The organism is Psychroserpens luteus (genome assembly GCF_015319355.1).
Classification (GTDB): domain Bacteria; phylum Bacteroidota; class Bacteroidia; order Flavobacteriales; family Flavobacteriaceae; genus Psychroserpens; species Psychroserpens luteus.
Genome location: NZ_JADILU010000010.1, coordinates 1 through 57,671 on the forward strand (window position 1 = coordinate 1; position 57,671 = coordinate 57,671).

Genomic DNA, 57,671 nt, shown 5'->3' on the forward strand with positions numbered 1-57,671 from the left:
AATTGTCTGTACTAAAGTTGTCGTATTATCACAATCATCAGTTAATGACCAAGTTCTTGTAATTATAGATGTGTTTGCACAATCACCATCTGTAATGGCATCAGTAAATGTTGCTTCTAAGTTTGTAGAACAGTTATCAGCTTCATCAGTAACGTCTCCAGTTAAAGATACATCAGTTAAATCTGCATCACATTCTAGAGTTATATCTGCAGGTACAGTAAATGTTGGAGCAGTGATATCTTGAATAGTAATTGTTTGAACAAGTGTTGTCGTATTATCACAATCATCAGTTAATGACCAAGTTCTTGTAATTATGGATTCATTATCACAATCACCATCTGCAACAGAGTCCGTATATGTTGCTTTTAAATCTGTAGAACAGTTATCAGCTTCATCTGTGACGTTGCCTGTTATTGAAAAGTCACTTAAATCTGCATCACATTCTAAAGTTACATTTGCAGGCACAGTAAATGTTGGAGCAGTGGTATCTTGAATTGTAATTATTTGTACTTGAGTTGTTACATTTCCGCAGTCATCAGATAAAGACCAAGTTCTTGTAATTATAGATGAGTTTGCACAATCACCATTAGCAGTTGTATCAACATAATTTGCTTCGATATCTCCTGAGCAAAGGTCAGTTTCATCAGTTACATCACCTGTTAAAGTAATATCAGTTGAGTCTTGATCACATTCTAGAGTAACATCTGCAGGAACAGTAAATGTTGGAGCAGTAGTATCTTCAATGATAAGCATAGATGTTAAAGTTGTTGCATTTCCGCAGTCATCAGTAATTGTATATATGACAGTCAATGTACCGCTTTGTCCACAAGTCACAACAAAATTTGTAAAGTCATAATCTGAAGTTACTATTACAGTATTGTCATCTGCACAGGCTTGTAATGTTACAATATTATTACCATTCCAATCATTTGCAAGAGTTGAATTCTCATCACCCACACATTCCATAGTATAATCTTCAAGAGTACAGTTTGAAAGATCAGGAATAGTACCATCATTAAAAGTAATTGTAATAGCCAATTTTGTAAAATTGCCACAATCATCAGTGACTGTATAATTGACAACAATAGTTCCGCAAGGACCACATGTTGTGTTTAAATTATTAAAGTCATAATCTGAAGTCACTTGACCAGAAAAATCAGTATCACAAGAATCTACTGCACAAGCCTCAAGAGTAGCAATGTTTTCAGCATTCCATGCATCTGCTAGTGTTTCGTTATCTGTGTCAGAACATTCTAATGTTGTATTTTCTACTGTGCATCCTGTTAAGTTTGGCGCAATAGTGTCTTCTATAGTTAAGGTTGCGTTTAATGTTGTTGCGTTACCACAATCATCAGTAATTGTATAGATGACATCAATAGTTCCTCCTTGACCACATGTTGAGACTAAGTTCGTATATGCAAAGTCTGATGTTACTTGACCTTCAATATCTGTATCACAACTATCAGCACTACAATTTTCTAATGCTGAAATATTAGCTGCATTCCAATCGTTTGCTATTTGTTCATTAGCATCACCAGAACATTCAATAGACTGATTAGTAACAGAACAATTATCCAAGTTTGGAGGTGTAGTATCTTCTAAAGTTAATATTGCGTTTAAAGTTGTAGCGTTACCACAATTATCTGTAATTGTATAAACTACAGTAATTGTACCACTAATACCACATGTTGATACTAAATTGGAGTATGCAAAGTCTGAAGTCACTTGACCGTTAACGTCTGTATCACAAGAATCAGCACCACAGGTTTCAAGAGCAGCAATGTTTGCAGCATTCCAATCGATTGCCAATTGTTCATTATTATCACCAGAACATTCTATGGACGCATCTGTAACAGAACAGTCATCTAAGTTTGGAGGTGTAGTATCTTCTAAAGTTAATGTTGCGTTTAGAGTTGTAGCGTTGCCACAATCATCTGTAATTGTATAAACTACAGTAATTTCACCACCAATACCACACGTTGATACTAAATTAGAGTATGCAAAGTCTGAAGTGACTTGACCGTTAGAGTCTGTATCACAAGAATCAGTACCACAAGATTCTAATGCAGTAATGTTTGCAGTATTCCAATTGATAGCTAATTGTTCGTTATCAGTACCAGAACATTCGATAGCTTCATCAGTAACAGAACAGTTATCTAAGTTTGGAGGTGTTGTGTCTTCTAATGTTAGTGTTGCAGATAAAGTAGTTGCGTTACCACAATCATCAGTAATTGTATAAACCACTGTAATTGTTCCACCTAAACCGCAAGTTGAAGTTAAATTAGTAAAATCGTAACTAGACGTAACAATTACACCAAGATCATCAGCACAGTTTTCTAATGCTGAAATATTAGTAGTATTCCAATCGTTTGCTAATTGTTCATTATCGTCGCCAGAACACTCAATAGAAACATCTGTAACAGAACAGTTAGATAAATCTGGAATAGTACCATCATCAAATGTCAATGTTGCAATTAATGTAGATGCGTTACCACAATCATCAGTAATTGTATAGGTTACATTTATTGTTCCACAAGGACCACATGTTGTATTTAAGTTATTAAAGTTGTAATCTGAAGTAACTTGTCCAGTGAAGTCTGCATCACAAGAATCTACAGCACAAGCTTCAAGAGCAGCAATGTTTTCAGCATTCCAAGCATCTGCTAGTGTTTCGTTATCTGTATCAGAGCATTCTAAAGTTGTGTTCTCTACTGTACATACCATTAAATCTGGAGCAACGGTATCTTCTAAAGTAAGTGTTGCATTTAAAGTAGATGCATTCCCACAATCATCTGTTATCGTGTAAATCACAGCGATAGTTCCGCCTTGTCCACAAGTTGTAACTAAATTAGAATAAGCAAAATCTGAAGTGACTTGACCATTAAAGTTTGTATCACAAGTATCAGCAACACAATTTTCTAATGCTGAAATATTAGCGGTATTCCAATCGATAGCTAATTGTTCGTTATTATCTCCCGAACACTCGATAGCCTCATCTGTAACAGAACAGTTGTCTAAGTTTGGAGGTGTTGTATCTTCTAGAGTAAGTGTAGCATTAAGAGTTGAAGTGTTACCACAATCATCAGTAATCGTATATATTACTGCAATTGTTCCACTTATACCACATGTAGATACTAAATTAGAGTACTCAAAGTCTGAAGAGACTTGACCGTTAGAGTCTGTATCACAAGAGTCAGCACCACAAGATTCTAATGCAGTAATATTTGCAGTATTCCAATCGATAGCTAATTGTTCGTTATCATCACCAGAACACTCAATAGCTTCATCTGTAACAGAACAATTATCTAAGTTTGGAGGTGTTGTGTCTTCTAATGTTAGTGTTGCAGATAAAGTAGTTGCGTTACCACAATCATCAGTAATTGTATAAACCACTGTGATTGTTCCACCTAAACCACAAGTAGATGTCAAGTTTGTATAATCATAATTCGAAGTAATAGTTACACCAAGATCATCAGCACAGTTTTCTAATGCTGAAATATTAGCAGTATTCCAATCGTTTGCTAATTGTTCGTTATTGTCACCAGAACATTCGATTGATTCATTTGTAACAGAACAGCTAGATAAATCTGGAATTGTACCATCATCAAAAGTTAAGGTCGCAGCTAATGTTGTAGCGTTACCACAATCATCAGTAATCGTATAGATTACATTTAATGTTCCACAGGGACCACATGTTGTATTTAAGTTATCAAAATCATAATTTGAAGTAACTTGTCCAGTGAAGTTTGTATCACAAGAATCTACAACACAAGCCTCAAGAGCTGTAATGTTTGTAGCATTCCAAGCATCTGCTAATGTTTCGTTATCTGTATCAGAACATTCTAAAGTTGTGTTCTCTACTGTACATCCCATTAAATCTGGAGCAACTGTATCTTCTAAAGTTAGTATTGCATTTAAAGTGGATGCGTTACCACAATCATCTGTAATAGTATAAATCACAGCGATAGTTCCACCTTGCCCACAAGTTGTAACTAAATTAGAATAAGCAAAATCGGATGTGACTTGACCATTAAAGTTTGTATCACAAGTATCAGCAACACAATTTTCTAATGCTAAAATATTAGCTGCATTCCAATCGATAGCTAATTGTTCATTATTATCTCCAGAACACTCAATAGCCTCATCTGTAACAGAGCAGTTATCTAAGTTTGGAGGTGTTGTATCTACAACTGCAAATGTTGCAGTAGTTTGTGAGACATTATTACATGCATCGTAAGCATAAAACGTAACAGTAATAGAACCTGTTTGACCACAACCATCTGATAATTCGCAAGAGATATTTTGTGGATTTAAATCAGCAATAGCAATTATTTCATTAGAGCCACAACTTGCGAACCAATATATTTCACCACAGGAATCTGAAGCGTTTGCTCCACCATTATTGTCTAGCCATGTATATAAATCATCTATGTATCCATTTCCATCGCACTCAACAGTTATATCACTAGCTTCTATTCCTATAATTGGAGCGATGGTATCTGTGATAGAAATAGTTTGTGTTTCTGAAATTGTGTTACCACAATCATCAGTAGCAGTCCAAGTTCTTGTTATTGTTTCTGTATTGCCACAATCAGCAACCGACGTATCATTATAAGAGATTGTTACGTTACCACAAGTGTCAATTCCTGTAGCAATACCAGTTACAGAAGGCTCAGTAGGAGTTGTACATTCTACGGTAATATCAGCAGGTATATTTAAAGTAGGAGTTGTATTATCTTCTATAGTAATGATTTGATCTAATGATGTAGTGTTACCGCAATCATCAGTTAGAGTCCAAGTTCTTGAAATAATAGACTCATTAGCACAAACACCAGAAGTAACATTATCAGAGAATGTGGCTTCTAAACCAGTAGAACAGTTATCATTTTCATCAGTGACATCACCAATAATTGTTAAGTCATTAAGATTTTGATTACATTCTATAGTTAAGTCATCAGGTGCAGTAAATATAGGAGCAGTAGTATCAGCTATTATAATGTTTTGTGACACTGATGATGAATTTCCACAATCATCAATAAACGTCCATGTTCTTGTAATAATAATATTACATAGATTAGAATTATCAATATTATCAACTCCCGTAACAGTTATATTATCCATGCAATTATCACTAGCAGTCAATTGACCAGGATTAGGTACATCATCAATACATTGGAAAGTTAAATCATCCGGAGCACTAGGAGCAACAGGATTAGTGGAATCAATACTATTAAAAGTAGCAGATGTAGATGTTGAGTTTCCACAACCATCTGTGGCTGTAAAAATCACTGTAGCAGATCCTGTTTCACCACAATCATCAGAAAGTGATATAAAATTATTAGACCAAATAATTTCAGAACAATCGTCAGTAGCAATTGCACCACCATATGTAGCCAGCCAGGTTAGAATATCTTCAGTTACGCCACCATCAATATCACATTCAGTTGTTTGGTCAGAGGCAGGAATTGTTATTACTGGAGGTATAGTATCTTGAATAGCATATGTTGCAGTTGTTGAAGAACTATTTCCGCAGCCATCAGTAGCAGTAAATATTACAATAGCTGAACCAGTTTCACCACAATCATTAGAAAGTGAAGTAAAGTTATTAGACCAGGTTACAGATGAACAATCATCAGTAGCAGTTGCACCTCCATTAGAATTTAACCAATTTTGTAAATCAATGTCATTATCTGAAAGATTACATTGAATAGTAAAATTAGTTGCATTAGAAACTACAGGAGGTGTTGTATCTTCAATTGCGTAAGTAGCTGTTGTAGAAGTAGAATTTCCACAGGCATCAGTTGCTGTAAAAATTACACTAACAGGAGTTGAGCAATCAAAAGCAGCACCATTATAATTATTAGTCCAATTAATTATATTACTACAACTATCAGAAGCTAAGGCTCCTCCATTTGTGTCTAACCAATCTTGAATTTCAGTATTGTTACCTGAACTATCACATTCTACAACAATATTTGTTGCTGATAGATCTATTACAGGCGCTGTTTTATCTTCTACAGTAATAATTTGATCTAATGATGTAGTGTTACCACAATCATCAGTTAGAGTCCAAGTACGTGTAATGATAGATCCATTAGCACAAGCACCAGGAGTAATATTATCAGAGAATGTGGCTTCTAAACTAGTAGAACAGTTATCATTTTCATCAGTGACATCACCAATAATTGTTAAGTTATTAGGATCTTGATTGCATTCTATAGTTAAGTCATCAGGCGCAGTAAATAAAGGAGCTGTCGTATCAGCCACTATAATGTTTTGAGACACTGATGATGAATTTCCACAATCATCAATAAACGTCCATGTTCTTGTAATAATTATATTACATAGATTAGAATTATCAATATTATCAACTCCTGTAACAGTTATATTACTCATGCAATTGTCACTAGCAGTTAATTGACCAGGATTAGGAACTTCATCAATACATTGGAAAGTTAAATCATCAGGAGCACTAGGAGCGACAGGATTAGTGGAATCTATACGACTAAAAATAGCAGTTGTAGATGTTGAGTTTCCACAACCATCAGTGGCTGTAAAAATCACCGTAGCAGATCCTGTTTCACCACAATCATCAGAAAGTGATATAAAATTATTAGACCAAATAATTGCAGAACAATCATCAGTAGCAGTAGCACCACCATTTATATCTAACCAGGTTTGAATATTTTGAGTTACATTATTATCAATATTACATTCAATTGTTTGGTCAGAAGCAGCAATTGTTATTAATGGAGGTGTCGTATCTTGAATAGCATATGTTGCACTTGTTGAAGAACTATTTCCACAATCATCAGTAGCAGTAAATACAACTGTTATTGATGTAGAACAATCTGAAATACCAGCGTTATAATTATTTGACCATGTTACATTTCCACAGGTATCTGAGGCAACAGCATCACCATTATTATTTAACCAAGCTTGTAATGTTCCATCAGGTGTTACACCACATTCAATCATTATTTGAGAAGCAGGCGTATCTATTGTAGGAGGTGTTGTATCTTCTACAGTTATGATTTGATCTAATGATATCGTGTTACCACAATCATCAGTAGCAGTCCAAGTTCTTGTTATTGTTTTTGTATTACCACAATCAGCAACCGACGTATCATTATAAGAGATTGTTACGTTACCACAAGAATCACTTCCAGTAGCAGTACCAGTAGCAGAAGGGTCTGTAGAATTTGTACATTCTATAGTAACATCACTAGGTATAATTAAAGTAGGTGCTGTTGTATCGACAACGTTAATGGTTTGTACAAATGTTGTTGTATTATTACAATCATCAGTCAGAGACCAAGTACGTGTAATTGTTTCAGAGTTGACACAGCTACCATTAGCAACACTATCAGAGTAGGTCGCTTCAAGCCCAGAAGAGCAGTTGTCATTTTCGTCTGTAACATCACCAGTGATTGTAAGACTATTAGCATCGACATCACATTCGATATTTAAATCCGCAGGCACAGTAAATGTCGGAGCAATAGTATCAACTACTATAATGTTTTGTAACACTGATGATGAATTTCCACAATCATCAATAAATGTCCATGTTCTTGTAATAATAATATTACATAGATTAGAATTATCAATATTATCAACTCCCATAACAGTTATATTATCCATGCAATTATCACTAGCAGTCAATTGACCAGGATTAGGAACTTCATCAATACATTGGAAAGTTAAATCATTAGGAGCGCTAGGAGCGACAGGGTTAGTGGAATCACTATTATTAAATGTAGCTGTTGTAGATGTTGAGTTTCCACAACCATCTGTGGCTGTGAAAATCACTGTAGCAGATCCTGTTTCACCACAACCACCAGAAAGTGAGGTGAAATTATTAGTCCAAATAATTGAAGAACAATCATCAGTAGCAGTAGCTCCACCATTTGTATTTAGCCAGGTTTGAATACTTTGAGTTGCATTATTATCAGTATTACATTCAATTGTTTGATCAGAGGCAGCATTTGTTATTACTGGAGGTGTCGTATCTTGTATAGCATATGTTGCACTTGTTGTAGAAGTATTACCACAATCATCAGTAGCTGTAAATATTACACTTATTGATATAGAACAATCTGAAATACCAGCGTTATAATTATTTGACCATGTTATATTTCCACAGGTGTCTGAGGCAACAGCACCACCATTATTATCTAACCAAGCTTGTAATGTTCCATCAGGTGTTACACCACATTCAATCATTATTTGAGAAGCAGGCGTATCTATTGTAGGAGGTGTTGTATCTTCTACAGTTATGATTTGATCTAATGATGTCGTGTTACCACAATCATCAGTAGCAGTCCAAGTTCTTGTAATTGTTTCTGTATTGCCACAATCAGCAACCGACGTATCATTATAAGAAATTGTTACATTACTACAATTGTCACTTCCAGTAGCAGTTCCAGTAGCAGAAGGGTCTGTAGGATTTGTACATTCTACAGTAATATCAGCAGGTATATTTAAAGCAGGCGCTGTTTTATCTTCTATAATTATGATTTGGTCTAATGATGTAGTGTTTCCACAATCATCAGTTAGAGTCCAAGTACGTGTAATAATAGATCCATTAGCACAAGCACCAGGAGTAACATTATCAGAGAATGTGGCTTCTAAACCAGTAGAGCAGTTATCATTTTCATCAGTGACATCACCAATAATTGTTAAGTTATTAGGATCTTGATTACATTCTATAGTTAAGTCCTCAGGCGCAGTAAATGTAGGAGCTGTCGTATCAGCCACTATAATGTTTTGAGACACTGATGATGAATTTCCACAATCATCAATAAACGTCCATGTTCTTACAATAGTTATATTACATGGATTAGAATTATCAATATTATCAACTCCTGTTGCAGTTATATTACTCATGCAATTATCACTAGCAGTTAATTGACTAGGATTAGGAACTTCATCAATACATTGTAAATTTAAATCATCCGGAGCACTAGGAGCGACAGGATTAGTAGAATCTATACTACTAAAAGTAGCAGTTGTAGATGTTGAGTTTCCACAACCATCTGTGGCTGTGAAAATCACTGTAGCAGATCCTGTTTCACCACAATCATCAGAAAGAGATATAAAATTATTAGACCAAATAATTGTAGAACAATCATCAGTAGCAGTCGCACCACCATGTGTAGCCAACCAGATTTGAATATCTCGAGTTGTATCACCATCAATATCACACTCAATTGTTTGATCAGAGGCAGGAATTGTTATCACTGGAGGTGTCGTATCTTGAATAGCATATGTTGCAGTTGTTGAAGAACTATTTCCACAATCATCAGTAGCAGTAAATACAACTGTTATTAATGAAGAACAATCTGAAATACCAGCGTTATAATTATTTGACCATGTTACATTTCCACAGGTATCTGAGGCAACAGCACCACCATTATTATCTAACCAAGCTTGTAATGTTCCATCAGGTGTTACACCACATTCAATCATTATTTGAGAAGCAGGCGTATCTATTGTAGGAGGTGTTGTATCTTCTACAGTTATGATTTGATCTAATGATGTCGTGTTACCACAATCATCAATAGCAGTCCAAGTTCTTGTTATTGTTTCTGTATTACCACAATCAGCAACCGACGTATCATTATAAGATATTATTATATTACCACAAGTGTCACTTCCTGTAGCGGTACCAGTTGCAGAAGGATCAGTAGGATTTGTACATTCTATAATTATATCACCAGGTATATTTAAAATAGGAGTTGTATTATCTTCTACAGTTATGATTTGATCTAGTGATGTAGTGTTATCACAATCATCAGTTGCAATCCAAGTACGTGTAATTGTTTCTGTGTTTCCACATCCAGCAACTGAAGTGTCACTATAAGAGATAGTTATACTACCACAACTATCGCTTCCAGTTGCATTACCAGTTACAGTAGGATCAATAGAATTTGTACAATCTATAATAGCATCTACTGGTATATTTAAAGTAGGAGGAGTAGTGTCCTCTAAAATTATAATTTGATTATCTGATATTGCATTACCACAATCATCAGTAGCAGTCCAAGTACGTTTAATTGTTTCAGTATTACCACAATCAGTAACTAAATAATCGATAAAAGAGATTGTTACATTGCCACAAGTATCATTTCCAGTAGCAGTACCAGTCGCAGAAGGGTCGATAGGATTTGCACATTCTACAGTAACATCAGTAGGTATAATTAAAGTTGGAGCTGTTGTGTCTTCAATAATTATAGTTTGGTCAGCTGATGTTGAGTTACCACATTCATCAGTAGCAGTCCAGGTACGTTTAATCGTTTCAGTGTTTCCACATTCAAAAATTGAAGTATCATTATAAGAGATTATTACATTACTACAAGTATCACTTCCAGTTGCAGTACCAGTCGTAGAAGGATCAATAGGATTCGTGCATTCTATAGTAATTTCAGTAGGTATGTTTAAAGATGGAGGTATAGTATCATTAATAGTAATTATTTGAGTAACGTTAATTGAATTACCACAATCATCAGTAACACTATATGTTCTTGTGATTGTTTCAGGACAAGATAAGTTATTTGACACATCCGAAACAAAAGCAACAACTGGATTTGAAGTTGTGTTATCTGCTTCATCATCAACATCTTCTATATTGTATCCAGGTACATCATCTATACATTGAACACTTATAGGATCTAGATTGGAAGCTGTAGGCGTGTCAGTATCACTCGCAATAATATCGAAATTAACGCTTACTGAACAATTATTTGAATCTGTTACCTCAACCAAATGAGCGCCAGTGTTTAAACTATTAAAAGTATTTGAAGTTTGAGATGAACCACCATCTATAACATAATTATAAGGTGGATTTCCATTTGTAGCAGAAATTATTACTGAACCATTTGAATCTTCAACACAGTCAACATTTGATTTTGAATTAACAGAAGCTGCTAAATCAGAAATCATTAAATCTATAAAACCTGCTGGTGATGCACACAAGTCTACAGGATTGTAATAAAACACGTAATAGGTACCAGGTGTATTTACAACTGTGTTACTTATATGTCCTGCTGTATTTAAAGGATCTGGATCTGTACTCCAAGTTAATGTAGAACCAGCTGGTCCTGTTGATGTTATATAATCATTTAAATCAACTGAGAATGCATCACAAAAAACATCTATAGCATTATTATCTGTATCTATGTTTTCTTCTGCCATGGTAGGTGGCACAGCATATCCTTCAAGACTTAGCCTTAATCCATCAACTAATACTACAGACTTTCCAGGGGTTTGAGTTTGATAAAAGACATTTACTGTACCTGAATTATCAGACTGAAAAGTTATACAAATTGTTTCCCAATAAGGATCAATATCTGTCCAGCCACCTGGGTTTTGAAAAGGTCCAGTTGTTGCGGTTGATAAACTGTTTGGAAAATCTATTAAAGGATGGACAGTCAAATAGTCTTCATTATAAGTTAATGGGTCAACAATTTGGGTTCCTCCAGAACCTATACCGAAATTTAGGTCTGGACTAAACTCAACGAAACTACCATCACTATTACTATAACGAGGAATAACAGCAATTTCAAAACACACACGATAAGTTGCATTTGGAAGCACTGTTAAATCTTGCTCAATACCTTCAAATTTATATGAAAAAATAGAAAATCCTCCTCCATCTGGAGAAGGCGATATAATTGCAGGTGTATCAATGTTTGCGTTTATATTTGAATATGAAATATATTGTCCTTCTGAATAATCTACGGTACCTTCATCATTCCAGCAGTCGTATATGACATCAGCGGAATAAGTACTTCCATCAACAGCTGTCTGAAATTCTGATGGTAACCCATTGTTATTAGGTGTTATATCAAGCGCATTAAAAGAACCACAAGTAATCACATTACATGTCCCTACAGGATTAGTTTCAGAAGATCTTTGATTATAACTTGAAAATGATTTTTTCTCATTATATATGTTGGCACGTTTTTTTAGTACCTCCATGTAATCTTTCAATTCTTTCCCAGATAATTTACCTGTCTTAGGCCAATAATCAGATTCTTTATCATATTGTTCTTGTGCAAATCCATTATTTATAAATAATAATGAAACAATACAAATTGTTAATAATTTGAAAAAAAATGAAGTAAGGTTATTTTTCATAATTTTAGTTGTAATGTGTTTGTAATAAAAATGATTAACAAACTATATTTTTCGCAAAGCGATATTAAATAAACTGTTTATATATTTATAAAGTTGCTTTTAAGCTTATTGTGCTTAATAGAAATTATAATATATTTTGAGGGAAGAACAGTGGCCTATAACACCACTAGAATGGATTTATTAATATATTTTTGATTTGGTTTTACAAAATAAATTAATTTGACAAAAGAACTGATTATTAATACTTTTGACAAATTTAAATGTTAAAGAGACGAAAATACTCGTTAAAACGGAATTATGCAACATTTTATCGATAAAAAATGCATTTAATCGAATAAACATGAAAACACTTATACTAGTTAGGCATGCAAAATCATCTTGGGAATTTAATGTTGATGATAAAGATAGACCTCTAAAAAAGAGAGGGAATACTGACGCAGATTTGGTCTCTATGGCTTTTGTAAACAGAGGTTTAGTGATAGATAAAGCCTTTTCTAGTCCTGCGAATAGAGCTTTATCTACGTGTAAAATATTCATTAATAATTTAAATATATCTAATGATAAATTGGTAATACAAGATGATTTGTACGATTTTGGAGGTGAGCAAGTTATTAATTTTTTAAAAACATTAGATACACATTATCAAAATGTAATGATTTTTGGACATAATCATGCATTCACATCTATTTGCAATATATTTGGCAATACGTTTATAGATAATCTACCAACCAGTGGTTTAGTAGTCATAGATTTTGATGTAAATTCATGGATAGATATCAATAAAGGAAGTACTAGATTTACAATTTTCCCAAGAGATTTAAAATAATGACAAAAGATAAAAACAGCTATATTAACAGAGAGTTAAGCTGGCTTCAATTTAATGATAGAGTATTACAAGAAGCAGCAGATGAGAGTGTGCCTTTAATTGAACGTTTTCGATTTTTAGGTATTTTTTCTAATAATTTGGATGAATTTTTTAAAGTACGTTACGCAACTGTTAAGCGAATTGATGAAGCAGGAAAAGGTGGTAAAAGCGAGTTAGGAATTAAAGCTTCAGAACTTCTAGAAATCATTACTCAAATAGTTATTAAACAGCAAAGTACTAGTTTAGACATATTAGCTAATATTGGTAAAAAATTAGAGAATGAAGGTGTATATATTGTTAATGAAACAAAAATCAATAAAGAGCACCATGACTTCATTAAAAACTATTTTATTCAACATGTTAGTCCAGCGTTAGTTACTATTATATTAAATGATTCGTTAGAGCTTCCTGTGTTGAAAGATATTTCTGCTTATTTGGCGGTAAAGATGGAACTTACCAATAAGCAGAAACAATATGCTCTTATTGAAATCCCTAAATCTATGGATCGTTTTATTGTACTCCCTTCTATTGAAGGTAAGAGTTACATCATGATTTTAGATGATTTGCTGAGGTATTGTCTGGATGATATATTCAATATTTTTAATTATAATAGTATTACTGCTAATATGATTAAAATTACAAGAGATGGTGAGTTAGATTTTGATAGTGATTTGAGTAAGAGTTTTATTGAAAAATTATCTGATAGTGTAAAAGACCGACAAATAGGTGATCCTGTTCGGTTTGTATATGATAAAACAATTGATCCAGAAACATTATCTTATCTCATGGCTAAAATGGGCATTGAAACTAAAGATAGTGTTATTCCTGGTGGTCGATATCACAATAGGAGAGATTATATGGATTTTCCTAGTCTGGGAAGAACAGATCTGCTCTACAAGAAAATAATACCGCTTCAAATAAAAGGGCTAAGTATTCAAAACAGTATTTTTAGTTCTATTGCAAAAAAGGATTATTTACTTAATACACCTTATCAAACATTCTCTTATGTTGTAAAGTTTCTACGTGAAGCAGCTCTTGATCCACAAGTGAAATCTATTAAAATAACTATTTATAGACTTGCTCAGATTTCCCATATTGCGAGTTCATTAATTAATGCAGCAAAAAACGGAAAAAAAGTAACTGTCGTTATAGAATTAAGAGCTCGTTTTGATGAACAAGCTAATATTGATTACGCTGAGCAGATGCAAGATGAGGGTGTAAATTTATTATTTGGTGTTCCAGGATTAAAGGTTCATAGTAAAATATGTGTTATTGAACGTGAAGAAAGTAATTCTATAAAACGTTACGGATTTATAAGTACTGGAAATTTTAACGAATCTACAGCAAAAGTATATACCGATTTTACCTTGTTTACAGCAGATCAAAAAGTGCTAAAAGACATTAATAAAGTATTTAACTTTTTTGAAACCAACTATCGTATTTATAGATATAAGCACATCATTACATCACCTCATTATACTAAATCAAAGATATTTGCGCTAATTGATAAAGAAATTGAGAATGTTAAGAGTGGTAAACCAGCTTTTATTAAACTTAAATTAAATAGCATCTCCAGTTATAAAATGATAGACAAACTATATGAAGCAAGTAGAGCTGGTGTTAAAATTCAAATGATTGTAAGAGGTATTTGTTGTTTAGTTCCTGGTGTTGTAGGAATGAGTGAAAATATTGAAGTTATTAGTATTATAGATAAATTTTTAGAACATACGAGACTATATGTATTCTGTAATGATAATGATACAAAGGTTTATATTTCTTCTGCAGACTGGATGACTCGTAATATTGAAAATAGAGTAGAAGTAAGTTGTCCAATTTATCAAGAAGACATAAAACAAGAACTATTAGATGTTTTTGATATTTGCTGGAGTGATAACGTAAAAGCGAGAATTATTGACAGTACTCAAAAAAATAAGTATCGTAAAAATAGTAAGGATAAAGTTAGAGCTCAATTTGCGCTCTATGATTATTTTAAAGAAAAATTGAACTCATAGTATGTTAACTATCAAAAAATACGCAGCTATAGATATTGGATCTAATGCTGTTAGGCTTTTAATCTCAAGTATTATTGAGCAAAAAGGGCAACCAGTAAAGTTTAAGAAAACCTCTTTAGTGCGTGTTCCAATTAGACTTGGAGCAGATGTGTTTTTGACAGGAGAAATTTCCGAAGAAAATATGAAACGTATGTTAGATACAATGACTGCGTTTAAATTATTAATGAAATCACATAAGGTTATTACCTATAAAGCTTGTGCAACTTCAGCCATGCGAGAAGCAAATAATGGTGTAGAATTATCAAAACTCATTTCAAAAAAAGCTAAAATAGATATCGATATTATTGGAGGTGAGGAAGAGGCTGCTATTATTGCAGCTACAGATTTGCACTCTTACATAAAAGAAGATAAAACTTATTTATATGTAGATGTAGGAGGTGGTAGTACCGAGTTTTCTGTTATTCATTTGGGTAATACTGTGGCATCAAAATCATTTAAAATAGGTACAGTAAGATTACTTAATGACATTGTCAAAAAAGATACTTGGTTAGAACTAGAAACTTGGATAAAAGCAAACACGAAAGGATATGACGTTCTTGATTTAATAGGATCTGGTGGTAACATAAATAAAATATTTAAGATTTCAGGAAAAGCAATAGGTAAACCTTTAACCTACTTTTATCTGACGTCTTATTATAATAAACTCCAAACTTATTCTTACGAAGAGCGTATTACTGAGCTTGAGCTTAACCAAGATCGTGCAGATGTAATTATTCCTGCAACGAGAATCTATCTATCTGCTATGAAATGGAGTGGTGCAAAAGATATTTATGTTCCTAAAATTGGTTTGTCAGATGGGATTATAAAAAGTATTTACTTTAAAACTGTATCAAGCATCGATTTATAGATAATTTGCTGTTCATCATCTTTTAAACCCAGAAAAGCGATAATTATTTTTTATTTTTAAATTTCATCATATATTAGCACTCTCAAATCTTTGCTAAAAGCTAGCATAATTTTGAATTTATTCTCATCAAAAAGAGAAACCTAATTAAAATATTTATGCAAATGAAATCATTATTACTTACCCTATTATTTATTACGGTTACAACGTTATCTTTTTCACAAGAAGTAAGTTATGGTGTTAGAGGCGGATTAAATGTCTCAAATCTAGATTTTGATCCAGATCCTACATTTAATAACCAACACAGAAACGGATTTGCCTTTGGAGGATTCGTAGATTATGGTGTTTCAGATAACTTTTCTATTCAAGCAGAAATTCAATATTCTGCTGAAGGTGGAAAAGCAGATGAATTAAGAGCAGACTATATCCAATTGCCAATCATGGCTCGTTTTGGATTAGGCGATAAGTTTACTGTTGGAATAGGGCCAATGGCAAGTTTAAAAACATGGGAAGAACGTGACGGTTTTGCAACATTCACTTTTTCTGGAGTTGGAGGATTAGAGTACATGATTACAGATGAGTTATTCGTTGATGCTCGCGTTCACTATGGTCTAAGCAATATTTTGGATAAAGACTTAACAGATGTTGAAGCACAAAACACGACGTTTCAATTTGGATTCGGTATAAGAATCTAATTACTAAACAATATAAAATTAGAAAAGCTTCAGTGTTATACTGAAGCTTTTTTTATGTTCTTTTTTCTCTTCAGAAATATTAATCCTTGATAAATTTAACCGTTTCAAACACATTCTCGTCTGTAGACACTTTTAAAAAGTACAATCCAGAATGTAATTGATTTACATTAATTGAATTAGAGTTCAGTTTACTAACTATCACACGTTTTCCTGTAATAGAAAATATTTCATAGTTAGAACCAATTAAATTTTGACTAGTTGATACCTCAAGACTGTTTGATACAGGGTTTCTATCTAATGATATTTTTGAAGAATTAAATTGGTTTTCATCTATTGATAAGGCTTGTCTTCCGTAGAATCCCTTATTTCCATTTGTAAGGTTAGTAATAACTAAAGAAGCGTCATCACCTGTCCCAGTAATTTCATAATCAAATTCTGTTGAATCACTAGCATTTAGTAAATCGTAGAAGTAAGTGTTTTCAAATGACACTTCTTCTTGTGTATCACATTCGGCTAATGTAATGGAAGCAAAATGTAAATTGAATGTTAATTGCGGATTAAAAAAATATTCTCCACTAATTTCATTGCAAGCTGCATTGCCAGTATAATTCAATCCTAAAAAACCAAGTGTTTCTTCAAACTGTATTGTAGGCAAAGTGTTTTCTATATTATTGATAATATTTGAATCTATTTCCATAGAACTTAAAAACCAATTACCAATTATTTCTGGAGGTTGTGGAATCCAACCATAAATTGCATAGTTTGAATTTTCAATGTTTGTAAGTTGTAATACTTGATTATTTACAGAGCCTGTAATATTGTAGCTTAAATTAGTTGGATTACCTGAGCCATCCCAAAGTATTTCATGAAAATAATCGTATTCAAAATCTTCTGTATTATTATAATAGCATCCTTCTAATGTGGCTGCCATTTCGATTATAGAAATTGTATTATCAACTTCATTAATAGCATAACTTCCTACATGTGTGTTGCATACCATTCCAGAAAAATCTAATCCATTTGATCCTTGTGTGTTAGAGAAAGTTATAATAGGATTATTTTCTCCAAAGTCAGTATTATAGTAAGTAGTACCATTATAATTGTAATTAAAGAGATACCAATCACCAGATATTTCATTCTGGGCAGATATTAAATTAAAAGAAAACAATAAAATAAGGAGTAAGTAGAACTGTTTCATGAGCAATTAGATTTTTATACTAAAATACTAAAATTAACCATGTATCGTCTCACTTTTGCTTAAATTTTTCATGATTTCTGCTTCGTAATCAAGTAGTTGTTGCCATTTCTTATCAACAATTTCTCGATCTCCATATTGCCTGGCAAACCCTAAAAACATGGTATAATGATTGGCTTCACTCATCATCAATTTTCTATAAAACTCTGCGAGTTCTTTATCTTTTAGTTCTTCAGAGAGTAATCTAAAGCGCTCACAGCTTCTCGCTTCAATAAGAGCAGCATATAGTAATCTATGTACGAGTTGAGTGGTTCTACTTCCTCCTTTTGGGAAAAATTTAATGAGTTGAATCACATAATCATCTTTACGATCACGACCTAAAACCCAGCCATTGGCAATGATTCTATCATGTACCATTTTAAAATGACTTATTTCTTCTTTTACAAGAGCAGTCATCTCTGTCACCAACTCTGTATATTCAGGGAAACTTACAATCAACGAAATTGCAGTACTGGTTGCTTTTTGCTCACAGTATGCGTGATCTGTAAGAATCTCTTCAATATTTTTTTCAACGATATTAACCCAACGTGGATCTGTTGGTAGTTTTAATCCTAACATAATTAACTATGGTCTTCAATTAAAGTTAAACGTTCGTTTCCTGACTTATCAATAAGGATTTCGTATAACTTATAAGCTTTATTTTTTGGGTTAATGATAGAAATACCCAATGATAATTTTTCAGTATTTGATGCTTCTTGGTTTACCCAAACGTGTTCTAATGTGGCATTATTCCAAAAATCTGAAGCTTCAAAATCTCTAAATTTTTCTGCGGAAATGTGCCTACTATAAATAATCTTGTCTTCTACAGCGACAACGATATCAGATTCAAAAACGCGATGGAATTGTGATGTTTTATTTAAGTTTTTGACAGTTTGTTTTATCAATATTTCCTGATCCATTACAGCATAATTCTTAACACTTACTTTGAACGTTTTAGAAATAATAGAATCAGTTTTTGTTTCTGTATAACTATCAGGATAATAATCTTTTAAATCGATTAACTTCTCTCTATTGTTAAACTCTAAAACAGCATCGTTTATACGGTCAATTTTGCTTTTTCTGCTATCGCAAGATGTTAAAACGAATAGTATCATTACAGGGATAAAAAGAACTATTTTTTTCATGTTGAATGTTTTATATACCTAAGCCAAAAATTTGTCTTAGCAATTCAATATTTGGATTTTTTTCTTTGAGCTTTTCGTATTTATCTTCATCTGTAAAAGCATACTTTTTAGCAATCTCTTCGTTGACAGTAATTACTAATTTTAAATTAAAATTCTTGAGCGTTTTTTTTATAAATTCCATCAAAGGATATTGAGCTCTCTCTAATTCAATTTTTAAAGTTTCGTTTGGGTAAGCGAGATGTATATCTGTTCCATTTAGTTTTGGTGTATCCATTTCTAAAATGGAAGCCATAATTCTTTCACCCTTTTTATGAAGTTGTTTGATATAAATATTCCATGTATTAATGAATTGTTCTTCAGTAAAATCTTCGGTAGGTAAATCATCAACATCAATGACAACTTCCATTTGTCGTATTAGATGCTCTTTTTTTGCTCTAATACTTTTTAATGATAGTCCAGAAGTACGATGATCTTTCTTTAAATCTAGAACAGGTCTCGATTCTTCGGCTAAAACAGGCTTATTTACAACTTTTCTATCTTCTTTAGAAGTTGTCTGTTCTTCTGTAGTTTTTGAAACATCTACAGATGTTTTCTTATTAATTGCAACAGGAATAGGGGTAATTCCCTTTGATTTGAAGTAAGATGCTGGAATTATGTAATGTTTGCTATTTTTTTTTTCTCCATCAAAAGTGATAGAGGCAAGCTGCATGAGACAAAGTTCAACCAGAAGTCGCTGGTTTTTACTGCCTTTATATTTTAAATCGCAATCATTTGCCAGTTCAATACCTTTTAATAAAAAATTATGAGGCGATTTTTTGGACTGTTTAAGATATTTGGCTTTGGTGTCTTCTCCAACTTCAAGAAGCTCAATAGTTTTTTCATTTTGGCAAACCATCAAATCTCTAAAATGTGATGCAAGTCCTGCAATATAATGATGACCATCAAATCCTTTTGATAGCGTAGCATTAAATTGAACAAGCAATTCAGGGATTTTATTCTCTAAAATATAATCTGTACTTGTAAAATAAGTTTCGTAATCGAGAACATTTAAATTTTCGGTAACAGCTTGTCTAGTAAGCTCTTTTCCGGAGAAACTAACCACACGATCAAAGATAGAAAGCGCGTCACGCATGGCTCCATCTGCTTTTTGAGCAATAATATGAAGTGCGTCATCTTCTGCATTGATGCCTTGTTCTTTTGCGATATATTTTAAATAATCTTTAGCATCTTTTACTGTAATACGTTTGAAATCAAAAATCTGGCAACGCGATAAAATGGTTGGGATGATTTTATGTTTCTCTGTAGTTGCTAAAATGAAAATACAATGCTTTGGTGGTTCTTCTAATGTTTTAAGAAATGCATTAAAAGCTGCTTGTGAGAGCATGTGCACCTCATCAATGATATACACTTTGTATTTACCAACTTGTGGCGGAATACGAACTTGGTCTGTTAAACTTCTAATATCATCAACAGAGTTGTTTGATGCTGCATCGAGTTCAAAAATGTTAAAAGCGAAGTCTTCATCCTCTTTTTCGTTACCATCACTGTTAATCATTTTTGCTAAAATACGAGCACATGTTGTTTTACCAACACCACGAGGACCAGTAAACAAAAGGGCTTGCGCTAAATGATTGTTTTCAATAGCATTTAATAAAGTATTAGTAATAGCTTGTTGCCCAACAACATCCTTGAATGTTTCGGGTCTATATTTACGAGCTGATACTACGAAGTGTTCCAAATTTACTTTACTTTTTTTAACATCTTCTTGATGTTTTTTGAACGAATAACAAAGTTAAACATTCAGTATAAAAATAGTAATTATGAAGCTAAGATTTAAAACGAGTTATTAACAATTAATTGTATTTTTGCCAGCAAGTAAATCGCCTTATCGCAGAGATATCATGTCTCTGAGGAAAGTCCGGACACCGTAGTGCAATCATAGTGGCTAACAGCCATCCATCGTAAGGTGAGGAAAAGTGCAACAGAAAGTATGTACAGGTCATGCTGTAGTGAAACCAGGTAAACTCTATGTGGTGCAATGTCATGTAAACTAGTGCTTGAGCGTACACGCGCGATGCTAGAGGGTAGACAGCTAAAGTTTGCTGGTAACAGTAAACGTAGATAAATGATAAGGGTCAAGACTTTATGTTTTGATACAGGATCCGGCTTATAGATTTACTTACTCAAAAAAACCCTTTACATTTTGTAAAGGGTTTTTGTTTAAATGTAAAATGTGTTTATTTTTTAGGAGATGTTAGTATGAAACCTTGAGATGTAGCAACATTTAGTATATCGTAATAATAACGTATAAATACAATTTTTCCACCTTCAACTAAAGAGGCAGTGTGATAAGGAACTATTATTTGTTTTTTAGTTTTTTTATCTGTTATAGTATTAGTTCCCCAAGATAAAATCCATTCGCCTTCATTCCAATTGTTTTCAACTTTTACAGGTAAATACAGGTCTGAACTAATAGAGTGGGTGAATTGATCTGTGCTTTGTTTAAAATAGTCTTTATGTTGTGTAACATTTAAAGAGTCTAAAGCTCCATTAAGTCCATGAATCATAGCCTTTTCGTGAAGTTGTGCATTCATTGTAGCGACATCACCTTTTTGTAATGCAGCAGTATAATTTTGTAAAAGTGCGATAGCAGTTTTTGCATTATCAAATTCTAAGGTAACTAAAACATCACTGTCACTACTTTGTGCGTTTAGAGTCAACCCTAATAAAAGTGTAAATACTAATACTAATGATTTTTTTAATGTTCTCATAATTGTTTGATTTTGGTTAATATAATTGTTGTTTAATAGCCTTTATTAACACATATCAAAAGTAGGAACTAGAAGGAAGCTTGTTTATAGGTGTAATTTTGAGTAAAACTCAGAGTTGAAGTTATATAAATTTAGGTATAAATTTTAATTAAGATTTATACTACAAATAAACGTGCTCTTATTTATTTTAAATAGAGGAGATGTACTGAAAATTAAAATCAGGTAGATTTACTCGAAAAAACTAAACATGTTACCACCATAACTTCTAGAGTGTGTATAGTGGTCTAAGTGAGATAAATCTGTGTGTTTAGAGTGTTCTACGATCAATATTCCGTCGGTTTCTAATAATTTATTCTCAAATATTAATTGTGGAATTTTAGCAAATTCTTCCGTAGGAAAATCGTAAGGAGGATCTGCAAAGATAATAGTATGTTGTTGTTGCGATCTTTCTAAAAATTTAAATACATCACTTTTAATGGTTGTAATCGCCATTTCAAAACTCTCTGCAGTTTCATTGATGAATTTGATACAACCATGATGACTGTCTACAGCAGTAATTTGTTCTGTACCACGAGATGCAAATTCATAACTTATATTACCTGTACCAGAAAATAAATCTAATACTGATATGTCATCAAAGTAATACTGATTGTTAAGAATATTAAACAGAGACTCTTTAGCCATGTCTGTAGTTGGTCTTACTGGTAATTTTTTTGGTGCAGATATTCTACGACCTTTATATTTGCCTGATACGATACGCATTAACTAAAGCTGTTTAATAAAGTGAAATCACTATGGTTATAATCTAAATTGTTTTCAATGGTGTAATTATAATTTGGTTTTAAAAACTCAACAAATCTTATGTATTTGTAGATAATTTCAAAAAGCTCATCATTTTTATTTATACCACCAAGTAATACTATTTTAATAGTTTCTGGATCAAGTTTTAATTGTTCTAAAGTGAACAAAATATAATAAATAAAATCTTCTTTAGAAGAGTATTCAAATGTATTATAAAAATGGAGTACTTTATTTTTAATAGCTATAATTTCAAAAGTAGCGCCATTAACATTAATATATAATGTTGTACCTGTATTACTAGGTGTTATTTGTAATAATGTCTCAATCAAAACAGTAGAGGAGTGCTTGTAATCAAAGCTTCCAAAAGTTTCAAAGATATAATTATTGATATTGATTAAAGGTACATATACATTTGCACTATCATTGGTTGATAAGGTATCGTAACTTATATAATCTGTTTTTAAAATCTTTGCATTGAATTTTAAATAATCTGCCATATTATTTTCATCAAATAAATCATTAGGTACAAGGCAAGACAATTCATTTTGATACAAACACATAACAGAATTAAAAGTTTGTTGAAGTTCTAAGTTAGACTCAATAGCACTTTTTAACTCATTTAGTAATTCAAAAGGTGTTGCTTTTTTGTCTAAATGTAAATGTTTAATGAATTCAATAGTATTGCTAGTGCGATTTAAAACGCAAAAAGAAAGTCCACTCAAACGAATTTGAATGGACAAAGCTTTGATACTATTTTGTTTCAATATTTTAGTTATTTGTACTTAAGTTTTTAGGCCAGTTACCTTTGGTATCTGCTTCTTCCATAGAACCTACTTGTAATTTTGGTCCTCTTACGCCATCTACAGACATCACTTCCTTTTCTTTAGCGACTAAGTTTTTTTCTTGATCATATAAAATAACGTCTTTGTCTACCCAAGCAGCAAAAACAGGAATACCAGTATCTGCCATTACTCCAGCATCTAATTCAATTTTAGTACCTGGTTTACCAATCCCTTCAGGAAGGTTCATCATCGTTTTGTAACGCGTATCTGCACCAAATAAAGAATCTTTTACTGATGCATATCCTAAGGTATCAATTAATATTATTGATTTAGTCATTGTTACACCTCCAAATCTTTTAGTTAATTCTTCATCAACAATAGTAGTATCTCTACGTTGTGTAATTGTGAATTTTCCTGTTTCTATGAAATTAACAAGTTTATCATAATCACTAGTAAATTGACCTTTTACAGTTTTATGAGCTAATTCAGCATCTCTAATGTCTTTCAATTTTACAATAACCTTTTTGTAACGGTCATCTTTAAGTTTATTAAATTGAATCTCGCCATATACAGACATAACGGTTATATATCCCAAAAAGATAATTAAAGCCCAAAGCACGATGTTTAGTACAGGTTTTAATTTTTTAGGTACAAATTTATCGATTAACCAAACGATACCAATGGTAAGTGCGATTAGACCAACAACTACAAGAATTACATTTAACATAGTTAGTGTTTTTTTTATTTTGTTAAGGAGTTACACAAATCTACAATTTTTTTTCAATCGTTAAAACATTGTAGAAATAATTCATTCAAAGTTGAAAGATATAAAATTACTTTCATATTCTATAACAAAATTTGTTTTGTGAAGTGATTAAATCGTTTCGGCTTTATACCTTACCTTGCATTTCAATTTGTATATCAAATATTTAAATGACCACATCAGATTTCTATAAATTACTTATTCAAAAGTTTCCTTTTAAACCTACATTAAAGCAAACCATTGCTTTAGAGCAATTGTCCAACTTTGTTTTTAATGATTCTCCTAATGCATTATACCTATTAAAAGGGTTTGCAGGAACAGGGAAAACAAGCATTACAGGTACACTAGTTTCTAATTTATGGCAAACAAAAAAAAGTGCAGTTTTGTTAGCTCCAACAGGTAGAGCAGCAAAAGTAATCTCTAATTACTCTAAAAAAGAAGCTTTCACTATTCATAAAAAAATCTATTTTCCGAAGAAAGATAAAGGAGGAGGCGTAAAATTTGTATTACAACCAAATAAGCATCGCAACACGATATTTATTGTGGATGAAGCATCGATGATTCCAGATGTGCCTTCAGATTCTAAAAATATTGAAAGCACGTCCTTATTAGATGATTTGATGAGTTATGTGTATTCTGGTCACAACTGTAAATTATTGCTTATTGGTGATAAAGCGCAGTTGCCTCCTGTAAAATCAGATTTATCTCCAGCTTTAGATCAAAGATTATTAGAATTAAATTATGATAAAAACGTCACTAGTATTGAACTTGATGAAGTAGTAAGACAAAATCAAGACTCAGGTATTTTAAGTAATGCAACCAGAATAAGAGAAGTTATAGAGAATGATTTTTATGAGTCCTTTACATTTAACCTCAATGGGTTTGATGATATTGTAAGACTAATAGATGGCCATGAGGTCATGGATGCAATCAACGATTCTTATAGCGCAAATGGTCATGAAGACACTGCAATTATTGTAAGAAGTAATAAAAGAGCTAATCTTTATAATCAACAAATACGTAACCGAATTCTATTTAACGAAAACGAGCTCACAGTTGGTGATTTTTTGATGGTCGTTAAAAATAATTACTTCTGGATCAAGCCAACAACCGAAGCTGGTTTTATAGCAAATGGTGATATCATTCAGGTTTTAGAGATTTTCTCAATTACGACATTATATGATTTTCGCTTTGCCGAAGTCAAAGTTCAAATGGTTGATTACCCAAAAATGCAACCTTTTGAAACCGTTTTATTGTTAGATACTATAGAAGCAGAAACGCCTTCACTCACTTACGAAGATAGTAACCGTTTGTATCAAGAGGTTCAAAAAGATTTTGAAGACGAAACTTCCAACTATAAAAAGTTCTTAAAGATTAAAGGCAATAAACACTTTAATGCATTGCAGGTAAAGTTTTCTTATGCGATTACGTGTCATAAATCACAAGGTGGACAATGGAATACCATTTTTGTAGAACAACCCTATTTACCAAACGGAATAGATAAAGACTACATGAGATGGTTGTACACAGCAGCTACCAGAGCTAAAGAGAAATTGTATTTAATTGGTTTTAAAGATGAGTTTTTTGAAGAAGATTGAGTTTAGTTTTCAGTCGCAGTTTCAATTTTCAGATGAAAATTAAGAAAATAGTTGTATTTTTTTCTTCGGAAATAGGATAACTCCAAAATCGCTCAATAAAATCAATTCTTATAAAGGTTTAAAATTTCCGAAGAAAGAATTATATATAATATGACAACAGAAACCATAATAAGCATCTTTTTAGGTATAGGTTTATCAGCATCAGTTGGTTTTCGAGTATTTGTGCCATTGTTTGCGCTAAGTCTTGCTGCTTATTTTAATCTTTGGGAACTCAATGAGTCTTGGTTGTGGATAGGAAGTTTAACAGCAGTCGTTACTTTAGGCGTTGCAACTCTGGTTGAAATATTTGGTTACTATATACCTTATATAGACAACTTATTAGATTCTATTGCAATCCCGCTGGCAACTATTGCAGGAACCGCAGTTATGGTTTCTACCGTTGCAGATTTAAGTCCAGCCATAACTTGGGCTTTGGCAATCATTGCTGGAGGAGGAACAGCTGCAGCAGTTGCCGGAAGTTCTGGTTTAACACGATTGGCTTCTACGTCATTAACAGGAGGACTTGGCAATCCTATAGTTACAACTTTAGAGACAGGAAGTTCTATTGTGATGACTATCGTATCTTTATTTATACCTGTTCTTGCTTTTATTTTCGTCATTATCCTTTTATATATCATTTTTAGAGTTTATAAAAAGATTAAGAGAAGTAAGACATAAATGATATTAAAGTTTTATTTTTGATACTCCACAAATTCTAATCAGATGAAGATAATTTCAATGATTCCTGCACGCTACAGTGCATCTCGTTTTCCAGCTAAACTTATGCAAGATTTAGAAGGTAAAACAGTTATTTTAAGAACCTATGAGGCTACAGTAGCAACACAATTATTTGATGATGTCTATGTAGTGACAGACAGCAAGATTATTTTTGATGAGATTACATCAAACGGTGGAAAAGCTATCATGAGCATAAAAGAACATGAATCTGGTAGTGATCGTATAGCAGAAGCTGTTGTAGATTTAGATGTTGATATTGTCGTAAACGTGCAAGGAGACGAGCCTTTTACAGAAAGAGAAAGTTTAGAGAAAGTTATAAAAGCCTTTAAAGAAGATCACAATAAAGAGATTGATTTAGCCTCCTTAATGGTGGAAATTCATGATTGGGATGAAATTAATAATCCAAATACAGTAAAAGTTATTGTTGATCAAAACAATTTTGCTTTATATTTTTCTCGTAGTCCAATTCCATATCCAAGAGACAAAGAAGCTGGCGCGCGTTATTTTAAACACAAAGGTGTTTATGCGTTTAGAAAACAGGCTTTGTTAGATTTTAGTAAACTGCCTATGCAATTTATTGAAGCTACTGAGAAAATTGAGTGCATTAGATATTTAGAATATGGCAAACGAATTAAAATGGTAGAAACGACAATTGAAGGTGTAGAAATTGACACACCTGAAGATTTAGAACGCGCTAAAAAACTTTGGAAATAATTGAATAAAGACTATCAACATATTAAAGTCATCGGTTTTGATGCAGACGATACACTTTGGGTAAATGAGACTTATTTTCGTGAGGCAGAATTGGAGTTCGCTAAATTATTAGCGCCTTATGAAACTGCAAATAAAATAGACCAAGAGCTGTTTAGAAAAGAAATTGAAAATTTGCCTTTATATGGCTACGGAATTAAAGGATTTGTACTATCTATGGTGGAAATGGCTGTTGAGATTTCAAATAATCAAGTATCAAATAAAACAATTACCAAAATATTAAATATAGGTAAAGACATGTTAGATGCTCCAGTTGAATTATTAGATGGAGTAGAAGATGTTTTAAAAACCTTATCAAAAGATTATAAATTAATTGTTCTCACAAAAGGTGATTTATTAGACCAAGAGCGAAAACTAGAAAAGTCTAATTTGAATTCTTATTTTCATCATATTGAGGTCATGAGTGATAAGCAAGAGGTAAATTATTCTAAGGTGCTAAATCATTTAGATATAGAACCGTCAGAATTTTTGATGATTGGGAATTCTCTAAAATCAGATATTTTACCATTAGTCAATATTGGAGCAGAGGCAATCCATATTCCTTTTCATACCACTTGGTTACATGAGCAAGTTAATGAACAAGAAACTAGAAATAAAGCTTATAAAACGATAACGCGTTTATCAGAATTAAAAATGATATTAAATTAGTGGAAGTTATCAATCAAAATACCTGGAAACGTAAGCAACATTACGATCATTTTTCAACATTAAAAGATCCTTATTTTGCGGTCACTTTTCCAGTTGATGTAAGTAAAGCCTATGATTTTGCAAAGGCTCACAATGTTTCTTTCTTCGGAAAGTACTTGCATGACTGCATGAAAGCGATTAATGAAGTAGACGAATTAAAATTAAGAGTAAAAGACAATCAGGTTGTTAAATATGAAACTATTAATGCATCAGCAACATTAATGCGGTCAGATCAAACATTCGGGTTTTCATATATAGAATTTGATGAGGATTTAAACCAATTTTTGGAACATCTCATTTCAGAAAAAAACAGAATAGAAGACACAGGAGCATTGTTTCCATTACGAAATGATTTAATGTGTATTCATTGTTCTGCTATGCCTTGGGTTAATTTCTCAGGTCATAAAGAACCTGTTTCTGGGACTTTAGATTCTATACCTAAATTAGCTTTTAGTAAAACTGTTAAAGAAAATGATGGAAAATTGATGATGAATGTGTCCATAAATGTAAATCACGCATTAGTTGATGGTTATCATGTTGGATTATTTGCCGAAAAATTTCAACATTATTTAAATAAATAAAGATAAATCCAACTATGTTTTTATTTTTGTTAAAGAAGACAAATAAATGAGTTATAAAAATTATCCAATGGTGTCCAGAATAGTTTTTGGACGAGGTAGTTTTAATCAGTTAGGAGATATAATCGCTCCTAAGCGATTAAATGTAAAAGCGCCATTTATATTTTTGGTTGATGACGTGTTTAAAGGAAATCCTTTAATAACATCAAGACTCTCATTAGCTTATGAGGATCAACTACTTTTCGTATCTGCTAAAGAAGAACCTAAAACATCACAAGTTGATGAGTTGGTAGAACAAATTATATTAAACCATAAAGATAGACCTTCTGGGATTATTGGTATTGGAGGCGGTACTGTCATGGACTTAGCTAAAGCTGTGGCAATCATGTTGACTAATGAAGGTGAAGCTAAAAATTATCAAGGTTGGGATTTAGTTAAAAATCCAGCAATTTACCATGTTGGTGTACCAACCATATCTGGTACAGGAGCCGAAGTTTCTAGAACAACCATACTAACTGGACCAGAAAGAAAATTAGGTATAAATAGTGATTTCACGCCTTTTGATCAAGTTATTTTAGATCCAGAATTAACAGTAGATGTGCCAAAAGATCAATGGTTTTATACAGGTATGGATTGTTTTGTACACTGTATTGAATCTTTAAATGGGACTTACTTAAACGCATTTAGTCAAAGCTACGGAGAAAAAGCATTGGAGCTTTGCAAAGAAATATTTTTAGAAGATTCTCTTTCTATTGAAGATTCTCAAGACAAATTAATGATGGCTTCCTGGCATGGAGGAATGAGTATTGCGTACTCTCAAGTAGGAGTTGCACATGCGATGAGCTACGGTTTGGGTTATCTTTTAGGTATTAAACACGGAATTGGAAACTGTATCGTTTTTGAACATTTAGAGGACTATTATCCCGAAGGTGTTGCCATGTACAAAGCCATGAGAAAAAAGCATAACATTTCAATACCTCAAGGCATTTGTGAGCATTTAGGAGATGACGAATTTGACATCATGATTGATGTTGCATTAAGTTTGACACCATTATGGGAAAATGCAATTGGTGATAACTGGGAAGAAATAATTACAAGAGATAAGTTGAAAGCACTCTACCAAAAGATGTAATATGAGATGGCTTGTAAGTTTTATTTATTTCAAATTATTAGGCTGGAAATTCACTGGCAATACTAATTTTTCTCAAGACACAGTTAAAAAAGCAGTGATTATTGCTGTTCCTCATACAAGTTGGCAGGATTTTTTTATCGGAATGTTTCTTCGGAAATTAACAGGAGTTAAAACCAATTTTGTTGGTAAAAAAGAACTCTTTACTTGGCCTCTAGGTTATTATTTTAGAGCAGTAGGTGGTTCGCCTTTAGATAGAACATCTGGACAAAATAAGGTGGAAGCTATAGCTGAGTTATTTAAAAACAAAGAAGAATTTAGGTTAACGCTCGCTCCAGAAGGTACTCGTAAAAATGTAAAACAATGGCGAACAGGTTTCTACTACATTGCCAAAGCAGCTAATGTGCCAATCATTATGTTTACCCTAGATTTTAAAAATAAAGAAAATCATATTTCAGAACCTTTCTATCCTACAGATGATGTAGAAGCAGATTTTGCTTTTATGAAAGCGTTCTTTAAAGGTGTTGTGGGTAAAATTCCTGAGTATTCTTAAACAGATTTTAAAAGTGAATGTACAAAGTAGGGCATATGTTTTAATTATCGTAATGCTATGTATCGCTTCAATAGATTGTGCAGCACAAGTTAAAATGCCACAATTAATTAGTTATTCTTCTTCGGAATGTGAAGAGATCTATTACCAAAATAGACGCAAGGTTCAAAATCGTATTCTAAATCATACCATTACAGATTCTTCTCAAGTTTATAAGGTCTTCGTAGCGACTAATTGCGAACGTACAGCAGAAGGCGAAATCAAATTTATAAATGATACACTTAAATTGAGGCATCATGGTGTTTGGGAATTTTCCGAAGAGATAGAAAAAATCAACGATTCAATTACTATAGTTACAGAAATACGTATTGAAGAATTAGTAGAATGTGATTGTGCTTATGAATTGGTTTATGAAATTTCAGGATTAAAAACACAACCACAAATTGTAACTTTAAATGGAGAGACTATTACAAATACCAAGCATAAATATAAAGTGAGACGAAAAGCTCCTAAGTTTGATATTGTGGATAATGATACTATCAACCTAATCGATATTTATGGTTTAAAACAAAAAACTCATGTTGTATTAAGACCTGATGGAAAATTGCTTTCTAAAATTTATTATGTGGATGAAAAACCAATGTCAGGCTTAGCAAAAGTACGCTATAATACAAATGGTTTTGATCGTATAGAAATGCATCTAGAAAATGGCAATTACACTAAACGTATATACTATAAAAACGGGAAACTGTTTAAAACTTGCGATACAGAAGGTGCTTTTGAAGATGATACTAATTGTTTCTTTGTAAAATAAAATTGACGCAAAACCTTTTAAGTTAGCACTTTGGCACACATTTTGACTGTATATAAGTGTAATTAATACTGAAACATAAAGTAAACGTAAGTCCCTAAAAAGAAACAGAATTAATTATTACAAAAGCTACTTAATTTATTTAAGTAGCTTTTTTGTTTTATATCAATTTAACTAAAAAAGATATTACAATTTAGCCTCAAATTTGGTTAGTAATTGATTGGTTTGTTGATTAAGCTTTTTCTTAAAAAATGAAGTACCACCAAGTAATAAGCCTTTTAATCCAAGCGCTTGTTTAGACCACGTATGAAGATTAAAAGTATCTGTATGTTTTATGATTTTACCATCTTTAAATTCAAAATGCGCTATTATTTTATTATGAACAGGTCTTCCAGTTTTACTAAACATATAGTGAGCTTCCCATTTCGCATTTCCCATTTGACCTTTAGAGTTGATATCTGAGTATTCTACTTTAAAATCTTTACCTTTTTGAGACGTAATTAACATTCGCCACATGTTTTTAGCATGGTCACCTTTTAAAACTCCAAATGCAGGATCTTCAAAAACAATATCATCATGATAACACGCTACCATTGATTCTGCATCTTGATTTTTAAAAGCACTGTAAAAATTTTCTATAATTGAATTCATGCAATAAAGTTAATCATTATTAGTTTACGAAAACTGTATCATTAAAATTTGCGTAAATAGAGTAGTAGCAATTATCTGCTTTTAAAATTGCTCTAAAAAAGAGAAAAGACCATCAGAAATGATGGTCTTTTTGTTTTTAATTAATAAAAGTCTTGGTGTTTATATGACTCTAGCTTATTTATTCTATAATACCATTAAATGTCTTGTATTGAGCATATACGTCAATCCCAAAAAGTTCCCATTGTAAAATACCATTAGCTGTAAATTCTAATTGCTTAGTCTTACTATTGTTTTTTGTTTCGATTGTTTTAAAATCCCAAACATAGCCACTTATAAATCCAGTCAAAGAACTATTGCTTGATATAGGAATAAATTCATTTTCGTCAATTGAGTATTTCAAGCTTAAATTAATGTCAAAAGCTAAATTATCTTCCAATAATATTCTTTTAACTTTACTATTATTATTGTTATAACCTTCTGTTATTATTATCCGGTTATTGGGTTTATCTTCATTAGATGCTGAAATGATTTGCGTAATTCCAATAATCATTATAAAGATTGAAATATATTTAAATTGAGGCTTAAAAATCCTTTTACCTTTAGCTATAAATCCAACAATTAGATATAAAAAGCACAAAAAAATTATTCCGTTTATTATTGACCAAATTAGATACATCATAATTTTTTATTATAGCAATGATTTAATACATACCCTTAATTTTTCTCAATTTATCTTCCCAAATAGAAAGCGTCTTTTTGTGTTTATCAACGTTTTTAAATACTTCTTTTACTAAAGGATTACTTTCATCAACATTCGAGAAAAACTGTAAGTTGTTTTCTAATTGAATAATTTCTCCCTTGACCTCTCCAATTTTCTTTCTTATGAAGTTTTGCTCGTTATCTAATAATCGAGTATCACCAGGTTGTGCTAAATTTTCAAGCTTGTTTTCAAACTTGATCATCTCAAGTTTAGCTCTATCCATATCTAACTTACCAAATAAACCATCTAGCGCTTTATTGAATTTCCCATCAATATAACGTTTGTTAGAAGGTACATGCCCAATAGCTTTCCAAGCTGCAATTTTTTCTTTAATAGTAACGATATCTTTTTTAGAATCACCAGACAATTCTAAAGCGTTTACTTCTTTAAGCATGGTGTTTTTTTGCTCATAAGCAACCATTAATTCTTTATTAGCTTCATCACGCTCTGAATTTAATCTATCAAAATAGGCATTACAAGCACCTTTAAATTGCTTCCATATTTTGTCACTATCTTTTCTTGGTACATGACCAATTTCTTTCCAATCACCTTGAATTTTTTTCATTAAAGGTGTTGTTTTTGCTAAGTCTTCATTATCCTTATTATCTAAGGCTATTTGAATTAACGCTTTCTTTTTCTCTAAGTTATCGTATTGATCTTTTTTGAGACTTTTGTAGAAATTATTTTTTTGACGATTAAAAGTTCTAACCGCATCTTTAAATTTAGACCACGTAGCTTCATTTACTTTTTGAGGCACTTTCCCAGCTTTAAAGAATTCTTCTCTTAAAGTTTCAATAGATTTTATCTTCTTTTGCCAAGCATTATGGGCATTAGAAGTATCGTTAGAAATCGCTATAATTCTAGAAATAATCTCTTCTTTTACTTCTAAGTTTTTCTCACGACCTTTATCTAAATCTGCATAGTAACCTTGACGTTTGTCATGTATCGTTTTGGTTGCTTTACTAAAACGCTCCCAAACTTCATCACGATGTTCTCTAGATACAGGACCTAATTCCTCTTTCCACATTTTATGCAATACTTGCAATTCTCTAAAAGAACGATTGATATTATCATCTGCAGCTAATTCTTCTGCTCGCTCAATAATCTTAGTTTTTTGCTCTAAATTGTGTTTAAAATCTAGATCACGCAAATCTCTATTTAAATGCAATACATCATAAAAAACTTCAACATTATGATGATAAGAATTCCATGCGTTATTGTAACGATCTCTAGGTATAGGACCAGCATTTCTCCACTGCTCTTGTAAATCTTTGAAGGTTTTGTATGTAGTATTAATATTTTCTTCATCATTGACCAAACCTTTTATTTGCTCAATAATTTGTAATCTATTGTCAAGATTCCCTTTTAAATTATTCTCACGTTGCTTGTAATAAGCACCTAAATTATTTCTATAGGTTTTAAAGACATTATTAAACTGTTTTTTAACAGGAGAAGCATAGTAGAAGTCAATTTCATTACCACCTTCATTTAAAAATTCTTCCTTTTTCTCATCTAATAATGCATCAAATTTAGAATTGAATTCAGATTTTATCTCTTCAACTTGCGATTTAATGTTTTGTACTTTATGATTTTCTATCAGTTGCTCGAACTCAATTGATAACTGCTCCATTGACATAGAGTGGTAGTCTTTAGATTCTAATGTGTGACGCTCAGCATTTTCTTCATCTTCAGCATCTTCAGCATTAGATTCATCAATTTCTTCAACATGGGCATCTGCTTTTTTAGTAGCTTCAGGTGCTGTAGAATCTTCAGTTGTTTCAACGACTTCTTTTACTTCTTCTGTAATTGCCTCAGTAGTTTCAGCAACCTCTTCGGTAACGTTCTCTGTGATTTCTTCAACAACTTCTTTTACGTCTTCAGTAATCGTTTCAACTGTTTCTGTGACATCGTCGTTAGACTCTTCAACTATTGTTTTGATTTCTTCGGAAATTGGCTCACTCTCAGTAGTAGAACTTTCTGGAGTTTGAGGTGTTTCAGTAGATTTTAATTCTTTGTTTCCATCTGCTTCTTGCAGGTTATCATTCTCAGACATTTTTCAATGTTTTATATATTAGAAGGCTAAGATACTAACAAGAGGCTGATTTACAAAACAGAAGTCGTTGTTTAGACCTCTTATGCTTATTAAATATAAAAATAGTCCATCAAATTCGTTTCTATTTCCATTATATTTCAATATAAAATAGAACCGTAGCTAAGGCTATACTTATGTTTTCTATATGATATAAAAGAAAATACAATTCAAATTTGTTATCTACTATTTTGAAATTTATTTGATATTAAAAGGTTAAATCCCATATTCTCCAAGCCTTTTCTGCTTGATACTCTAACATTTTGAGTCCGTTGCAGATTTCGGCACCTTGAGATTTGCCTATTTTTAAGAATTTTGTTTCACTCGGATTATAAATAACATCGAATAAAAAATGTTTATCGGTAATCCCATCATAAGGAATATTTGGACATTCATTTACATTTGGATGCGTTCCAATTGGTGTACTATTTATAATAATAGTGTAATGACCTAAAATTTCCGAAGTTAAAGTTTCGTAAGTAAATTTGACACCTGGTTTTTTTGTTCTAGAAACGTATTCAAATTTGATATTTAGCTTTTTAAGCGTGTAGGCAATTGCTTTAGAAGCGCCTCCTGTACCTAGAATTAATGCTTTTTTATGATGTGGTTTTAGGAATGGTTTTATGGATTTTTTAAATCCGTAGCAATCTGTATTATAACCTTTTAATCTTCCTTTTTTGTCAATTGTAATCGTGTTTACTGCACCTATTTTTCTAGCTTTTTTATTTAGGCTATCCAAGTAAGGAATAATATCTTCTTTATACGGAATAGTGACATTAAAACCCACAATGTTATGATCTTTGGTGAAGAGTTCTTTAAATTCTGAAATGTGCTTCAAATCAAAATTCTCATACGTAAATGGAAGTTTTTGCTTCTCAAATTTTTCAGCGAAATAACCTCTAGAAAACGAGTATGAAATATCTTTACCTATTAAACCTAATCTACTCATGTGCTTTTTTTGTGTATTGACCATAGCGTTCTAAAGCAAGTACGACGATGATACCTAAAATTATATAACCAATTGCAATAGATGTTTGTGAATCCATTTGAGGTAAGAAACGCTCGTAATTTAAAATGATTTTTTGACCTCTAGAATCTAACAAGAAATTACCATCAACTTCAGTTTTAAAAATAGTCTTCTTCCATGGCCAAACAACACCTAATGAACCAATAATAAAACCAATAATTGATGCAGTAGTAATGCTTTTATAATGTTTAAGCACATAACTCAATACATGAGAAAATGACACTAAACCAACTACAGAGCCAAGCGTAAACATGGTTAGAACTTTAAGCAATCTAACTCTTACTTCATTTTGAATAAAACTAAAATCTCCTGTTATGATTTCTGAAAATGTATCATATAATGCATTTACAGAGTCTACTAATAGCAAGATGTAATTACCTAAAAGAATGAGGATGAACGATCCTGAAAACCCAGGAAGTGTCATGCCCGAAACGCTTATTATTCCGCAGAAAAAAACAAACAAAAGGTTGTCATTCTCCATTGCAGGATCTAGAAAACTTATTGCTATACCTAGGCTTATTCCAATAATAAGGGATAAAATGCTTTTAAAATTCCAATCTTTAAAATCTTTATTGATGTAATAAATTGAGCCAATAATCATCCCGAAGAATAAGCTCCAAACATATAATTCATAATGCTTAATGAAGTAGTCTAAAATTTTTGAGACACTAAAGTAGCTCACAATCATCCCTAAGAATAAAAGAGCCAAAAACTTACCGTTAATATATCTGTAAAAACTTTTAAATCTACCGTTTAATAAGAGTTTTAGCGCAGTTTTATTGACACGTTGAAGTGAATAAATAAACTCTTCATAAAAACCAGCAACAAATGCTACAACACCTCCTGAAACACCAGGGACTTTGTTAGCAGCTCCCATTCCTAGTCCTTTCATGACTAAAAATATACGGTCTTTGAGAGTTCTTGTGCTTTGCATTCTATTGTTTTTTAGCGCCTACTTTTTCAAGAATAAAAATGGTTAAAAATCCAAAAATCATTAAAGCAATAGCTTGCCATATTTGTGAGTCTCCAGTATAAGAACTTGGTAAAATACTTTCTTCCAAAACGGTTTTATAGGTTTCAAAATCATTGGTTTGTTGTTGGTAAATAGATAATGTACCAACATCTGAAATTTTAATAAATTCTTCAATTGCACCAGTTTTATCATCTAAAACGGAGATCGTTTTCTTCCATGGCCAAACCTTGTTAAGTGAACCTATTATAAATCCAGTTAGTAGCGCTAAAGTGGTATTGTAATAATTTTTGAATAGCCATTTTAAAACGCGACTAAAAGTCAACAATCCAAGGACTGCACCAGTCATAAAAATGGCAATCTTTTTTATATCAAAATCATGAAGTGCATCACTTAGCGTTTTATATGCTCCTAGAATAACCAAAATAAATGAGCCTGAAATTCCAGGTAAAATCATTGCACAAATAGCAATAGCTCCAGCTATAAATAGAAAATACGGATTATCATTTGCTCCTAAAGATGGTAAAGTAGAAATATAATATGCAGCAATAGCACCAATTATCAGAGAAATGATATTGGCAATATTCCATTTTTTAATTTGTTTGCCAACAAACCATATACTTACAATAATTAATCCGAAGAAAAATGACCATATTAATATAGGATGTTGCTCTAACAAATATTTTGCAATTCGCATAAACACAACAAAACTAACACCAATACCTGTTAATAATGCTAATAAAAAATTTCCATTAATTTGTGTCCAGAATGCTTTGAAACCTTCTTTTCTTAAGGTAGTTACCAATGATAAATTTACATTAGCAATTGTAGAAATTAATTCTTCATAAATTCCAGATATAAGAGCTATTGTTCCTCCTGATACTCCAGGAACTGCATCTGCTGCTCCCATGGCGATTCCTTTAAGTGTGATGATAAAGTAATCTTTAAATTGTCTTTGCATAGTTAAATTTGATAACAAGCAGTAAAGGTATGAAATACCAAACGTTTTTTAAACTAATAAAACAAAAGGAAAATAGGAGTAGAGATTACTTTTTAGCTGCTAAGATAATTTCTCTAACTGTAGGCTTTTGCATCACTTTAGGAAATAATTCTTCAATAATATATTCAAACTCACAATTTAAAAGTACCGCATTTTTAAGGTGATAATGACCTTTACTATGCTCATGAAGTGTGAAGTTTAAACCAGCTAAACGAAATTCTATTTCTGCAGTTTCCGGATGAAATTCTGAAGCTTGGATTAAATTTAAAATAGCAGCTTCATATTCGCCTAAAGCAATAAGGATATCTGCTCGTGATAACCACGTTTGAAGTTCGTAATTACCTAGATCTAAGGTTTTCTTGTAACCACGTTCTGCTTCTTCAAGAAAGTTAAGACGAGAATTAATTTGAGCATAAAGTTTCCAGTATGCAGCGTTTTCACTGTCTATATTTATAGCTTTATTGATATAGAATAAGGCTTTTTGATAGTTTTTTTGTTTGTTGTAGAATTTAGTAATAGCAATCCAACCCTTATCTAATAAAGGATCTTCATGTACTGTTTTATAATAATATTGAACCGCTAAATCATACTTCTCTAACTTATCATAACAATAACCAATTCTAAGCAATGCAAATGATGTTGGTTCATCTAATGCTAAGGTTATTTTGTAATTATCTATAGCTTCTAAATATTGTTTCTTCTTTTCTAAAACTTTACCTTTTTCTAGATAAGCTCCAACAAAACTATCATCTGAAATAATTGCAAATTCAAAAGCTGCAAGTGCTTTGTCTAGTTCTTTAATCGTCACATATTGACGACCTAATTGATGCCAAGCGACTTCACAATATGGGTTTTTATCTAAGTATGTATTTAAAAATGTAATGGCATCTTCATTTTCGTCTAGAAAATCAAAACAATAAATAATATTATATAAAGCTGAGTAATCTTCTAAATCAATATTCAGACACTTTTTGAAGTATATTTTAGCATTTTCAAATTGATCTAAAAACAAGTATTCCATACCTATTAAAGCATACAAATCACCAATACCTTCATCGTTAGCAGCTAAATCTAAAGCAATCAACAACGTATTTACTGCCTTTTCGTGATCATCTTGTTTAGAAAGTATATTCGCTTTTTGAATATAAATTTCTTCGTTGGTAGGTTCTAAAACATGAAGTGTTTCAAGAACTTTATTTGCATCATCAAACTTGTTTTCTAAGACAAGAATTTCAGTTTGAAACAACTTTAAATTGATAGATGAAGGATGCTGGTCAAGACCTAATTTGATCGCTTTTTTGGCTAACGCTATTTTCCCTATTTCTAAATAGTGATGAATAATGTTTTCAAACTCGCTTGAATCAAAGAACAAAACGTTATTCGTTTTGAGCATCGATTCAAACTTTTTAAGCGAGATATTATTGTTGTCTTCAGGTAGACCAAACTCCATAAGCAAATAGCATTGTTTGTTTAAATAAATGTACAGTTATCAAGGTTGGGTTTTGTTTTTTTTGGTTTAATGTTTTTAACAAAATAGTTAACAGTTGTAGTTAATGTAAAGGTAGCGCATTTTAATTAATTAAAAAACAGCCTTTTATCAGTCTGAAATTTGATAGTGATTTATACCGAAATAGAATCTAAAACACGAGTTATGATCATACAACCTTTGATGATTTCATCATTTGAAATTGTTAAAGGAGGCGTAATCCTGATGGCGCATGGTTCAAAGAGGAGCCAAAATAGAATTAATCCTTCGTCTTGACACCTTAAAATAACGTCATTTGTAATGTCTGCGGAATTGGTAATTGCAGCTAACATTAATCCTCGTCCGCGAATTTCAGAAATCAAAGGATGCTTTAAATGCTGACGTATTAATTGCTCTTTTTCTAAGGCTTGAGACATTAAATCACTCTCTGTAATTTCTTTTAAAGTAGCCAATGCAGCAGCTGCAATAACTGGGTGACCACCAAACGTTGTAATATGACCAAGTTTGGGATTATCCTGCAACAAATCCATATATTTAGAAGACGATGTAAATGCACCAATTGGCATTCCTCCACCTAAACCTTTACCTGTAACCAAAATATCTGGTGTACAATTGTAGTGTTCAAACCCAAATAATTTTCCTGTACGTCCAATTCCTGGTTGAATTTCATCTAAAATCAATAAAGCTCCAACCGCATCACATTGTTTTCGCACCTTTTCTAAGTAACCATCTTTAGGTTCTATAAAACCAGCACCACCTTGTATGGTTTCTAAAATAACTGCAGCTGTTTTTGACGTTATATGACATAAATCATCCTGATTATTAAATGTTATAAACTTTACATCAGGAATTAATGGTCTAAACGGTTGCTTACGCTCTTCATAGCCCATAACACTCAATGCTCCCATGGTATTACCATGATAAGCGTGATGTGTTGCTATGATTTCACTTCTTCCAGTTACACGTCGAGCAAGTTTTAATGCACCATCAATAGCCTCTGCACCAGAATTGGTTAGATATGTTTTTTCTAATGACTTTGGAAGATGTGCAGCCAACAACTTAGCCAATTCTACAGCAGGTTCTTGGATGTATTCTCCATAAACCATAACGTGTAAATATTTGTCTAATTGATCTTTAATGGCATCAATAACCTTTGGATGTCTATGACCTAGGCTACAAGCAGAAACGCCTGCAACAAAATCTAAATAGGCTTTTTGATTGGAGTCGTAAATATATGAACCTTCAGCATGTGAAATTTTCATTCCCAATGGGTGAGGTGTCGTTTGTGCTTGATATTTATAAAAATCTGATGTCATTAATTCCCTTCTTTTACCAAAGGTTTTTTGAGTTTTTGAGCTGCCTTTAGTGTTGTAGTTGGTTTAGGCAATTGTCGTCCAGCTTTATTGATCTCATCTTTATCTTTCTCACCTGCTTTTTCAACACGCTCTAAAAGGGCTTCATCAATAAATTCTTCATCTTCCACAAAAGGATCTAATCCTTTAATTATAGGGAGCGAAAAGGGAGGATCATCACTAAATAAATCTTCAACACTTTTTGGTTGTTCGTCACCTCGCCAATCAAATCCTCTAAATTTTCTGGCATTCTTCGGAAATTGGCTTTCCGGATAAATCTCGCCATCTACTTGATTTAATAGCGTAATAATTTTATAAGGACCATCAAATTTGAGATTGATACTTCCCGATTTTGATTTGTTTATACCAACCAAAGTATCCTTATCATCTCTACTGTAGAATATGATTTCAGCATTTTTAATGATATCAACATTATAGAGTTCATTGTTTTCAAAAAGACCAATTAATTTTTGACCCTTTATTTGATTAAAACCATCACCTATAGTGTCTTTACTTATTAAAAATGCATTATTAAATACTTTTAAAGAGTCTAGTTCTTCTTTTTCAACATTAGAAATTAGGTGTATAGAATCTCCAGACATTTGGTTACCTAAATTCCAAATCAAAGGTTTTCTTTGAATAGAAAAGGCATCTCCAGTATTAAAACGTTTGAGGTTTATGAGTTGTGTCAATCCAGATTTGTGATCTGCATGAATAGAATCTGCTTTACCACTCATATCACTTTTATACATCTTTGCATTGTAAAACGCTCTAGTAATACGGTTTTCTGGTTTTCCTGTAACCATCAATGTATCTGCGTGGATGTAAAGAGAATCTTTTTCTTGAACAGTTATTGCTAGCGCACGCTTTGTAATAAATAAGGAATCTTTAGCTCTAAAAACTTCACCATGATGTCCTTTAATTATGGTCTTGTTGACAGTGTCTGTAATGGTGATGTTGTTATCTGCGGAAGCATAACTTCGGTTTCTATCAAAATATAAACTGTCGCCTTCTATTTGTAGATTATCATAATCTATTTTTGAGTTTTTTATAAAGTGCCCAATGTCATTGTTGGTATCATAAAACCCACGTTCGGAATATACTTTACTAGCTTCACCAATAATTGTAGAAGGACCATACATGAATGCGTGGCCTGTTTCAGAATAAAAATCGAGTTGATTCGTTTCTAGAGTATATTCAGGATTTACTAAAACGACATCTTTTAGAAAACGATACTTGCTCTCGTTCATGTAAAAACGACCTATCTGGCTTGTGATAGTTCCAGATGAATCTCTTACAACTTGACCTTTACTATTATAATACGCTTGTTGTTTTGTACGATCAAAATAGAGTGTATCTGTAGTAAGTGTAGATTGTGGTTCTGTTAAAATAACTTTTCCAGCTGCAATGGCTAGTTGAGTAATACCACTATATTCTACATAATCTGAAGTCATATTTATAGTATCACCTTGTTTCATTCTCACGTTACTATACGCTTCAATAAAATCTTCACTTTGGTAATACAATGCTTTGTCACACCACATGTCTATACCTTCATGAATGATATGGATTTGACCTAAATCACTACGTACAAAAGTTGTGATGTTTTCTCCTTTTAGTGAATCTCGCACAGTAAAACCAGAATACTCTATTAAGATTTTCTTAGGTTGTTGCGCATAGGAGAGTGCTGTTAAAAAACAACATGTAAAAAGTAGTATATGTTTAAGCGTTAGATTCAAGGTAAATTGATTTGCTTCAAAAATAACTATTATCTCTTCGGAAATATATGCCTTAACAGATTTTTAGTAGATTTTTTTGATGTTGTCGCATTTTGACTGAATGCTAATTAGAAATCAATAAACAAATAAGCATAAAAAAAGAGACATTATTTTAGTAATGTCTCTTTATATTTTTGTTTAATTTTCAATCCTAACGATTAATAGTCTGAGTCCTATCTGGACCTACAGAAACTATAGTAATAGGGATTTCCAATTCTTTTTCTAAAAAGGCGATGTATTCATTTAATTCTGAAGGGAATTCTGAAACGTTTCGCATTTTAGTTAAATCTTCTTTCCAACCTTTAAAATCTGTATAAATAGGAGTGACGTTTTCTTCTTCTATATTAAATGGGAAGTGTGTAATTGTTTCACCTTTATATTTGTAAGCTGTACATACTTTTAAGGTTTTAAACCCTGAAAGCACATCACCTTTCATCATACTTAATTGAGTCACACCATTGACTTGGCAAGCATATTTAAGCGCAACAAGATCTAACCATCCACAGCGTCTTGGTCTTCCTGTAACCGCTCCAAACTCACGACCAATGCGAGCCATTTCGGCTCCAACTTCGTCAAATAATTCAGTAGGGAATGGTCCAGAACCAACACGAGTTGTGTAAGCTTTAAAAATTCCGAAAACTTCACCAATTTTATTTGGCGCAACACCTAAACCTGTACATGCTCCAGAAGCAGTAGTGTTTGAGGATGTCACGAACGGATATGTTCCGAAGTCAATATCTAAAAGAGACCCTTGAGCACCTTCTGCTAAAATAGGCTTTCCAGCTTTTAATGCTTCGTTTAAATACTCTTCACTATCTATAAATTGTAATTCTTTTAGTCGCTCTACAGCAGCAAAGAATTCTTCTTCCATTTCACTTAAATCATATTGGATATCTACATTGTAGAATCCAATCATAGCTTCATGCTTATTAGCAAGTGCTCTGTATTTTTCTTTCCAATTGTCTTGTTCTAGATCACCAATTCTAATTCCGTTACGACCAGTTTTATCCATATAAGTTGGACCAATACCTTTTAAAGTAGAACCAATTTTGGCTTTTCCTTTAGAGGTTTCTGACGCAGCATCTAATAATCGATGTGTAGGTAGAATGACGTGTGCTTTTCTAGAAATAATTAAATTGGATTTGTAGTCTAATTTAAATTGGTCTAAACCATCTAACTCTTGAACAAACACAACAGGATCAATAACGACACCATTACCAATAACGTTCATAGACTCTTTATGAAAAATTCCAGAAGGAATTGTTCTTAATACATGTTTGATTCCGTCAAATTCTAAAGTATGACCTGCATTTGGTCCTCCTTGAAAACGAGCAATAATGTTGTAGTTGGAGGTGAGTACATCAACAATTTTTCCTTTGCCTTCGTCGCCCCATTGTAATCCTAGTAGTAGATCTACTGCCATTGTGTAATTAATTATTTGGTTTATTTTTTGTTCCGTAGAAATAAAGAGAATGGTTAGAGATAGAAATATCAAAAACCTCTTCAATCGTTTTTTTGATGGTTTGAATGCGAGGATCACAAAACTCGATAACCTCACCAGTATCTGTCATTATAACATGATCATGCTGTTTATCAAAATATGATTTCTCATAGTGCGCTTGGTTTTGTCCAAACTGATGCTTTCTAACCAATGCACATTCCATTAAAATTTCAATGGTATTGTAAAGTGTAGCACGACTTACACGATAGTTTTTATTTTTCATTTTGATATATAAAGATTCTATATCAAAGTGTTCTTCACTATCATAAATTTCTTGAAGTATCGCGTAGCGTTCAGGTGTTTTTCTATGACCTTTATCTTCTAAGAATTTAGTAAAAACGTTTTTTACAATCTCTTGGTTAGTCTGTTCTGTTTTTTTACTCATTTTTAACTCGTGTGGAGTTTCATTCCATCAAGCTTCAAATTTACACATTTTTACACCAAATAAATTATAAAATTTAGCTAAAAAAAGGAAGCTTTGTTTTTAGGTTTTAAACTCTTGTTACTTTGTCGATTCCGTTAATCTTTTTAAGATTATCGATGAGCTTTTTTAACATTGTACTATTAGGAACAACAACATTTATTTTACCAGAAAAAATACCATCATCAGTCTCAAAACTAATACTTTTCATATTCACATGCATATTAGAAGAGATGACTTGTGTAATGTTATTCACTAATCCTAAATTATCAATACCAGACAATTTTATTTGAGTGGCGAATTCTTGTTGCGAAGAATCTATCCATTTTGCAATCATGACACGATATGCATAATTTGATTGCATGCTTAAAGCATTTGGGCAATTCTTTTTATGAACTTTTATACCTTCATTAATCGTCAAAAACCCAAATACAGGATCTCCAGGAATAGGATTACAACACGTTGATAATTTATAATCTAATTTTTCTTCTTCTTTACCAAAAACAATCTGATCATATTTTGCTGTAATCTCATCTTTATCAATATCTGGCGCAACAGAAGGTTTACGAATTTTATTCTTGATATAACTCATAAACATATTGCTTCTAGACGATGCATAGTCTTTGAGCATAGCGTTGTCAATGGTGCCAATTCCAACACGATAAAACAGATCTAAACTAGTTTTCAATTTAAAATGAGTGACCATTTCATTGATTGATTTCTCGTCTAGTGCAATTTTAAGTTGTTTGAGTTTTCGTCTCAGTATTTCTTTACCATCTTCAGCAAGATCTTTTTTATCTGCTTTGAGTGCCGATTTTATTTTACTAAGCGCTCTAGCTGTTGTTGCATAATCTAACCAATTACGGTTGGGTTTGATGTGTTCTGAAGTTAGGATTTCTACTTGATCTCCACTACTAAGCTCATGACTTAATGGTACGAGTTTACCATTAACTTTTGCGCCTCTAGTTTTCATACCTACTTGTGTATGAACGCTAAATGCAAAATCAAGAGGTGTTGCACCTTTTGGTAATGATTTTATATCTCCTTTTGGTGAGAATACAAATATTTCTTTAGAATATAGATTAAGTTTAAACTGCTCAACAAAGTCAACTGCATTGGTTTCGTTGCTTTCTAGAGCTTCTTGTAATTTATTAATCCAAGTATCTAGAGCGTCTTCTGTGTTTCCTTCTTTATATTTATAGTGTGCAGCATAGCCTTTCTCTGCAATTTCGTTCATGCGCTCACTACGAACTTGTACTTCAACCCATCTATTTTTTGGTCCCATAACCGTAATATGAAGTGCTTCATAGCCTGTAGATTTAGGTGAAGAAATCCAATCACGAAGACGGGTTGGGTTTGGAGTAAAATGATCTGTGACGATAGAATAGATTTTCCAAGCGAGGAATTTTTCGTTTTTAAAATCTGATTTATAGATGATACGAACTGCAAACTTATCATACACTTCATCAAAATCTACACCTTGTTTTAAGATTTTCTTTCTTATAGAATAAATAGATTTTGGTCGTCCTTTTATTTCATAGTTTAAACCTTCTTTGTCTAATGAGTCTACAATAACCTTAGAAAACGATTTTATATATTCATCTTGTTCCTGTTTGCTCTCATGCATCTTTTCTAAGATGTCGTTGTATACTTCAGGTTCGGTATATTTCATTCCGAGATCTTCGAGTTCGGTTTTGATATTATACAAACCTATTCTGTGAGCTAAAGGAGCGTAGATGTATAACGTTTCCGAAGCAATCTTCTCTTGCTTATCAGGTCGCATCGAGTCCATAGTTTGCATATTATGGAGACGATCTGCGATTTTAATAATGATGACACGTACATCATCATTAAGTGTCAATAGCATTTTACGAAAATTCTCTGCCTGAGTAGACACATCTGTCTCTTTACTAAGGGATGAGATTTTTGTTAATCCATCAACAATACGAGCAATAGTTTCTCCAAAGAGACGAGCAATATCATCTTTTGTGTAGTCAGGACTGTCCTCTACAACGTCATGGAGTAGGGCAGCAGCAATACTTGTTGCATCTAACCCAATTTCACTAGCTACAATTCTTGCCACAGCAATAGGATGGAAAATATAGGCTTCTCCAGATTTACGACGCTGATCTTTATGTGCATCTAAAGCCACTTCAAACGCTTGACGAATGAGTTTTTTATCTTCTTTAGTAAGGGTTTGATAACTTACTTTGAGAAGATTTTTGTAGGCTTTTGCTATCTCTGCATTTTCTTTTTCTATGGCTTCTTCTGTCATAGAACTAAAGTAAGCATAAGATATTTATTGTGCAATGGGTTTGTTGGGTTTTGTTTTGAGAAATTTATGAAACTATTATAATTGGATTATTTTAGTCAACCTATTTCAGGAAAGTACATTTTTTGATGCTTAGCTAACGGTTTTGTATATGGTTAGTTGTGAGTTTAAGCAACTAATTTAGTAAACAAAAACGAACGCGAGAAAATTCCGAAGGAATTTTTCAAATAAGCAACGACCAAAGCAATTAATTATACACGGTGTTAGGTGTTGACGATTTAAAACTTTTTGTTCTTTTCTAAATTTGGACTTTTGATCGAACCACGATCTTTAAGTATAAAACACATTTTGAATTTTTTTAAAGTTTGATTTTTTACTTCATGAATGATAATATCATTTTGAAGAAATTGAATTTTTATATCATCCTCTTTACCTATGCATATACCTAGTTTATCATCTTGATCATAACTAATTAAAGTTTTAGACTCAATCCCATTTTCAATAATTCCCAATTTGCCATTATGATAACCAATGATGCCAAACTCTAAATCCTTAGGGCCAAATTTATTTTTTAATTTATATGAGGACAAGCCTATGGCAATTGGTTCATTATTTTGTCCTGCAATTATACTAAAATAGTCACCAACACTATTAATTATTTGATCTGACTTGGCTGAACTTTGCCAATTATTTCTATTATGACCAATTAATTTATAACTATCAATTTTTGAAAAATAGATTTGATTTATTAGGTCTTTAAATTTATCTTCTTTAACGAGCGTTCTAAATAATTCATGAGCTATTTGCCTTGCAGTTGCTAGGAATGGAGATATAGAATGTTTTAATGGATTATTTTCTTTATCAGCAGTATTCCATCCAATAATATGATTTTCTAATCTGTATACGTCTAATGAAGAGCTAATAATATTTGGGTCTAAATGACTTCCTCCTGTTTTGTTAGCAAAAATATCCACAACAATTTTTTTTCTAGTAAAAGAAAATTTATTCTCATGACTACAAACAATTTCTTCTTTCCACCATTTATTAAATTCAAGGTTTTCTGATTTTCTAATATCTTCTAGATAAGGAAAAAAATCAAATAGACTAATTTGTCCAGAAGTTGATTTTACTAATCCATATACTGCTGACATTATACCCTCAGGTGTAGTGATTTTGACCATAGATCTATCCTCATATGTACTCAAAAATTGTATTGATTCAAGATTTAATAGATTTATGATAGAATGAGAAGTTCCATTAGGAATTGTATGATGTAGCAAAACTCTTAATCTATGACAAATCTCAAGTCCAAAAAATTGTTCACCATTATCAAATTCAAAACAGTTTGTAGCTAGGATTTTGAGTTGGTCATGGCAATTGTCAAGAAGTTCTTCGTTTGTCCACATTTTTTCAATTTTACCTTAGTTTGCACCTAACGTCTTAGGATATCACCTGTTTCAATTGGTGATATCTACAGTTAGCGAAGTTCGACAAATTTTTTAACAAAGTCAATACGTAGTTCTACGTAGATTTTAACGATCTACAAGAACGTAGGATGAGAATAATGCATCATAGATATTTATGGTACAATGGACTTATTGGGCTGTATTTTTAATGCTTTATAAATTTTAAAACGTGTGCTTTTGATGTATTATCAGATATTTTAATATGATAAAGCCCAGATGATAAATTATCAATATTAATATTTTGTATAGCCTCATCTCTTTGTCCTTTTAAAACAAGCTGTCCGTTTAAATCTAATATTTCAAAAGTATATTTTCGATTTATACCTAATATTTTTATGTTTTCACTAGAAGGATTTGGATATATACTTAATGCTATAAATGGTTGAACTTCATCAACACTTAACAGCATGCTTAAGTCCTCAATTTTAAATATATTATTACCAATACCTCCAGCAACATAAAGGTCATCATTATGAATAGCGAAAGCAGTAGGACGTCCAATTTCGGTATTCATAAAGTCTTCTAAAACAAGTGGGTCTTGGCTAAAATCTACCATAGATATTTTAGAAATTAAACTCATCCCAATTAAAAGTTTGTCCTCATAAAAAATCAATGAGTAGATATTAGATTCTAGATTTTCCATGACCATTTCTGGAACAGGATTCGTTTGCGTTGGATCTATCTTGGCTACTTTAGTGCCATATCCAAAATATAATAAACCATCACGATATGCGAAAGCTAATGGTCTTGCAGGTAGACTAACTACATTTATAAGACTCGGATTTGAGCTCGTTAAGTCAATTTTAGAAATAGAATTATCACCAGCAATATAAAGAAAGTCATCAATTTCAATCAAAGCATAAGTAGAACTCACATACATGATGTCTTCAACTACTGGGTTTGTTTCTGTAATATCAAACTTACTTATAGTACCATTTGAAAAATAAAGATCATTACCATATAACCCTATTGCTCTTGGGTAAATTAAGCCTGTAACTAAATCAACCACTACAGGATTTTCTTCAGTTAGATTAATTTTTGAAATTGTTCCTTGTCCTATATTATTTCCTGAATGATCACAAATGTATAGATCATCATTATGCACTGCAAGATTTAACGGATTTAAAAGTCCGTCTACAACTTCTACCTCTTGAGCAGTACTTACAACTGTCAAGAAGAGAACAATGATTTTTGATGTTTTTTTTAACATGATGTGATTGTTTTATAAGCTGTTTTTATGAAATCCCAAACCCATTTCAACTACGTAGGATACGAATAATGCATCAAAACATAGGCAGTATGAGGCGCTAAATTACTCAAACTATTTTTAAACAGGTTTTAGAGAGGTAGCTAATTGTTCTGTTATGTTAGAATAGATTCATCACTAAAATTTTGACTTCGGAAATTAGCAAATACAACAACCCAAAAGCAATCAAATTAAAAATGATGTGATTCTTTATCTTTTGGGATCTTTTATCATAGAACTAAAGTAAGCATAAGATATTTATTGTGCAATGGGTTTGTTGGGTTTTGCGTTAAGAAGTTTGCAAAACCCTTTAAACTACATTTTAATTTTTATTATTCAACACAATTACCATCAATGATATCTTGAGATGATGGGTTGTAGGCGTTATTTGCAATTCCAATAGGAATAGCCAAGCCATTACCATTTACTAATAAATTCTCTAGTGCGCAAAAATTTGATAAGTTAGGATTTGGTGCTGGTGTTGAAGTTCCATCATCCTGACCTTTTAATCCTATTAAAAATTGTATTGAAGAGAAGAAGGGGCTTACGTTTATAGACGTTAAATTATCTAAGCCATTTAAATCAATTAATGCTTCGTTGTATGTTATCCATAAAAAGGATATTTCAGTAATTTGTTCTAACCCAACTAATGTGGTCAAAGCATCATTGTTTTCTATATAAATACCTGAAGAATTAGATAAATTACCTAGAACAGCAATAGATGTTAGTGCATCATTATCCTCTAAAGTTAAAGAACCATCAATATTGGATAAATTATTCAGACCTTCAAGAGAGGTTAAAGCATCATTATTTGTAATTGATAATCTATTTAGACTATTTATATTATTTAAGTCAGAGATTGAGGTTAATAAAGCATTGTTACTAATAAATAAACCGTTTCCTATAGTTACAAGATTTTGTAGTCCATTGAGAGATTCTAAATTATCATTTGCAAAAACACTAACATTATCATTCACTATTGATAAACCTTCCAAAGGCGTTAAATCAACAATATCGCTATTTTCACCTCCAATACGAAGATCACCATCTACAGTTACAAAACTAAACACTCCAAACTCATTGACCTCTGCCTGGTTCGTTAATGTAACATTACCATTAAATATACCACCAATATCTTCACATGTGCTTAATGACCCAAGGTTTATGATTTCCCCATTTAAAGTAATCTCGTTTGATATGGTCCATTGGCTGGTATCAAAATCAAATATTTGAACATGAGTTGTTGTCGTTGTACAATGTTGTAATCCTATATTTATAATTCCGTCGGTAATGCTGAATGTGTTAAATTCATCAATGAAAGCATAACCATTAGTTAACGGTGTACCATTACAGTTGGTCACTGTTCCAGACAGTGTTGTGGTTTGAAATTCTTCGGAAAACGAAATGTTAACACTAGAATCTGAACTGTAAGGGCCTAATACTTGTTCATGAACTAATTGATAATTACATTCTTGTCCTGTACTATAAATAGATATCGTAATGTCTTCATTTTGAGGAATGAAACCGCATTCTTCTCCATCTTGAGACAATACATCTCCAGAAAATATAAGTTGATTAGTATTGTGCTTTATTTCAACAACGTAAGGGGTTGATGCATCTGTAGTGCCAGAATTAATAGTAAAACAAAGGTTCACATAATCATAAGGGATATCACAATTCCACCAAGAAAAGTGACTTACTAAACCAAAATATTTATTATTACTTTTTATGGCCTGACCTTCTTCTTTCCAATACCCAACGGTTTCATCAAAATACCAAAGTGGTATCGTGTCTGGAGCACTATCTAACTGGTTAGAGTCTATTGGGAATGTTATTGAAGCAGATGAGTTCTCACTTATATTTAATTGTTCTCCACTTGGTGATAATAAGTTTACAGAAAACATGCCATAAGACTCTAAGCCAACAGCTACATTAGTTGTTGTTTGTGCAAACAAGCTTCCAGGCATTTGTGCAAAAGATGAATTACTATTTGGTACTACTGAATGTAAAACAACTTCAACTTGACCATTATATGGACTTCCATCCGATGTTATAAAATCGCCATTAAATCCAACAGTAACTCCATTAGATAATGAAACAACAGAAGATTCACCAGAATTTATAGTAGCCGTAACCTCTTTTTTTAGTAAAACAATATTTATCCTATTAACACCATCTGTTTTTGGCACCACAACTCTAGATCCATTAACATAACCATCTTTATACGCTTTTATATATGCGAAATTTTCAAAAACTTCTGCATCATTTATAATAAAAAAGCCATTTTGATCAGTTAAAGCAATGGAGTTTCCAATTGTGATTTGAACGTTAGAGAGGTTCTCACCAGCTTCATTTTTTATGAGACCTATGAATTTTCCTGTAGTTACATTTCCGAAGTTTTCATTTTGAAACATGAGATCATTGGCGTTTGAGCCTGGATCATTACCATTTTGAGAAATATCATCATCATTTTCGCAACCTTGAAGAGTTAACGAAACTAAAAGGAGAAGAATTAATCTAGTAATTTTTTTCATAGCAATTTGATTTTATTTGTTTCTAATAGATCTGAAAATCATATATAATTATATTCTAATATATGCATTTTTTTTAAAGTAAGATAATTATTACAATAAAATGGTCTACTAGATTTTAATTAATGACTTCTTCTATGATAATTTAGTTTTTATTGAATATACTATTACTTTCTAATGTTATTAAGCTTTGAGTTGTTCATGAGTTTTTCGACCTTCTTTAACTATTATTTCAATACTCTCTTCAATATCTTTTTTTGTAGTTCTAAAATTCACAATACATGTTCTCAGACAATATTTTTCTAAGACTATCGCATTTGATAAAAAGAGTTCACCACCTTCTTGCAAATTGTTTACTAATTCTTCATTCAAGGTGTTTAAATAGGTGTCTCTTTTTTTATCCATTTTCTCAAGATCTTTAGGGATATATCTAAATGTCGCAATACTTAAGTTTTGGGTTACAGGCTCTATTTCAGGGTGTTTATTTGCCAATTCATAGAAGTATTTAGACAATTCGATATCTTCTGTTATGAGCTTAATATAACCATCGTTTCCAATGTGTTGTAACGCAAGCCAAACTTTTAAGGCTCTAAAACCACGAGAATTTTGTAATCCGTATTCAAAGTAATTTAGTGATCCACCTTCTTCAGATAAACTGAAATTGTAATATTCAGGATGTGAACTATACGTGTTTATAAGATGTTTTGGATTTTTGACTAGAGTACAACCTGCTTCTAAAGGGCTGTATAACCATTTATGAGGATCTAGAGCAATAGAGTCTGCATCTTTTATTCCTTTAAATAACTCTTTTAGTTCAGGAATAACAGCAGCAGGAGCTCCATAAGCACCATCAATATGAAACCATAAATCATTGGCTTTACATATAGCAGCAATAGCTTCAAGATTATCAATAACACCTGTGCTCACATCTCCTGCAGTACCAACAACCATAAATGGTTGGTGCCCTTTTTTTAAATCATCTTTTATGGTTTGTTCTAAAATTTGATTGTTCATTTTATTGGAGGCATCTGTAGGAATCCAACGTACAGATTTAGTGCCATGTCCAAATAAAATGGCTGCTTTGTCAATCCAAGTATGTGTAGATTTTGAACAGTAAGTAATGAGTTGTTTTGAGTTAGAAAGGCCATCTTCTTTAATGCTTTTAGGAGCTTTTGCAGTTCTTGCAGCTAAAAAGGCAGTGAAATTAGCCATATTTCCTCCACTAACCAAAACGCCTCCATAGTTTGGTGAGACACCAATAAATTCTGCTAACCACTTAATTGTTTGTTTTTCTATTTCCGTAGCTATTGGACTTAATATTTGTCCGCCAACATTAGCGTTAATAGAAGATGCAAGTAAATCTGCAAAAGCTCCAATAGGAGCAGGTGAGGAGGTTATAAATCCGAAAAATTTTGGATGACCATTAAACAGAGAATTATCTAATAATAATTTTGATGTAGAAGTTAATAAGTCTGCTGCTGCTGATCCATGTTTTGGTAAGGAAGAATCACCAAGCAATTTTTGCAATTCTTTTGGTGATTTGCTTGTTGTTACTGGTTTATCTGAAATGTTATCAAAGAAGTCAGAAATAGTATCAATGAGTTTATAGCCCATTTTTTGAAATTCTGCTTTGCTAATTTCAATCGAATTTTCTCGTTTATTCGTCATTCTGATTGTTTTAGTTGGTCTTTGACTAGCGTGCTCTTTTATAATAAGTTGTATTGAATGGAACTAAGTTAACAAAAGAAAATTAGGGAGAGGAGGAATTTGTAGGTTTTCCCAGATAGATTGAGTACTAGAAATAGATTATAACTAGTTATGCTATTCTTAAATAAAATCTTTCTAATCCTCAGTTGTAGAAATTCTGTATTTTGAATTAAGGTACTACTATTTTTTTCTCAAATTCCTAACACGCTCCAACAACGTAGGATGAGAATAATGCATCAATACATAAGCTGGATGAGGCGTTAGATTACTCAAACTATTTTTAGATAATTTTTTAAGTGAAGTTATTAAAGGCTCAGCTTTATAGGTGTTTTTTGCAAAATCATCTGCTTGATATTCAAATTTACGAGAGAGTTGATTCATTAATAAACCTGTTACTTCGGAAATTGGAGAATACAACAAACCAAAGGCAATTAAACCAACATGAAAACTTGCGATTTCAACACCAAGCGCATTTGACAATAACGGATTTGAAATAAATACAGACAAAATAAATAAAGTCAATCCAGTCAAAGCAATAGAAGCTACCAAATTAAAAACAATGTGTTTCTTTTTATAATGTCCAACCTCATGTGCGAGGACTGCAACAATTTCTTCCTCATCTAATTCTTTCACTAAGGTGTCATAAAGCGTCACACGTTTTTCGCTACCAAAACCAGAGAAATACGCATTAGCCTTTGTACTACGCTTTGAGCCATCAATGATAAAAATCTTATCGAGATTAAACCCAACAGATTTTGCATATTCTGAAATTTTATCACGCAAAGTTCCATCTTCTAAAGGTGTTTGTTTATTAAATAACGGAACAATAAGTTTGGAATAAAACATATTCATAAACACAGTGAACACTGTTACAATTCCCCAGGCATACAACCAAAATAACTCTTGTGTTTGCTCGTAAAACCAAATAATGAGCGCTAAAATTGCGCCTCCAATTATTACCATCATGATAAGACCTTTAATCTTATCAAGTACAAATGTTTTCTTGGTGGTTTTGTTAAATCCAAAACGTTCTTCAATTACGAAGGTTTTATAATAACTAAAAGGTGTAGAAATAAGATCGCTTCCCAGCATAATGATTCCGAAGAAAATTAAAGCAACCACAATTGGGTTTTCGCTATAGCTTCTTGCGATGTTGTCTACGTATTCAAATCCGTCAAAAAAGAGAAACCCTAAAGTAAGCGCCAATGAAAATAAGGAGCTCCAAATCCCAAATTTATAATTGGTCTTTTTATAGGCTTGCGATTTCTTATATTCTGTCTCATCGTAGACATCTTGTAATTCCTTCGGAATTGGATTGTCATAATTTTTTGCATTGAGATAATCTAAAACTTTATCAATAATGAAATTGATAACGATTATAAAAATGATAATGTAAAATAGTGTAGTAGATGTCATATTTATTTAAAATTACGCTGCCTCTTTACCTCAAAAATCAAAATTCCTGCAGCGACAGACACATTCATACTATCAATCTCACCTTGCATAGGGATTTTTATATTTTGAGTAGAAGCAAGTCGCCATGCATCACTTAAACCAGTAGCTTCTGTACCTACTACAATTGCGGTAGATTGCGTGTAATCTTGTTTGTGATAATCAACTGCTTCTTGTAAAATGGCACTATAAATAGAAACTTCATGCGCTTTTAAAAATGCGATGATTTCATCTGTATTACCAACACCTATTTGATTTGTAAACACACAACCAACACTAGACCTTATAATGTTTGGGTTGTATAAATCTCCTTTTGGGTTTGCAATAATCACAGCAGCTACATTAGCAGCATCAGCAGTACGAAGGATGGCACCAATATTTCCAGGTTTCTCAGGAGCTTCGGCAACGAGTATTAATGGGTTTTTCTTTGGTCCCGAAACAATCGGGATTAAATCTTCCAATCTATGCTGTTTCATTTCAGCAATAGCAATAATACCTTCTGTAGAACTACGATAAGCCAATTTTTCAAATACATCTCTAGAGATTTGGATGCGTTCAATTTCCGAAGATATTAAAGAATTTAAATCATCATCAGAAACCAAATCTGGATAAAATAATACAGTCTTAATCTTATAATTGGCTTTTGTGGCTAGCATTAATTCGCGCTGACCCTCAATAATAAAGAGACCTGTTTTTTTACGCTCACGAGATTTATCTTTTAAAACAAGAATTTGTTTTACTAGTTGATTTTGTACGCTCGTGATTTCTTTATACTGCATTATGTTAAAATTCAAAATGTTTGGAAGAGAACAAATTTACATTTTATCAAACATATACTGCGTTAATCTATAAATAGAATTACTGCGTTTTAATCAAAGGGTAGGAAAATTAAGAATATAGCTGTTATAATAGTGACACAAATTTTCATCACTCGATTTAGATTTGTAACTTGAAACTTGTAACAACCGATCAAACTCTTATTTATGAAAACAAAATTACTCATTCCGCTAATTGCCCTTTTCTTTACAACTTTTATTAATGCCCAAGACCTAACCATGCAAAATGGTTCTTGGACAGAGTGTGATTTTATTTTAACAGACTCAGGAAGTTCTACTGCTAATTATGGTAATAATGAAAACCTTACATTGACTTTATGTCCGTCAAATGATAACGAATTAGTGTCTATTGAATTTTTAGAATTTTCAACGCAATTCAACGCAGATTTTCTAAGTATTTATGATGGTGATACCATAAATAGTCCGTTAATTGGTTCGTATTCTGGAGTAGATAGTCCCGGATTTGTAACCGCAGAAAATGCTTCTGGTTGTTTAACCATTACATTTATTAGTGATGCTGTTGGTACAACGACAGGTTGGTCTGCTGAAGTTCTTTGTACAGTACAAGATTTTGTAATTAATCAACCCACAGACTATCTGGTTTGTGATAATGACTTAGATGGGGTTTATGATTTTGATTTAATAGCAAAGGATTCAGAAATTTTAGGATCGTTGAGTCCTAATAATTATGAAGTTACTTATTATCAAACACAGCAAGATGCAGAAGCTGTAATAAATGCACTAGCCAGTCCTTATACAAATGTCACTAATCCACAAACAATATTTGTTAACGTAATGCATAATACTACAGGTAATATGCAGCAAGCATCTTTTGATCTTATTGTGAATATTGCTCCTCAACCTAATCTTCAAGAGATTTATGAGATTTGTGAAGGGTCTACGCTTATTGTAGATTCTGGATTAAACGATCCTAATTTCAATTATCAGTGGTATTACGATGGATTTGTTATTCCAAATGAATATAACGCTACATTAGAAGTAACTCAAACGGGTTATTATCAATTATATGTGTCCTCTTCAAATTTCTGTGATTCTTTTACAGATTTTGAAGTGCTTATAAATGATTTTAGTTTTGTAACACAACCTTCACCATTAGTAGTATGTGATGATGATAATGATGGTTTTGCACTTTTTGATTTAGACACCAAAACTCAAGAAATTATAAATGGTGTGGATAACTCAACAGTTATAGTTACATTTCATGAAACAGAGAGTGATGCAGCTAATAATGTTAATCCTTTATCTTCTCCTTATGTTAATATCACTCCATTAAGTCAAGTAGTTTATGTTAGAGTGTCTACTATATTTGGAGATTGTTCATCAATTGGTTTCATGGAACTTATTGTAGATGTTAATTGTGTTTATGCATCATCTGCAAACATAAATGTTTGTGCTGATGATCCAAATATTACAGTTGATGTTGATTTAACAACGCAAGAAACTAATATGATTAATGGTCAAAATATTGCAGATTATACATTTAGTTATTACAATTCAATGACAAATGCAGAAGCTCAAATAAACCCAATAATCAACCCTGAGAATTTTATTGTGAGTGGTAACTCCTCTACAGTTTTTGTAAGAATTGAAGAAAATTCAACTGGAGATAATACGGTTATAGAATTATATGTGAATTTTAATTTGAATCCGACAGTCGTTTTTAATGAGCCTTATACAATTTGTTCTGGAACAGAAATAGTTCTAACACCAATTTTAACAGGTGGTGCAACTAATCAATACACGTATTTATGGAGTAATGGTTTAACAGATTCAGAAATCATAGTTTTTGATGCTGGTGTGTATTCAGTTACTGTTACAGATCCAATAAGTGGTTGTTCAACTTATGCAGAAGTTTTAGTTAGTGAAGGAGAAGGTGCAGCTATTGCAACACCACAAAGTTTGTCTTCATGTGCTGCTAATGGTGTTTTTGATTTAACAAACGTTATACCAGAAGTATTGAATGGTTTAGATCCAAATAATTATGAGATTGCATTTTATGATAACTTCAATGCTATGTTTAATCAAGTTAATGCGATTTCAAATCCAGATCAATATACAGCGACAACAAACCTTCTAACGATTTATATAAGAGTA

Annotated in this window: 40 protein-coding genes and 1 other RNA gene (1 of these 41 running past the window's edge); 14 read left to right on the top strand and 27 right to left on the bottom strand. The window is 32.1% G+C overall.

The window, feature by feature from the left end; all coding sequences use genetic code 11:
* A partial coding sequence (locus IM744_RS19025) for a beta strand repeat-containing protein (RefSeq protein ID WP_194509772.1) occupies window positions 1-12,138 on the bottom strand: 12,138 nt, incomplete at its 3' end.
* Window positions 12,139-12,478: 340 nt separating this feature from the next.
* Here IM744_RS19025 and IM744_RS19030 point away from each other — a divergent pair.
* The 4 genes from IM744_RS19030 (at window position 12,479) to IM744_RS19045 (ending at window position 16,614) form a co-directional block, all read left to right on the top strand.
* A complete protein-coding gene (locus tag IM744_RS19030; RefSeq protein WP_194509773.1) occupies window positions 12,479-12,964 on the top strand; it encodes a SixA phosphatase family protein in 486 nt (161 codons plus the stop codon).
* Window positions 12,964-15,015, top strand: a complete 2,052-nt coding sequence (ppk1, locus tag IM744_RS19035; protein WP_194509774.1) for a polyphosphate kinase 1 — start codon at window positions 12,964-12,966, stop codon at window positions 15,013-15,015. Before IM744_RS19030 ends, ppk1 begins: the two co-directional genes overlap by 1 nt.
* A 1-nt stretch (window position 15,016) precedes the next feature.
* Window positions 15,017-15,922, top strand: coding sequence for a Ppx/GppA phosphatase family protein (locus IM744_RS19040; RefSeq protein ID WP_194509775.1), 906 nt, complete (start codon window positions 15,017-15,019; stop codon window positions 15,920-15,922).
* A 161-nt stretch (window positions 15,923-16,083) separates the two neighbouring features.
* Window positions 16,084-16,614, top strand: a complete 531-nt coding sequence (locus tag IM744_RS19045) for a porin family protein (RefSeq protein ID WP_194509776.1) — start codon at window positions 16,084-16,086, stop codon at window positions 16,612-16,614.
* Window positions 16,615-16,693: 79 nt separating this feature from the next.
* On the opposite strand, the gene IM744_RS19050 is transcribed toward IM744_RS19045, so the two are convergent.
* Genes IM744_RS19050 through dnaX form a run of 4 tightly spaced genes read right to left on the bottom strand, consistent with a single transcriptional unit; the run spans window position 16,694 to window position 20,731 of the window.
* A complete protein-coding gene (locus tag IM744_RS19050) occupies window positions 16,694-17,812 on the bottom strand; it encodes a T9SS type A sorting domain-containing protein (protein ID WP_194509777.1) in 1,119 nt (372 codons plus the stop codon).
* 33 nt (window positions 17,813-17,845) lie between these two features.
* Window positions 17,846-18,427 (bottom strand): tRNA-(ms[2]io[6]A)-hydroxylase, encoded by a 582-nt coding sequence (gene miaE / locus IM744_RS19055; protein WP_194509778.1) that lies wholly within the window; start codon window positions 18,425-18,427, stop codon window positions 17,846-17,848.
* Window positions 18,428-18,429: 2 nt separating this feature from the next.
* Window positions 18,430-18,993, bottom strand: coding sequence for a hypothetical protein (locus tag IM744_RS19060; RefSeq protein WP_194509779.1), 564 nt, complete (start codon window positions 18,991-18,993; stop codon window positions 18,430-18,432).
* Between the two features lie 10 nt (window positions 18,994-19,003).
* Window positions 19,004-20,731, bottom strand: coding sequence for a DNA polymerase III subunit gamma/tau (gene dnaX, locus IM744_RS19065; protein ID WP_194509780.1), 1,728 nt, complete (start codon window positions 20,729-20,731; stop codon window positions 19,004-19,006).
* Window positions 20,732-20,865: 134 nt separating this feature from the next.
* On the opposite strand from dnaX, the gene rnpB reads away from it, so the two are divergent.
* Window positions 20,866-21,179, top strand: an RNA gene (rnpB, locus tag IM744_RS19070) — RNase P RNA component class A.
* Window positions 21,180-21,230: 51 nt separating this feature from the next.
* Here the strand turns inward: rnpB and IM744_RS19075 are convergent.
* From IM744_RS19075 to IM744_RS19090, 4 genes are all read right to left on the bottom strand, one after another.
* Window positions 21,231-21,764 carry a nuclear transport factor 2-like protein gene (locus IM744_RS19075; protein ID WP_206694524.1) on the bottom strand — a complete coding sequence of 178 codons (534 nt, stop codon included), beginning with the start codon at window positions 21,762-21,764 and terminating at the stop codon, window positions 21,231-21,233.
* A 228-nt stretch (window positions 21,765-21,992) separates the two neighbouring features.
* On the bottom strand, window positions 21,993-22,526 hold the full coding sequence (locus IM744_RS19080) for an RsmD family RNA methyltransferase (RefSeq protein WP_194509781.1): 534 nt from the start codon (window positions 22,524-22,526) through the stop codon (window positions 21,993-21,995).
* Window positions 22,526-23,329: a DUF3822 family protein gene (locus tag IM744_RS19085; RefSeq protein ID WP_194509782.1), complete on the bottom strand. Its 804-nt coding sequence runs from the start codon at window positions 23,327-23,329 to the stop codon at window positions 22,526-22,528. Before IM744_RS19085 ends, IM744_RS19080 begins: the two co-directional genes overlap by 1 nt.
* Before the next feature lie 4 nt (window positions 23,330-23,333).
* Complete coding sequence (locus tag IM744_RS19090) at window positions 23,334-24,074, bottom strand: hypothetical protein (RefSeq protein ID WP_194509783.1); 741 nt, start codon at window positions 24,072-24,074, stop codon at window positions 23,334-23,336.
* Between the two features lie 206 nt (window positions 24,075-24,280).
* Between IM744_RS19090 and IM744_RS19095 the strand changes: the two genes are divergently transcribed.
* The 8 genes from IM744_RS19095 to IM744_RS19130 all read left to right on the top strand — a co-directional run bounded on the left by IM744_RS19095 (window position 24,281) and on the right by IM744_RS19130 (window position 31,014).
* Window positions 24,281-25,708, top strand: a complete 1,428-nt coding sequence (locus IM744_RS19095) for an ATP-dependent DNA helicase (RefSeq protein WP_194509784.1) — start codon at window positions 24,281-24,283, stop codon at window positions 25,706-25,708.
* A 150-nt stretch (window positions 25,709-25,858) separates the two neighbouring features.
* Window positions 25,859-26,425 (top strand): DUF4126 domain-containing protein, encoded by a 567-nt coding sequence (locus IM744_RS19100; protein ID WP_194509785.1) that lies wholly within the window; start codon window positions 25,859-25,861, stop codon window positions 26,423-26,425.
* A gap of 45 nt (window positions 26,426-26,470) precedes the next feature.
* On the top strand, window positions 26,471-27,199 hold the full coding sequence (gene kdsB, locus IM744_RS19105; RefSeq protein WP_241738376.1) for a 3-deoxy-manno-octulosonate cytidylyltransferase: 729 nt from the start codon (window positions 26,471-26,473) through the stop codon (window positions 27,197-27,199).
* Window positions 27,200-27,904 carry an HAD family hydrolase gene (locus IM744_RS19110; protein WP_194509786.1) on the top strand — a complete coding sequence of 235 codons (705 nt, stop codon included), beginning with the start codon at window positions 27,200-27,202 and terminating at the stop codon, window positions 27,902-27,904.
* On the top strand, window positions 27,904-28,524 hold the full coding sequence (locus IM744_RS19115) for a CatA-like O-acetyltransferase (RefSeq protein WP_194509787.1): 621 nt from the start codon (window positions 27,904-27,906) through the stop codon (window positions 28,522-28,524). The genes IM744_RS19110 and IM744_RS19115 overlap by 1 nt, the downstream gene beginning before the upstream one ends.
* A gap of 46 nt (window positions 28,525-28,570) precedes the next feature.
* A complete protein-coding gene (locus tag IM744_RS19120) occupies window positions 28,571-29,653 on the top strand; it encodes an iron-containing alcohol dehydrogenase family protein (RefSeq protein ID WP_194509788.1) in 1,083 nt (360 codons plus the stop codon).
* A gap of 1 nt (window position 29,654) precedes the next feature.
* Window positions 29,655-30,203 carry a 1-acyl-sn-glycerol-3-phosphate acyltransferase gene (locus tag IM744_RS19125; RefSeq protein ID WP_194509789.1) on the top strand — a complete coding sequence of 183 codons (549 nt, stop codon included), beginning with the start codon at window positions 29,655-29,657 and terminating at the stop codon, window positions 30,201-30,203.
* A 94-nt stretch (window positions 30,204-30,297) separates the two neighbouring features.
* Window positions 30,298-31,014, top strand: a complete 717-nt coding sequence (locus tag IM744_RS19130) for a toxin-antitoxin system YwqK family antitoxin (protein ID WP_194509790.1) — start codon at window positions 30,298-30,300, stop codon at window positions 31,012-31,014.
* 183 nt (window positions 31,015-31,197) lie between these two features.
* Here the strand turns inward: IM744_RS19130 and IM744_RS19135 are convergent, their stop codons facing one another.
* The 18 genes from IM744_RS19135 to IM744_RS19220 all read right to left on the bottom strand — a co-directional run bounded on the left by IM744_RS19135 (window position 31,198) and on the right by IM744_RS19220 (window position 55,499).
* Window positions 31,198-31,662 (bottom strand): nuclear transport factor 2 family protein, encoded by a 465-nt coding sequence (locus IM744_RS19135; RefSeq protein ID WP_194509791.1) that lies wholly within the window; start codon window positions 31,660-31,662, stop codon window positions 31,198-31,200.
* Window positions 31,663-31,840: 178 nt separating this feature from the next.
* The gene (locus tag IM744_RS19140) at window positions 31,841-32,212 is read right to left on the bottom strand and encodes a hypothetical protein (RefSeq protein WP_241738377.1); all 372 of its coding nucleotides are present in this window, start codon (window positions 32,210-32,212) and stop codon (window positions 31,841-31,843) included.
* A gap of 151 nt (window positions 32,213-32,363) precedes the next feature.
* Entirely contained in the window at window positions 32,364-34,475 is a 2,112-nt protein-coding gene (locus IM744_RS19145) for a DUF349 domain-containing protein (RefSeq protein WP_194509793.1), read from the bottom strand.
* Window positions 34,476-34,719: 244 nt separating this feature from the next.
* Window positions 34,720-35,460 (bottom strand): shikimate dehydrogenase family protein, encoded by a 741-nt coding sequence (locus tag IM744_RS19150; RefSeq protein ID WP_194509794.1) that lies wholly within the window; start codon window positions 35,458-35,460, stop codon window positions 34,720-34,722.
* On the bottom strand, window positions 35,453-36,472 hold the full coding sequence (locus IM744_RS19155; RefSeq protein ID WP_194509795.1) for a DUF368 domain-containing protein: 1,020 nt from the start codon (window positions 36,470-36,472) through the stop codon (window positions 35,453-35,455). The genes IM744_RS19150 and IM744_RS19155 overlap by 8 nt, the downstream gene beginning before the upstream one ends.
* Before the next feature lies 1 nt (window position 36,473).
* Window positions 36,474-37,469 carry a DUF368 domain-containing protein gene (locus IM744_RS19160; protein ID WP_194509796.1) on the bottom strand — a complete coding sequence of 332 codons (996 nt, stop codon included), beginning with the start codon at window positions 37,467-37,469 and terminating at the stop codon, window positions 36,474-36,476.
* Between the two features lie 85 nt (window positions 37,470-37,554).
* On the bottom strand, window positions 37,555-38,958 hold the full coding sequence (locus IM744_RS19165) for a tetratricopeptide repeat protein (protein WP_194509797.1): 1,404 nt from the start codon (window positions 38,956-38,958) through the stop codon (window positions 37,555-37,557).
* A 170-nt stretch (window positions 38,959-39,128) separates the two neighbouring features.
* The gene (locus IM744_RS19170) at window positions 39,129-40,310 is read right to left on the bottom strand and encodes an aspartate aminotransferase family protein (protein WP_194509798.1); all 1,182 of its coding nucleotides are present in this window, start codon (window positions 40,308-40,310) and stop codon (window positions 39,129-39,131) included.
* Window positions 40,310-42,085, bottom strand: a complete 1,776-nt coding sequence (locus IM744_RS19175) for an OstA-like protein (protein WP_194509799.1) — start codon at window positions 42,083-42,085, stop codon at window positions 40,310-40,312. Before IM744_RS19175 ends, IM744_RS19170 begins: the two co-directional genes overlap by 1 nt.
* Window positions 42,086-42,275: 190 nt before the next feature.
* Window positions 42,276-43,547: an adenylosuccinate synthase gene (locus IM744_RS19180; RefSeq protein WP_194509800.1), complete on the bottom strand. Its 1,272-nt coding sequence runs from the start codon at window positions 43,545-43,547 to the stop codon at window positions 42,276-42,278.
* 7 nt (window positions 43,548-43,554) lie between these two features.
* The gene (locus IM744_RS19185; RefSeq protein ID WP_194509801.1) at window positions 43,555-44,010 is read right to left on the bottom strand and encodes a Fur family transcriptional regulator; all 456 of its coding nucleotides are present in this window, start codon (window positions 44,008-44,010) and stop codon (window positions 43,555-43,557) included.
* A 106-nt stretch (window positions 44,011-44,116) separates the two neighbouring features.
* Entirely contained in the window at window positions 44,117-46,321 is a 2,205-nt protein-coding gene (locus IM744_RS19190) for a RelA/SpoT family protein (protein ID WP_194509802.1), read from the bottom strand.
* 275 nt (window positions 46,322-46,596) lie between these two features.
* Entirely contained in the window at window positions 46,597-47,724 is a 1,128-nt protein-coding gene (locus IM744_RS19195; RefSeq protein ID WP_194509803.1) for a hypothetical protein, read from the bottom strand.
* 205 nt (window positions 47,725-47,929) lie between these two features.
* On the bottom strand, window positions 47,930-48,994 hold the full coding sequence (locus tag IM744_RS19200; protein ID WP_194509804.1) for a T9SS type A sorting domain-containing protein: 1,065 nt from the start codon (window positions 48,992-48,994) through the stop codon (window positions 47,930-47,932).
* A gap of 368 nt (window positions 48,995-49,362) precedes the next feature.
* On the bottom strand, window positions 49,363-51,564 hold the full coding sequence (locus IM744_RS19205) for a leucine-rich repeat domain-containing protein (RefSeq protein WP_194509805.1): 2,202 nt from the start codon (window positions 51,562-51,564) through the stop codon (window positions 49,363-49,365).
* Between the two features lie 180 nt (window positions 51,565-51,744).
* Window positions 51,745-53,229: a pyridoxal phosphate-dependent decarboxylase family protein gene (locus IM744_RS19210; RefSeq protein ID WP_194509806.1), complete on the bottom strand. Its 1,485-nt coding sequence runs from the start codon at window positions 53,227-53,229 to the stop codon at window positions 51,745-51,747.
* Between the two features lie 219 nt (window positions 53,230-53,448).
* Complete coding sequence (locus tag IM744_RS19215; protein WP_194509807.1) at window positions 53,449-54,684, bottom strand: M48 family metallopeptidase; 1,236 nt, start codon at window positions 54,682-54,684, stop codon at window positions 53,449-53,451.
* A gap of 2 nt (window positions 54,685-54,686) precedes the next feature.
* Window positions 54,687-55,499, bottom strand: coding sequence for a TrmH family RNA methyltransferase (locus IM744_RS19220; RefSeq protein ID WP_194509832.1), 813 nt, complete (start codon window positions 55,497-55,499; stop codon window positions 54,687-54,689).
* 204 nt (window positions 55,500-55,703) lie between these two features.
* Between IM744_RS19220 and IM744_RS19225 the strand changes: the two genes are divergently transcribed.
* Window positions 55,704-57,671, top strand: the start of a protein-coding gene (locus tag IM744_RS19225) for a DUF7619 domain-containing protein (protein ID WP_194509808.1). The gene runs 2,433 nt beyond the window's last position; the window shows 1,968 of its 4,401 coding nt (coding positions 1-1,968); its start codon is at window positions 55,704-55,706; its stop codon lies off the right edge, out of view.

Excerpts from the sequence above, each read along its gene's own strand:
- IM744_RS19030 (WP_194509773.1), top strand. The coding sequence starts at position 12,479 with ATGAAAACACTTATACTAGTTAGGCATGCAAAATCATCTTGGGAATTT.
- ppk1 (WP_194509774.1), top strand. The coding sequence starts at position 12,964 with ATGACAAAAGATAAAAACAGCTATATTAACAGAGAGTTAAGCTGGCTT.
- IM744_RS19040 (WP_194509775.1), top strand. The coding sequence starts at position 15,017 with ATGTTAACTATCAAAAAATACGCAGCTATAGATATTGGATCTAATGCT.
- IM744_RS19045 (WP_194509776.1), top strand. The coding sequence starts at position 16,084 with ATGAAATCATTATTACTTACCCTATTATTTATTACGGTTACAACGTTA.
- IM744_RS19050 (WP_194509777.1), bottom strand. The coding sequence starts at position 17,812 with ATGAAACAGTTCTACTTACTCCTTATTTTATTGTTTTCTTTTAATTTA.
- miaE (WP_194509778.1), bottom strand. The coding sequence starts at position 18,427 with ATGTTAGGATTAAAACTACCAACAGATCCACGTTGGGTTAATATCGTT.
- IM744_RS19060 (WP_194509779.1), bottom strand. The coding sequence starts at position 18,993 with ATGAAAAAAATAGTTCTTTTTATCCCTGTAATGATACTATTCGTTTTA.
- IM744_RS19075 (WP_206694524.1), bottom strand. The coding sequence starts at position 21,764 with ATGAGAACATTAAAAAAATCATTAGTATTAGTATTTACACTTTTATTA.
- IM744_RS19080 (WP_194509781.1), bottom strand. The coding sequence starts at position 22,526 with ATGCGTATCGTATCAGGCAAATATAAAGGTCGTAGAATATCTGCACCA.
- IM744_RS19090 (WP_194509783.1), bottom strand. The coding sequence starts at position 24,074 with ATGTTAAATGTAATTCTTGTAGTTGTTGGTCTAATCGCACTTACCATT.
- IM744_RS19095 (WP_194509784.1), top strand. The coding sequence starts at position 24,281 with ATGACCACATCAGATTTCTATAAATTACTTATTCAAAAGTTTCCTTTT.
- IM744_RS19100 (WP_194509785.1), top strand. The coding sequence starts at position 25,859 with ATGACAACAGAAACCATAATAAGCATCTTTTTAGGTATAGGTTTATCA.
- kdsB (WP_241738376.1), top strand. The coding sequence starts at position 26,471 with ATGAAGATAATTTCAATGATTCCTGCACGCTACAGTGCATCTCGTTTT.
- IM744_RS19120 (WP_194509788.1), top strand. The coding sequence starts at position 28,571 with ATGAGTTATAAAAATTATCCAATGGTGTCCAGAATAGTTTTTGGACGA.
- IM744_RS19125 (WP_194509789.1), top strand. The coding sequence starts at position 29,655 with ATGAGATGGCTTGTAAGTTTTATTTATTTCAAATTATTAGGCTGGAAA.
- IM744_RS19130 (WP_194509790.1), top strand. The coding sequence starts at position 30,298 with ATGCCACAATTAATTAGTTATTCTTCTTCGGAATGTGAAGAGATCTAT.
- IM744_RS19135 (WP_194509791.1), bottom strand. The coding sequence starts at position 31,662 with ATGAATTCAATTATAGAAAATTTTTACAGTGCTTTTAAAAATCAAGAT.
- IM744_RS19140 (WP_241738377.1), bottom strand. The coding sequence starts at position 32,212 with ATGATTATTGGAATTACGCAAATCATTTCAGCATCTAATGAAGATAAA.
- IM744_RS19145 (WP_194509793.1), bottom strand. The coding sequence starts at position 34,475 with ATGTCTGAGAATGATAACCTGCAAGAAGCAGATGGAAACAAAGAATTA.
- IM744_RS19150 (WP_194509794.1), bottom strand. The coding sequence starts at position 35,460 with ATGAGTAGATTAGGTTTAATAGGTAAAGATATTTCATACTCGTTTTCT.
- IM744_RS19155 (WP_194509795.1), bottom strand. The coding sequence starts at position 36,472 with ATGCAAAGCACAAGAACTCTCAAAGACCGTATATTTTTAGTCATGAAA.
- IM744_RS19160 (WP_194509796.1), bottom strand. The coding sequence starts at position 37,469 with ATGCAAAGACAATTTAAAGATTACTTTATCATCACACTTAAAGGAATC.
- IM744_RS19165 (WP_194509797.1), bottom strand. The coding sequence starts at position 38,958 with ATGGAGTTTGGTCTACCTGAAGACAACAATAATATCTCGCTTAAAAAG.
- IM744_RS19170 (WP_194509798.1), bottom strand. The coding sequence starts at position 40,310 with ATGACATCAGATTTTTATAAATATCAAGCACAAACGACACCTCACCCA.
- IM744_RS19180 (WP_194509800.1), bottom strand. The coding sequence starts at position 43,547 with ATGGCAGTAGATCTACTACTAGGATTACAATGGGGCGACGAAGGCAAA.
- IM744_RS19185 (WP_194509801.1), bottom strand. The coding sequence starts at position 44,010 with ATGAGTAAAAAAACAGAACAGACTAACCAAGAGATTGTAAAAAACGTT.
- IM744_RS19190 (WP_194509802.1), bottom strand. The coding sequence starts at position 46,321 with ATGACAGAAGAAGCCATAGAAAAAGAAAATGCAGAGATAGCAAAAGCC.
- IM744_RS19195 (WP_194509803.1), bottom strand. The coding sequence starts at position 47,724 with ATGTGGACAAACGAAGAACTTCTTGACAATTGCCATGACCAACTCAAA.
- IM744_RS19200 (WP_194509804.1), bottom strand. The coding sequence starts at position 48,994 with ATGTTAAAAAAAACATCAAAAATCATTGTTCTCTTCTTGACAGTTGTA.
- IM744_RS19205 (WP_194509805.1), bottom strand. The coding sequence starts at position 51,564 with ATGAAAAAAATTACTAGATTAATTCTTCTCCTTTTAGTTTCGTTAACT.
- IM744_RS19210 (WP_194509806.1), bottom strand. The coding sequence starts at position 53,229 with ATGACGAATAAACGAGAAAATTCGATTGAAATTAGCAAAGCAGAATTT.
- IM744_RS19215 (WP_194509807.1), bottom strand. The coding sequence starts at position 54,684 with ATGACATCTACTACACTATTTTACATTATCATTTTTATAATCGTTATC.
- IM744_RS19220 (WP_194509832.1), bottom strand. The coding sequence starts at position 55,499 with ATGCAGTATAAAGAAATCACGAGCGTACAAAATCAACTAGTAAAACAA.